The following is a 57,671-nucleotide window of genomic DNA, read 5'->3' as shown; positions in this document are numbered from 1 at the left end:
CAAATCACTTGAAGCTAAAATGGAGCATGTCAATACACAATTGGCAGAACGTACAGATTATGAAAGTGAAAGTTACAATCAATTAATGATTGACCTCAATGATATACAGCATCAATATGAAATCATTGGTGGATACAATTACCAAGGTGAAACAGAGAAGATTTTACAAGGTTTAGGTTTTAAACGTAATGACTTTAATAAACTTACAGATACGTTTTCTGGTGGTTGGCGAATGCGAATCGAATTAGCGAAACTTCTATTGCAGAATAACGATATATTGCTTCTCGATGAGCCAACAAATCATCTAGATATTGAATCGATCATATGGCTTGAAAGTTTCTTAAAGAGTTACTCTGGAGCAGTGGTTATTGTATCTCATGATAAAATGTTTCTTGATAATGTAACAAACAGAACTATAGAAATTTCTCTAGGAAGAATATATGACTACCCAAAACCATATTCTAAATTCTTAATCTTGCGAAATGAGATTAAAACCCAGCAATTAGCATCACAAAAGAATCAGCAAAAACAGATAGAGCAAACCGAAAAACTCATTGAGAAATTTAGAGCTAAGGCCAGTAAAGCAACAATGGCTCAGTCGCTGATCAAGAAATTGGATCGAATGGAGCGTATTGAAGTTGATGAAGATGATAATAGTGTAATGACGCTTAATTTTCCTATTTCAGTAACACCTGGAAAAGTAGTTATTGAAGCAGAAAATGTCTCTAAGAGTTATGATGATAACCATGTGTTATCCAATATCACTTTAATGATTGAACGTGATAGCAAAACAGCTTTTGTTGGACAAAACGGACAAGGAAAGTCAACGTTGGCCAAAATTATCGTTGGCGAAATAAAACATAAAGGCGATTTAAAATTAGGTCATAATGTGCAAATTGGTTACTTCGCTCAAAATCAAGCCGAATATCTAGATGGGAGTAAAACGGTTCTAGATACTATGATTGATGCAGCCAATGAGACCAATAGAAGCAAAGTTCGTGATATTTTAGGGTCATTTTTATTTAGAGGTGATGAAGTCGAAAAATATGTTAGAGTACTGTCAGGAGGAGAACGAAATCGATTAGCCTTAGCTAAATTAATGCTTCAACCACTCAATGTTTTGGTGATGGATGAGCCTACAAATCATTTGGACATAAAATCTAAAAATGTACTTAAAGAAGCGCTTAAAAAGTTTGAAGGCACTTTAATTTTAGTGTCTCATGATAGAGATTTTCTTCAAGGCTTGGCTAATGTAGTATACGAATTTAAAGATCAAAAAATAAAGGAATATTTAGGTGATATTGATTTTTATTTAGAACAACGAAATGTTGAAAATCTTCGTGAAGTTGAAAAGCGAACCGTTGTTAGATCATTACCAAAGGAAACTAATAAGCAATCTTACGAAGATCAAAAAAAACTTAAATCTCTCAATAATAGATTAAGTAATATTGAGTCTAAAATTAGTCAGTTAGAAAAGGACATTAAAGACGATGATGTCGAATTGGCTACTAACTATGATGCTACTGTTGCCGACACTACATTTTTTGATCGCTATCAAGCTAAAAAAGAAAAGTTGGCTAAACTAATGACGGATTGGGAGACCATTCAATATGACTTAGAAAAATTGTCATAAATTTAAGCATGCAAGAACATTTTTTTCAATGTCCATATTGTTGGGAAACCATTTCAATGCTTATCGATATATCACAATCTCGACAAAAGTATATTGAAGATTGTGAAGTGTGCTGCAATCCAATTCAATTACAAATAACTACTGAAAACCAGGAAATAACAAGTTTTGAGGCCCAAAACATAGAACAATAGCCATTATTTAAATGATTGTGTATCAGTAGTTTAGTAACATTCTCGTTAAAGAAACGTGCATTTCATCGAAAATAATTGTATTTCATCAGGTATTCGGCTATTTTCGTAATAGAAATTGTTGTCCCTAAACAAATCTACTATTATGAAAACCGCTAAAATTACATTACTAATGTGTCTTGTTACCTTATTGTCCTTTGGTAACGTTTCAACAAAAGAAAAAGAAGCTCTCGAAGCTTTGTACACGTCTACCAATGGTCCACTTTGGAAAACCACTTGGAACTTAAAAACTCCCGTTAAAGATTGGCATGGTGTCGTCGTAAAAGATGATAAAGTCATTGCGCTTAACTTAGAGTTTAATGGTCTAAGAGGAGAAATTCCAGAAGCTATTGGTGATTTAGTTCACTTAAAACATATTAATTTCTTTAGAAATAAATTAACAGGAGCAATTCCTTCATCGATTAAAAACTTAAAATCTTTGGAGACATTAAATATTGCTTTTAATATGCTTAATGCGCCATTGCCAAATGAAATTGGTGATTTAAAGTCATTAAGAAACTTAAAGTTGTTCATGAATGCTATTGATGGAGAAATTCCAACAACAATAGGACAACTAGCTAACTTGAATACTTTAGAATTATATAGTAATCAATTAACAGGAGAGTTACCTTCAACTGTTGGAGGTCTAACCAATTTGAAAACGATGCTATTGAGCAGTAATAAGCTATCAGGAAAGTTACCGGCAAGTATTGCTAATGCAAAGGGCTTAAAAATATTGAGCGTTTTTGATAATAATTTCTTCGGAACATTACCCAATTCTATTTGTGATTTAAAGAATTTAGAAGAGTTGGTGTTATCTGATAATGCATTTTATGGAAACTTACCTACAGATTTAGCCAGCTTAACAAACTTAAAAGTATTGTTGATAGGAAATAATGATTTCAAGGGTGAATTAGTTCAATTAAAAGAGCAATTGCCTAACCTTAAGCAGTATGATTTTGTAAATATGACCTCAGAAGGTGTTATAGTAACTTTAGACGATGAGGACGACGAAGACGATAATTAATTAACATAGAGTTTTATATTAGATGATAGCTCTCAGCATTTAGGTGTTGGGAGTTATTTTTTTAATATTATTATTGTAGAAATGAAAAAGGGTTGTATATTTGCTGTCCAATATCGCGGGATAGAGCAGTAGGTAGCTCGTCGGGCTCATAACCCGAAGGTCACTGGTTCGAGTCCAGTTCCCGCTACTAAATTAAAAGTCAATTATTTGTAAATCAGATGATTGGCTTTTTTTCTTCCCGATATTTGCCCGAATAGTATTAAAATAGCTTAGATTGTTTCAATTCCTTTCATGTTAATTCATGAGTCTTTAAACTTATTGTATATAGGGAAGTGACAATTTGATATGGTCACTTAGTTGTTGACTATTCGAGGTGATAGGAGAAGATTTAAGTGATGATTTAGATTGAAATGACTGATATATTACTATGAGTTTATAAACCTAAGTTCTACGGTACATTTTCTCCCGCCCAGTGATAGTGAATTTAAAAGTTGAAAAGTTTTTATATAGAACTAAATTTGTTAACCCCATACCCCAATTCAAAAGTGATTTTGCTTTTAGGGCTATAGGGGTGTCATTATATACAGTCCTTTATCTCCCTATTTTTCTAAAATTTTTTAGTTCTTGAAATATTCTATTTCTTGAAACTTATCATCTTTATAGCTGCAAATGCTTAACCCTGATACGCAACCAGATATTAGGGACTTGTCAAGCTTAGCTACTAAAATAGGTTGCTGGATATTCTTGTAAGTTTCTTTTGGATTAGGGTAAATACCAAATTGTGTACCAATGAATAATGGAATTCTTTCTATTTCAACCTTTAGAAACTCTTTTGTGCCAACGGTATCAATTAACTCAACGGGAAAATCAAATTTTGGATAGCCTAACTTTAATTTTTTAAACCTGTAGTCTTTCCAATATTTGTTTTGTTGAAACTTATCTAGCCAATTCATTGAATTTCTATTCTTCATAATTATCAGTGTCTTTCCAGTTTTCGTGTATGGTAATCACACTACTTATTGCCAAAATGATAATTAAAAAGAAAATTATCATATCAAAGGCTTTAGGGTTTTTCAAGTCAATACCTATATAGAATATAGGAGAAAATAAGGCGAAGAAAATGTATAGCCCAATTATAGCATTAAATATTTTTTTCATGATAAAGTAAATCACAAACCTCTAATGAAATTTTATTCAACAAAAAAAGCGATGAGGTTTCAAGCCTTGTAGTAAAGAGGTTCGCCAAAACCCACAGTAAACAAGTACTAACTCATCGCCCAGAACGGACGAGAGCATCAGACTTGTTATTCTTACTGTTTTAAAAATTTGGCGATTTCTTTACAGAACAACAGCTTAACGCTTTCCTATTATTTTAAACTCTATTTAATCTTATACTTAATGGTTTAATTACTGTGTAAATGTACTTATTCTTATTTGAAATTTTAAGAAAACTATTAGCATGTTAATTAGCAAAATGATAAATTGCTAATCTAATTTACTAAGATAGTTAGCAATTTAATTAATGACCAATCAAGAACTTAAAAAACTGAATGAAGACCTTTGGAGTGCTGCAAAGAAAATGAGGTCTGACTCAGATTTAAAACTTAACGAAATAGATACTCCAATTCTAGGGTTAATATTTTTAAAGTTTGCTGATAATAAATATACCATTGTTGAAAAGGATATTGAGGATGAATTAAAAGCCCAAGAGAATAGCCGAAGACAAAGAGAAATTCACGAAATAGCTATTGAAAAGTGTGGGTTCTATTTACCTCGTATAGCTAGATATAAATACCTTTTAAATCTTCCTGAAGAAGCTGATATAGCAAAAGCTATTAAAGAGGCAATGGATGAGATTGAAAGCTATAAGCCCGAGCTTAAAGATGTATTACCTCAAGATGAATATTTTGCTTTAGCTCGAATAGATAGCTCTTTACTTAAAACGTTACTCAAGAATTTTTCTGATATACCAGTAACAGCTTCAGGAGACATTTTTGGAAAAATATATGAATTCTTCCTTGGGAAATTTGCTATGTCAGAAGGACAAGGTGGTGGAGAATTTTACACTCCTACTTCTGTAGTAAAATATATGGTTGAGGTTATAGAGCCTTACCAAGGAACAGTGTTTGACCCAGCTTGTGGTTCTGGAGGAATGTTTGTGCAGTGCTCCAACTTTGTTAATAGGAGAACATCTGACACCAAAGAAAAAGACCTTTTTGTTTATGGTGCAGAAAAAACACTAGCAACGGTTAAGCTAGCTAAAATGAACATTGTTGTAAATGGTTTGCGTGGTAGTATAAAGCAAGCTAATGCTTATTATGAAGATGCTCACGAATCCTTTGGTAAGTTCGATTACATTATGGCTAATCCTCCTTTTAATGTAAAGGATGTAAATTATGACCGTATTAAAGACGATATACGTTTTAATACTTATGGTATCCCACAAAACAAAGGTGCTAAAACTAAGAAAAAGAAAGAAGGTGAGGTAAATCTAGTGCCAAATGGAAACTATCTTTGGATTAACCTATTTGCTACTTCATTAAAACCAAATGGTAAGGCTGCTTTAGTAATGCCTAACTCAGCTTCAGATGCAAGACATTCTGAAAGAGATATTAGAGAGACCTTAATTAAAAAAGGTTTGATTTCTCAAATGGTCACTTTATCCTCTAATATGTTTAGTACGGTAACGCTTCCTGCTTCACTTTGGTTCTTTGATAAGAGCAAAGAAGTATTAGATTTTGAAACAGAAAAGGACAATATTAAAATCCTCTTTGTGGATGCTCGTAATGTATACCGACAGATAGACAGAGCACATAGAGAATTTACCCAAGAGCAAATCTGGAATTTAGGCGTTATCACAAGTCTTTACCAGAAAAAAGAACATCGCTTTACAGAATTGGTACATCAATATATTGAAAGCACCGAAACTCTATTCTCACATTGCAAACTCAGTTACGAGGCGTTTACAGAGGCTTACGATGAGCTTGCTGAAGCCTTCTCAAAATGGTATTTACAGGCAGAGATAACTGATGCGCAGAAAAAACGAGCTGATGAAGAACAGTTATCAGATTTCGTAATCAATTGTAAAAAATTTGAGCAAAATAAATCTTTTACTTCCGCTTTCGCGAAAGCAGAAACAATCTTAAAGAAATACATAAGAACAAGTAATAGTGATAATGATTCACAACGAAAGCTTGTAGAGGTATTAACCGCTTTTGAAATCGAAAAGAAAACAACCAAAAAAGACTTTGACAAACGCTCTAGAATATTAGAAAAGTTATACAAGTTTGCAGAAAAGGAACTACGTTCTAAAGATGATAAAGTATGGAAAGCTTTACCTAGCTTAAAAGCCTTAAGAAAGCTGTTAGATGCTTTTATTGAACACAACAACGAGCAAGTAAATAGAGAGCCTTTAGTAACGGATGAAACGGAAGGTAAATCTGCAATTTATTTTATTAAGCAAATACAATGGTTACAAGAACGCTTTCCTGAAGCTAAGTACGGCGATGTTATCGGGCTTTGTAAAGTGGCTAACTATTCTGAAATAGAAGAACAGGATTTCTCATTAAATGCGGGTCGTTATGTAGGGGTAGTTATTGAGGAAGATGGAATGACTGAAGAAGAATTTAGTGATAAGATTTCAGATTTAACAAAGGAATTGAATGAATTATACGATTCATCAGTTCGGACAACTGAAAAAATCACTTTGAATATTAAAGAACTACTAAGGAATGATTAGAAGCGGTAAGGAAATAGTTCTTAAAGATTTAATAGATGAAGTCAAAGAAGGTTTCAGTCCTAATGACAATGAAGATATCCCATACATTGGATTAGAACATATAGAGAAGCAACTGCTTACTTTTAAGGCAATCGGAAAATCTAGTGAAGCTGAAAGCAACAAAAGAAGATTCACTTCAAAAGACATCCTGCTAGGAACACTAAGACCTTATTTTAGAAAAGTGGTTAAACCTTCTTTCGATGGTATTTGTTCAACAGATATTGCTGTTCTAAGACCAAAAAATGAAAAAGAGAAGAATTTCCTATTTTATTTAATTGCTTCTCAGCCATTTATTGATTACGCTTCTGTGACTGCAAACGGGACTAAAATGCCTAGAGCTAAATGGAAAGTTTTAGCAAAGACAAAATGGGTGCTTCCTGACTTAGAGGAAAGAATCAAAATAGGAAATATTCTTGCGAATTATGATATCTTAATTAAAAACAACACCAAACGCATTGCCATTTTAGAAGAAATTGCGGAACAAACTTATAAAGAATGGTTTGTGCGTATGCGATTTCCAAATTATCAAAATACTAATTTTACAAAAGGTATCCCTGAAGGGTGGAAAGTTGATAAGCTAGGTAATGTAATAGAAACAACTAAAGGTTATGCCTTTAAAAGTGATTGGTTTAAAGAAACAGGTGACGTGGCAGTTGTTAAGGTTAGTGATTTTACCATAGATTCAATAGACTCAAGTAATCTTGCCTATTTGACAGAAGAATATCGAGAGATATATAAAAAGCATAAACTTAATACTGGAGCTGTCGTTATACAGACAGTTGGTTCTTGGCCAAGTAATCCAGAGTCTGTAGTTGGAAAAGTAATTAAAGTACCTTCTTTTGTAAATGGAGCTTTACTTAATCAAAATGCAGTTATAGTAAATTCAAATACTTTAAGTGATAATTACCTTTACCATACATTAAAATATAATTCCTTCAAGGAGTATATCGAAGGTTGCGCTCAAGGAGCTGCTAGCCAAGCTAGTATTACGCTAGATTCTATAAGGAAGTTCAATCTGCTAATCCCTAAAGAAGAACTTCTAATTAAGTTTGATGATTTTGTCAATCCTATTAATAATGAAATAAATAACCTCATCATTCAGAATCAAAATCTTCAAAAAACAAGAGATTTACTTCTGCCTAGGCTAATTAGTGGAAAACTTAAAATTCAGACCGAAGATAAAAAACAAGTAGAAGCTCAAAAACAAATTACTGTTTTCTATCAAAAACAAATCCTTGCTCACATTATTAAAAAGCAAGAAGAGCACAAAATGCCTCAAGGTGAAATGGTCTTGGCTAAAAACACTTACTTAATAGATAAAATCTACGGTATTAATACTGGTTTTCAATGGAAAAACTGGCACTATGGTACGTATGACGGTAATATTCGTAAGCTTATTAATGGTCGAGATAGGTTCTTTGCCAAAAAAGAAGTTGGAAGTAGTGGTTACAAAGTATTAGTGCTTGGAGAAAATAAAGACAAAATTATGGATGCTAAGTATCATCATTCGACACTAGATAAAGTAGATAGTGCAATGGATGAGTTATTGGCTATTTATTCTAAATATTCAAAAGACGAAAGAAGCCATAAAATTGAACTTTTGAATACAACCTGTAAAGCTATCGCTGACACCCAAAATTTAGATTATAAAGCCATTAGAGAGGCTTTTGAAAATTGGAAAACACCTAAAGCAAAGTTTGATACAAAAGCTCAAAAATTTAATACTACTGAGATTAAGAAATGTATGAAGTTCATTATTTCTAAAGAGTGGCATAAAAAACTAATAACTAGCTAACCGTGTATGAAGAACTTTTTATCTGAAGACGACATAGAGATAGCAGTAATGCAAGTTTTAGGAAATCAAGTATTGCCTTGGCGTAAATTAAACTGTTATACAGCCAATGCTGATGACCTAAATGATGGTTCGCATCGTTCAGATAAAAGTAAAGTTGTTTTTGAAGATATTCTCAAAGACCGTCTCATTCGTTTGAATCCTAATATTCCTAAAGAAGGAATAGACCAAGCACTTTCAAAACTTGTCAAAGGTAGACGTGCAATGAGCCTAATCAATGCTAATATAGAAGTCTATAACGATTTGCGGAATGGTATTCAAGTTAATTATGATGATGTTTCAGGAAAAGAAACGTTTGGTACTGTTAAAGTAATAGATTTCAATGCTCCAGATGAGAATGATTTTTTAGCGGTTCAGCAACTATGGATTAAAGGAGAAATAGGTTACAGACGACCAGACGTTATTCTATATGTCAATGGACTTCCATTGGTTTTTATTGAACTGAAAAATAATACAGTTTCAGTTAAGAATGCCTATAAGGATAACTTGTCTACTTACAAAAAGGAATTGCCTCAGTTGTTTTGGTATAATGCTGTAACTATTCTTTCAAATGGGAAAGAAACCCGTGTTGGTTCATTTACAGCTCCTTGGGGTCACTTTGGAGAATGGCTTCGTGTTGAAGATGAGAAGGAACGACCAGATAAAAAAAGTATTGCTAAGAGTGGTATTAGTTTAAAGTATACCGTTAATGGATTATGTGAACATAATAAGCTTTTAGATTATGTTGAGAGCTTTATAATGTACCATAATTCAGCATATAAAATATGTGCAAAAAACCACCAATTTATAGGAGTTAATAAAGTTGTTGATTCCTTTGATAATAGAGAAGAGCTAAATGGAAAACTGGGTGTTTTTTGGCATACGCAAGGAAGTGGTAAGTCTTATTCGATGGTTTTCTTTACTCGTAAAGTGTTTAGAAAATTCAAAGGCAATTTTACTTTCTTAGTCATAACTGATAGAACAGACCTGAATACTCAAATCTATAGAAATTTTTTAGATATGGGTGCTTGTGCAGCAGCTGATACTTCTTTGCCAAGTAATAGTTCAGAATTAAGAGAAGTACTTACAACTAATAAGAAATACATCTTTACCCTGATTCATAAGTTTAGATATGATAAAGGAAAAAAATATCCTGTTCTTTCTGAAAGAGATGATATAGTTGTTATAGTGGATGAGGCTCATAGAACTCAATATGCTTCATTGGCTGAAAATATGAGAGCAGGTTTGCCGAATGCACAGTTTGTGGCATTTACAGGAACACCATTATTAGGAAAAGAGAAGAAAACTAATGCTTGGTTCGGGAAATATGTATCTGAGTATAATTTTGCTCAAGCTATTGAAGATGGTGCAACAGTTCCATTATTTTATGATAAGCGACTTCCTGAAATGCTCATTGCAAATGACGACCTTAATGAGGATTTAGCTACTATTTTAGAAGAAGAAAATTTAGACGAACAGCAACAACAGAAGTTAGAAAATAAGTATTCTAAAGAAATGGAAGTCATCAAAAGGGATGACCGATTAGAGACTATTGCTGAGGATATTGCATTTCATTTTCCAAGAAGAGGTTATTTAGGAAAAGGGATGGTAATTTGTGTAGATAAGTATACTGCTGTAAAGATGTATGAGAAGGTTAATAAGCACGTAAAAGAACAGCTTAAAACCCTCAGAAAAGAACATAAAGAGGCTCTAACGAACGAAAAGAAACAAGAGTTAAGAAGAGTCATTGATTTCTTAAACAGGCTAGAAATGGCTGTTGTAATTAGCGAAGATGCTAATGAAAAAGAAACCTTTGAAGCTAAAGGATTGAACATCCAATACCATAGAGATAAATTGAACTCTTTAGACGAAAATCAAAAGACAGTTGAGGATAATTTCAAAGATGAAGATAGCCCATTACAACTGGTTTTTGTTTGTGCTATGTGGCTTACAGGTTTTGATGCTCCTACAGTATCAACTTTGTACTTAGATAAGCCTATGCGTAATCATACGCTTATGCAGACAATTGCTAGAGCCAACCGTGTTGCTCCTACAATAAATGGAGTTGAAAAACATAATGGACTTATTGTAGATTATTATAATGTTTTTAGAAATATCAAGAGAGCTCTCGCAGATTATGGAAATGGTGAGGACTCAGATAAAGACCAGAATCCAGAAGGAGAAGACCCAGTACAAGATGCTTCACAATTGTATGTTTTGCTAGATGAAACTATAGAAGCCTGTTCTGCATTTTGTTCGTCTCAAGAGATTGATTTACAAAAAATAGTTTCTAGTGGAGAAACTTTTTCTAAGCTAGAATTGTTCAATGAGTATGCAGATATACTTCTAGCGAATGATTCTGTTAGAAAAGAATTTAATGTTTACGACAACACAGCTTTTGGTTTGTATGAAGCTTGTCGTCCAGATATATTTAAGCATAAAGAGAAATATACCATTGTTGAGGTTATTCATTATTTAAGAGGTGTAGTAGATTCTCATATTGGAACAGCAAATATTGAAAAGGCTGAAAATAGAATATCTGATTTACTCGACCAGAGTGTGTTAACTACAGATGATGCTAAAGAAAGCTTAGCAGGAGACCCAACTGCTAAATATAAAATTACAGGTTATAAAAAGGAGTTAAACTTATCATCTTTAAATTTTGAGAAACTAAGAGAGGAGTTTCCTCAAAAGCAATATAAAAATATTGAGATATCAGATTTAAGAGCATTTCTTGAAAACAAGTTAGAACTGATGTTGTCTGAGAACGTTACTCGTTCCTCCTTCCTTGAAAGATTTCAAGCTATTATTGATAGATATAATTCAGGAGGTAGTCTTACTGAAGATTATTTTGAAGACCTTATAAAGTTTGCAGAACAGCTTCGAGAGGAAGAAGAACGTGGTATTAGAAATGGTTTAACTGAAAGTGAATTGGAATTGTTTGATTTGCTTCAAAAAGCGAAGCTCACTAAAAAGGAAGAGCAAGATGTTAAGAATGCTGCTAAGCATCTACTACAAAGGTTAAAGGATGAAAAACCTACAGTATTAATTCAGGATTGGTATAGAGATACTCAAAGTCAATTGAAGGTTAAAAGTGCTATAGAAGAAGTTTTAGATGATGACCTTCCGAATAGCTATGACCGTAAAGACTTTTCTAATGTGTGTAATCGAGTGTTTGAACATGTGTTTGTTCAAGCCTCAAAAGGTAATGGCTGGGTAGCTGCTTAAATATGTTTATAGGAGGAAGAAATAAAGGCTTTAGAATAATTAGTCTTGTGCTTAAAGAGCATAAAATTTTTAAAGACCTGTCAATCGAGTTTTCTGATGTCGAAGATCAATTTGACAAACAACCTTATATATCACTATTAATAGGTTCCAATGGGACTGGAAAGAGTAATTTATTACGTGCGATATCAGATATTTTTAGAGAGCTTTATTCGATAAAAACTACAGATAAACGTTCTAACTCTATTACGGGTTTCTTCTTGATTAAATACGAGTGTGATGGTCATTTCTATTCATTCGGTAATTACAATGATGATAAGAAGAGCCCTAATTTTAAATCTTTGACATCTAAAAAGCCTTATCCGTTTCCAAAGATTCAAAAAGATGGGTATTCTCTAGATATTAAAGATGCTCCTATGCCTAACGCTTTATTGGTTTCATCTTTAATGATTACTGATAAGTTTTTTAATGATGTTAAAGGTGTTTTACCTTATTATAAATACTTGGGGGTCAGAACATCTTCAAATCAAGCAGGTACAAAAACTTATATTAGGAAAACCGTTGATATGCTTATCGATGCGTTAGAAACTTCTAATGAGATATTAACAAGGTTTAAACTTGGTGAGCTTCTAAAAAATATAGGATTTAAGGATAGGTTACTTATTCAATATAAACCTATATACCAAAAACATTTTTTTAATATTGATAAGCCTTTGACAGAAAATAGATTTAGAGGTTTTTTTGAAGAGTATGAAAAATACACAAATCGAAAAACTCCTCCTTGGGGTTTCAAGAGGTATGAAAAAATTAAAAGTGATACTAAGCTTATTAGAAAGATAGTAGATGCCTGTAATGATTGGACAAAGAATGATATTTTAACAAGCCCACCTAATTCTAAATCTAGAATTTTATCTTTTGAAATAATTAGTGGAAGTGCTATTACAGAGTATTCAGATTTACTTAAAGAACTTTCTTTACTAGATATAATTAGAGCTCCTGAAATTGTGTTTTTTAAAAATGGTAATCCTTTAAATTATAAAGAAAGCAGTTCAGGAGAACAGAATATAGTAACTACTTTGATTGGGGTAATGGCGCAAATAAAACCCAATACATTAGTTCTTTTAGATGAACCAGAGGTTAGTTTGCATCCTAATTGGCAAATGAGATATATAAATGATTTCATAGTAAAAACTTTTGAAGATTACTCTGATTGTCATTTTGTAATATCTACTCATTCTCATTTCTTAGTTTCGGATGTAAGACCTAATGGTTCAAAAGTAGTAGGTCTTATGAATGATAAAAGTGGTGTCAAAGTAACATATCCGATTCCTGAAAATACATTTGGCTGGTCGGCAGAACAAATTCTTTTAGAGGTGTTCCAAACACCTACTACGAGAAATTATTACGTTGCAGACAAAATTGGAGAAATTTTAGAGCTAATCTCCAAGAATGAACTTAGAGATAATACGCCCGAAATTAGGAAAAGAGTTCAAGAGTTGATAGAACTTAATATTGATGAACTTCCGAAAGAAGACCCATTAAAAGAAGTTATAGATAAGCTGATTCAAAAATATGGGTGATATTAAGTATTCTTTACTAGGGAAGACCTACGTTTATGATAATGATGATTTAGATTTATTGGATGGGTATGAGCCTCAAAAAGGAGATTGGAAGGATGGGGCATTTGACGACTTTAAGAAGAACATTAAAACACTTTACTACAACGATCAGAATGAAAGATGTGCGTTCTGTAGGAAGATAATTAACTTTGAAGGATATACAGAGCCTTTAGAGCATATACTATATAAAGATAGATATCCACAATGGATGTTTCACCCTAAAAATCTTGTTGTATCATGTGACCCGTGTAATGGGAAGAAAAGTAAATTTAATTCATTAGTTAATGGTTGTAGTCTTAACGTATTTCCAATTCAGCCACAGTACTTTGTGACTCTTAATCCTCATTTGGAAGATTGGAATCACCATTTGAAGCTAAAAAAAGGACTCTTTTTCATTGCTAAAACAGTAAAAGGACTAAAGACAATAGAGGTGTATAAGTTAACAAGATCAGATGTTATTCATCATCATTCAAAGTTTAAAAGGATAAATAAAGAATCATTGGCTAAAAAAGCTGCAAAATTAGCTTACGAAGTCAACCCAAATAGTAATAATTATATGACAATTATGAATTCTATAGATGCTATAATAGGATGATATTACGGCGGGATATTTAATGATAATTCTTTTTCCTTTTTTTTAGTTATTCTTTGTATTTCTTTATAATGTCTTTCGATTGTCTTTATGTTTTTGCCAGATACCTTGGCGAGTTTTCTTTGGCTTACTTTTCCGTTTTCTTCATAGTCCCATTTATTAACAAAGCCCTCAAGCTCTTTTAATGTTTTTTGACTCCTTAACTTGCCAAGATATTTATTGGTTATTTCAATTTTTTCTTTTCTAGTAAGGTTGCTCTCAGGATTGAATACTATTCTTCTTGGTGTATTTAGCATTGGAATTAGAATATCTGTTTTTTCGATTTTGCAAACTATTTTAAAAACTTCTGCATCTTCTAATGGGACTTCACATCTTGATTTGTTTATGCGATATATGAAGTTTTCAAAATTTTCGAATGTAAGGTCTGGGTTTAGAGCTCTAAATTGAAACGCAATTGAAGATAAAATTTCGTTTCTTGAGCCTACTGCAATTAATTTTGGTATCCATGCTTTAGCAATTAGTTCTTTTTCATCTGGAAAGAATATATAGTCTTTACCACCAAAGTCAATGTCACCGATGTTATCGTAATTAACTTCATATTTTGCCCCCATTTCGGTTATATCCTCTTCCTCTTTTTTTATATATGTTAGCGTGCTGGGGGCGGTTTTAATTTTACTTTCTTTTCTGGCTAACCACGTTATAGAATCATTATTGATATGTATTTTAGAATCATGACTTAAGACGGTGAACTGAGTTGCTTTTCTAGCTCTTGTGTCAGATTCTATTTTCAGTTCCTTGCTTATTGCTTTATAAGTGCTTTTAAAGTTTGCTTTGGAGAGATTGTCCACTTTAACTAATACTCCTCTTCCAGAGCCTGATAGTGATATCCAACTAGCAAAAATCAATGGATGATTTAAGTCAATTTCTGTTGTTCCGTCAATATCTAGATAAATGAAACCAGATGATTCAATTATATTTCTGTCTTTCTTCCATTTATCAAATGTAAAATTGAAGGTTACACATGGAAGGCTTTTTTTAATTCTATTATATTCTGTTAATCTACCATTTGTATAAGCCTGCCTAGCTTCTTCAATTAAATGTTTTATAGGTTCTTCAGGCGATTTAATTAAGTTTAGGGCATGATACACATCTATTTCGTTAATCACTTTCGGGGAAACACAATTTCTATAACAACTAATCATCTTGACCTCCTTTCTTTCTATTAGATTTAATAAAAGAATCCAAGTCCGATTTAGAAATAAGAATGGTTCTTCCGCTAGTTATATATGGAATTTCACCATCTCTTCTCAACCTCCAAAGTTTGGCTGTAGAGCATTTTAAATAATTACAGGCTTCTTTGATTGTTAAAAACTCTTCTTCGCTTTCTTGAGTTTGTTCGGCACGATTTATACTCATCAATTTTGCTACTTCGTCTCTCACACCTTCTGTGATGAGTCTTGCTAATTCAGCAGGTGTAATTTGAGACATTAATACTTGTTCACTCATAGTTTTATTTTAATGTTATGAGGCAAATATATCGGGTATAAAAGAGGTTGCTAAATATTGGGAATTCAGAAGCAACTTATGCCTTAGTATTGCTGAGAAGTGTTTTTTTTGAAGGGAATTTAAGGGGAACTGGAAGAGATCAAAACTTTAAAAAGTAAAAGCTAACTTCTAAAAGTTTCTCTGAACCTTTAAACTTACTCGGCTTTGCTTGATCTCCAGTATGAATATTGTATCTTTTCTCGAAGAAATCTATTACTCTGTCTATAGATACGTATTTGATTATATAATTTTTAGAATATAAAAGTCTACAAAAGTTGACTAGTTTAACTTTAAAGCCTCGTTTATTGTTCCAATATAATTGACCAGCAGATTTTTGAATATATTCTTTATGAATAAGCTGGGTTTCTAATGCTAGAAAAGTACTTACTTTATCATGAGTAATTAATTTGCCTAGCTCATTATCTTCGTTTTTATTAGGCAAGTATTCTTGGTATTTGTCACTTAAATAGATTATAGTAGATCTGTAGCTATCCAAATAAAGGTTTCTAACAATATTTTGAGTTTTGTTTAATTCAAGCTGACTTATGGATATTATGGAATTGTTTATTCCCTCTAGCCTATTGGATAATAAATGCCTTATTTTTAAGCTTGTGTTAGCCCTCAATAGCCCTTTACTAACATCTTCCCTATACCTTTCCTCATCTGCTTGTATGCAGTGTCTCATTTCAGCTTTAAAGACATTATAATCTAAAGTTTCTTCTAATGTGTTAAACTTAAACTTTGCAAAATGTTTCTTTGGGTCATATTTTTTTAGGCTTATAGGGATTTTCTCAAAATCATCTCCAAAGCTATCTAATTCGAATAATGCCCAAGAAGCAATTATTGCTTCCTTTGATTTTGGTAAATGGGGGTTATAAACACTTGAATTTATTTCTATTAATAACCTCTCGTCGTCATTAAAGGAAATATGAATGTGTGGATCGTAGGGCTTGATTATAAAGGCTGTATTAATATCTTTTATACTATGGAGGAGATAATTCATTTATACGACTTTTAAAGTTTTTTTTGACTCTTCTTTTTCCCAATGTTCCCTAACCATCTCTATATATTGGTCTTGAGATATTTTGACGTAATCCATTAGTTGTTTTTCTGATGAATGGGTTGTTATAGCCATGATTGCTAAGCTAGGTAATTTTCCATAATGATTGGTGACGAAAGACCTTCTGCAAATATGGCTGCTTACTAATTCATGTTTAGGGTAAATACCTCTTACATTTCTATTGGTCTCTTTGTCTCGCTTGTCTCCTATGATTTTTTGAATGATTCCAGCTTCTTTGCAAATCCTCTTTATTTCTTTATTAAAAAGAACCTCTAATGCTGTTGAAGATAGATTGAATGAAGGTAGTTTTCCTTTTCTTTTATCTAATACAAATTGCACTTGAGGATGAATTGGAATTGTTACTGGAGCTAGTGTTTTCTGAGTTTGACTAATCAATATGTTGTTATTGACAATTTGAAGTCGGCTTTGCTCTTTAAAATCGCTAATTCTTAAACCCGTCCATAACCCAACAATAAAAAGGTCTCTTATTTTGTCTAGTCTTGAATCCGTTATCTCTAGGTCGAAAATCTTTTGGATTTCTTCAATTGACAAATAGGGGTCAAGAGGTTTGTTTCTTCTGTATGAGAATCGTCTACTTTTGTACTCTGGATTGATTTTATATCCGTTTACCTCAGCTTCTCTAGAGAACATTTTAATTTGACTAATGTATTTTTCAATTGTACTGTTGCCATATTTTTTACTGACCAAATAACTGATGAATTTTTGATGAAATTTTAAGCTTATATCTGAATGTCTTAAACGAATATTATTTAATTTTTCATACTCTTTTAGCCTATCTAAAGTGGTATTGTATTTGCGAATTGTTCTGGTACTAATAACTTTTCCAGAAGACATGTTAACTCTACTTTTTGATTCTTCTATCCATCTCTCAACAAATGTTACAAAATAGGTTTCATAATCTGCACCGTCTTTAGGTCTATTGTTAAACCTGTCTACTGTATTTGATAGCCATTGAGTAGCCATTATTTCTCCGCTAGAATAACTTTTGTTGTACTCTGAAACGATAAATGCTCTTAATTCTTCTGTGTACTTAATTGTTTTAGCTTGGTCGGGTATTTCTCCTGCAATTGTCTTAAACCTTTGTAGTTTGTTATTCCAGTGGCTAGGGTTTATTAATATGCCTGTTTTAACAGTTAGGTCAAAATCTTTACTATGATAAAACCTGATATATAGATGTGAAGGATTCTTTTTTCCTTTCACTAAGTACTTGATTGATGCCATGAGTTAAGTATTTATATGGCAAATATATAAATCTTCCCGAAATCTTCCCGAATATTTCTACATTAATTGATATTTCAGATAATTTCAAATATGTTATAAACAAAGGTTTTAATAGGCTTTTAAGTAATTTAGATTCGATTAGAATACTTTTGAAATAACCTGAAATGTGAAATAAGAGTCCAGTTCCCGCTACAACAAGCCAAATACGAAAGTGTTTGGCTTTTTTTGTAAATAAGGTTTTAGAAAGTTTACTTTTTAAAATTGAAATGTCAAAAAAGTAAATTTTAATTAAAAGTTGGGTTGTTGTGGAAGCTTTCTTTTATGGTCCAACGAGCGAAGCGAGTTAATCCTGTTCCCGCTACAAGGAAAACCAATTGTGAAAGCAATTGTTTTTTGTGAATGAAATTTTAGAAGGCTTGGTGTGTTGTGTTGAGGCAATAGGTTAGCAAAAAAGAACCAAGAGTGTAGGAATTCGGTAGAATTTCCTAAGCCATCAATAACACTATTAATGATTCATGTTGTTGTGTGTAGTTAATTATATTAAAAGATTATCTAATTTCTATTGGGATATACTTTTTTGTTTTCTCGTTTGCGTCAATAAAAGTCCAATTGCTATTATTTTTTATACCATATGATGGCGTATTGGATCCTATTTGAAATTTTGCATATTTTACAGAATCAATTGTCATAATTGTATCAATTTTGATTTCAGAGATATCTATAGTTTTTATTTTATGATTTTTTGATAATTCTTTCAATAATTCTTCTTTTGAAATATTGTCAAAAACAAACTTTGGAAAATATTTTAATAAGGTTTCAAAGTCAGATTCGTTATACGCTTTAATAGAATTTTGAATGTCATTTATTAGTACATCTCTTTCAGTTTGCGCAATTGCAAATAATGAATTAAATAATATAAAATAGATTAAGAATTTTTTCATAATTAACTATAGCCATTGTTAGCACCAGTATTTATTTCAGAACATTCAATTTTCTAAGACCGAGAAGAGTTAAATCCAACCTTTTTTTAATAAAAGAATTGAAATCAAACTCTTTTTTAGGCTCCAGATTTGTGGCAAATAAGTATGTATCGTTTTTAAATTCAACAAACCCAACAAACCAACCATTGTATTTTCCGTTATTATTTGATAAACCAGATTTTCCACTAAGTTTATATTGGTCAGTTTCTTCAATGAGCATAATATTTCGCATTATACTCTCAGTTCTTTTGGAAATAGGAAGTTCAAAATTGTAAAACCTTTTCAGGAAGTCGATTTGTTGCATTTGACTTATTCTGGAGTCTCCTTCTAACCAAAATTTATCGATGTTAGTAGAGTCAATTTCTAGATTTCCATAGTTAAGTTTTGATATATAACCGTTCATTGTTTTTGAACCAATTTTTCTTGCAACCTCTTGATAACAATGAACACAAGAAAATTGAAAAGCATCTCTAAGTATTAGGTCTTGTTCCCAATTTTTTAACCATTTCTTTTCCCCATCCCATTTAAATATGGCACTATCATTTTCAATTACGCCAGTTTCAAGTCCGATAATTGAATTTGCGATTTTGAATGTAGATGCTGGTAAATTCCCCGTGTTTGACCATTCAAAGTCATTTGAATAGTATTTGTCCTTGTTTAAATCGTAAATTAATATTGAACCTTTAACATCAGAAGAATCAATAATTGACTGAAATTCAGGTTTTACTATTTTATTATTATCAGTTTTTTGTGTTTCAGTCTTTGCAATTTGACTTCTGTCTTTACAAGAGAAACATAGAAGTAACAGAAGTGTCAATGTGGTTATCTTCATTTTTTTATATTGTTGCTAACGTGTTCGTGTATGGTTAGTTGCTGTTAGCGCTAAGTTAGCAAAAAGAAACTGCGTGAAGGAAATTCGGCAGAATTTCCGTGATAATCTTTAAACACCATTAAGCAATTAATTATACACGTTGTTGTGGCCAGTTATTTTATTTGATTTATTAGATTTTCTGTTTGTAATTCTATGTTCTTGAGTTAGTTTTGCCAAGTCCATTTTTATGTAAAAGATAGATTTATTATCATTACCTATCATCTTTTTCAACTATTCCTGAAGCCGTTACTTTATCAGTATATAGGATATGTGTACATCGATTTTGTTCTTCAGGAAATTTCTTATATAAAAACATTTCATGGGATAAGGTAGTATTATAAATATTTTCCTTTCTTTCAATAGTGCTAATTTTTAACCCTGTACCGTCATTATTTAACATGCTGCCTTCACTAAATACATGATTAATGGACATGATTTTTTTAGAATCAAAATTAACAGAATCATTTAACAAGTAACCTCCAATCCTTACTTTGTCAAAAAGGGGTGTAAAAGAATTATGTACATTTCCAGTTAGAGTAACTATTTTGGTGTTTGGATGTTTACTATGGATGTTACGTATTTCCATGTACATGGATGAATCTCTGGTTGAAGACGGGTAAGAATTATCAATAAATTTTAGAATGATTTTTTCATTTTGGATGCTATTGTAGATTAAATCAAGCATTGATACACCATTTCTACCATCAAAATTTTCTCTGCGAAAGAAATCCAATTCTTTTAATTGGGCAATTGACATGTCATTTGATAAGTTTTCCATCTGTGAAGCACGGATTTCTAAGGCTAAGACAACTTTTTTCTCAGATTCAGTTATAAGGTCACATAGACCATAGACAAATTCGGCGGGCTCTTTTGTCCCATGCATTTCTCCAACCATTAATATTTCAAAATTTGCAATTTCATCATATATCTTGTTGCTTAACTTTGATAAGCTATTAATTGGTATCGCGCTCTTTTTCAAATCCTTTTGCTCTTCTGTCATTTCTGCAGAATTTTCAATAGTATTTGATGTTTCATCAGATGTTGTTTGTTTTTCTGTATTTTCTTTACAAGAAGTTAATCCAAGCAGAATAATAAATAGAAGTAAGACTTTTTTCATTTATAATGATATTTTAACTCTACAAACGTAGAGGTTTTATTTAACTTCTACAAATGTAGAATATGATTTTTAAGTCTTGATTGTCAATTGGCTACAACGTGTTCGTGTATGGTTATTAGTGTTAGGAGGTAAGTTAGCAAAAAAGAACGAAGAGTGCGGAAATTCGGTAGAATTTCCCGAACCATCTTTAAACACTATTAACTATACACGTTGTTGTTGCCAGTTTTTTTACATTAAATCTTGTCCTTATGTAAGATATTGTTTTATACTAAAAATGCCATTCATTAAATAAAAGTACTATTAATTGTAACCTTTTTGTTATTTGATTCTTCTAACAAGTAATTAGAAATGAATAAAAATGAAAAAAAGAACAATTTATACGATACTGATTGCGTGTATAGCATCATTAATGTCAGTTTTTGCTACATTCATTATTCTAGATACATCAGAAACACCATCAACATATGACACCTATGAGATAGAATCAATAGTACTTCAAGAGACGAGAGAGTTAATTGTGAAAAAACCTAGAAACTATACAAATGAGAAACAATATCCAGTAGTGTACGTATTAGGAGGTAATTCTCTAACCTATACTATTGCAGCAGACGCTGATTTACTTTCTCGTGTTGGCAATATTCCTGAAGTCATAGTCGTTGGAATACCAAGTATTGACCAAAAGACAAGGCAACGCGATTTAACACCACCTTTCTTAAAGCAAGATTTAGATGAAACTAATTCTCCACTAGGTAAAGCAGATAGTTTTTTAGAGTATCTAGAAAGTGAAGTAATATCATTAGTTGAGAAAAACTATAACACAAATAATCAAAGAACTATTGTAGGACATTCTCGTGAAGGGTTATTGGTACTTTATTCGCTAACTGTAAAACCTAATCTTTTTAATACTAGAATTGCATTGAGCCCAGCTCTTTGGAGAGAAGAAAATGCTTTTGTAAAGAAATTAGATGATTTTCTAAAAGATAACCCTACTTTAAGTTCTAATCTATTTATGAGTATGGGAGAAGATGAAGTTGATAAAATGAAAATAGCGTTTGATTTATCAATTAATCTATTAGATGAAAAAGCGCCTGCTAACCTAATTTGGAAATCATATTATATGCCAAAAGCAACACATCAAACGAACCATTATTTAACGGCTGGTATTGGTGTTAATTATTTTTTTCATGATACTAAATGACTAAAATGTTATTTCTCTGATTGTATTAAGTGATAGAGATTGCATACAATGTCTTTTCAAAATATTTTTGAGTTACCATGATAGCTCATCCTCAAATTGGCTACAACGTGTTCGTGTATGGTTAGTTGCGTAGGCTAGGACTAAGTTAGTAAAAGAAAACGACCCAGAGGAAAATCCGTAGGATTTTCCGAGTATACACAGAATGAGCTATTAACTATACACGTTGTTGGCATTTCGTTATTTGTTTATCTGATTACTTTCATTACCAAGTTTTACGACTTTTGTAAAATGTATACTCATGAATACAATCCAAGAGGTCCATCCTAAAAACAATAACCTCTGAATGATACCCCAATACATATGGACAAATTCTGGAATAGAAGATCTACTAATCATAAAACCTATGGAAACCATCATCAAAAAGAAACTAATTACAGCCTGTATTCTAATTTTAGATAATCTTTTTGCTCTCCAAAAAATAATAGCTAATAATGGTCCTAGAAAGCTTAATATAATACTGTTGGCAAAAATAGGGAATAGCTGATTTGGGAAAGGGAATAGTGACGATCCTATCATATTAATAGGAATAAAAACCAATGGTATTAATGGAAGTATATTAATGCTTTGTTGCTTGCAAATTTTATAAATGCTATAGATAAAAGGAATAAAAAGCATAGCAATTGTGAATTGTATACCTGCATTAAAAGTACCCGAACCTGAGTAAAAAGAATCTAATAGTGGGATACCATCTCTGATATGGCTATAATCATTACCATATAAAAACCCAGAGAACATTGTTCCTAACCAAAATAGCACAGCGATTAGGTATCCTACATAAAGTGAATATTTTGTATTTACATAATCATTGAATTTTAACTTACCAAGTAGAAAGAATAGCAATCCAATTCCAAAAATTAGAAGTGCTTGCAAATTTCTATTCATAGAAATTGTAAACGGTTTACCATGAATAATTTTTAATACATCATTTAATATATCTTCTTTTCTAAGCACTATACCATTGGTTGCATAAGCAATTGACAAGTTATCTTTTGGGTAATGAAATAGACTAGACTCGGATATCCAACCACCAGTATGACCAAAACCTTCACTGCTTTCGAACTGAGTTTTCATGAGTCCAAGCCTATAAAAACCTTCACCTTCTAGCATTTTATTGAGACTTTTTTTCGAAACTAGCCTTCCATCAAACAATGCATCAATGAATAAAGTCATATCTTCTATAGTAGATACAATACCACCATCGGCAGTAGCAAGATGATTAGTATAATTTGCTTCTTCAGATACGGTTTTCCAATCATTGTCGTACTGGTACGTTTCAGCAACATTATTGATTTTGCTTATTGTTTGTGTGCCAAAATATGTGTTGTTGAGATTTGCTTTAGCCGAAATTCTTTTTGACAATGCTATTTCATAAGTTGATTTATCTAATAGTTCAATGATATATCCTAAAAATAGATAGTTTGTATTACTATAACTAAATTGTTCGCCTGGTTTAAAATTAGGTTTGAGTTTGGCAATAATGGCGGCAACGGTATCCTTGCTAGATATACCATGCAAGCTTATTTCCTCATCTGTATCGTTCACATAATCGAATAAACCACTTTTATGAGAAAGCATATGCTCTATGGTTATGCTTTCTGCATTTGGTAGTAGAGGATAGAACGTATCTAAGGTGGTTTCTAACGACAATCTACCTTCTTCTATCAATTGAAAAATCATTACCGCAGTATATGTTTTTGTAATAGACCAAATTCTATAATGTGTATCAGTATTAGCATTAATTCTGTTTTTGCCTTCTATAGTTTTATAGCCTATGGCTTTAGAATAGATAAGTTTTCCGTTTTTGGAAATTGAAATACTGCCCATAGCTTCATTTCGCTTTTCGAGCGAATTAAAAAATTCATCAAGCTTGCTTTTTTCTAAATTTTGAGAAAAACTAAGACTAGATATTAAAACTAGTGTTGCAAAAATGATTGTTTTTAATTTCATATTCGATTTGTTTTGATTGACCTCAAAAATATTCGAATAAGGATTTTATTGGCGAAAAAGTCATAAGCAGTTTTTATGACATTTTTATGACAATTGCCTTGCTATACTATGTTTGGAAAGAATTTTAAGATTTGTTCATTCTTGTCTATGGCTATAGATGTATGAATTACAATAATGATATTTACAGATGTATACATAAAGTAAATTATGGGTACAGGTAATGGAATAGCTCCACCTCCGCGACCAATAATAAAAAATAAGCTGATTGCTATACCACATAGAAGAAAAGTACTTATTATTTGAATACTAAGTATTCTTCGTCCTATACTATTTACATGTGTATTCGATTTATGAAGAAGAAAAAAAATGGTTGGAAGAATAATATTACCAAAAGGGATAAGTAAGACAGATAGAATACTGAAATTCATCAGTTTTAATTTACGGGAATCATTATTAGCAGTGTTATTTTCATCTGCTAAAACTATAATATCTGAACTTTCAACATCTAGTGTTTTTGCTAATGCCTTTAAAGTATGAGGACTGCCTTTGGTCAATCCTTTTTCAATACGCTGAATGGTTCTAATAGATATACCAGATTGTTTGGCTAATTCTTCTTGGGTATAATTCTTTGCTTTCCTAAATTCTTTCAGTGTATTCAGTTCTTTCATTTTTATTTTGGAAGTCTGGTTAATGAATGCCAACGTGTTCGTGTATGAGTATTAGCGAGTTTTAGTGCACTACTTTTCACAAAGTAATTTACAAAATAAAATAGAATAGCGATTTGAATTAAAACTCAAATCGCTATTACTTATACACGTTGTTGTAGGTTGGCTTATCTCCATATTAAACCATATGTTATTATAAACTAGCCTCTCCAATAAAAAAGTATAGATTCTTTAATGAAGCGTCTCTTTTTGGAAATAATGCTTTCATTCGTTCATCTGTTCCCATTTGTTGTAATCCTTCTATAGAATCAAAATAGAAGCGATGAATTTCATTAGGTTGTTCTAAACTTCCTTTTGATTGAAAAGGAGTTATAAATCTTTCAAAGTGAGTCCCAAATTCTGGCATAATTTCACAAACTTCTTCATGGTAATCCTCAAATTGCTTTTCATATTTTTCACCTTCATTAAAATAAATTAGTGCAACACCATAAGTCTTACTTTTGTCACCAACCTCTTTTTTAAATTCAAAGTTAGTATTCATACTTGTAAAAACATAAATGTCTTTAAGTGCAGGAATCGCGTATTCATTTCTAATTTTTATAAACTCAGGATCTTCATTAAATTTGTTAAATACTTCAATGCTTGGATAGCTGGCGAAGTGAATTTCATCTGGCATTTCCATTTCTCCTTCAGCTAACATTTTTGGCTTGATAATGCGTTCAATTTTTCCTCCGTATTTTTCTAAAATGGCACCACCTTTCTTTTTGTATTCTTCAAAACGTGCTTCCTCTCCATTTTTTATATACATTAAAGCAACGTTTACTATTTCTTGATTTTTCGCATTCATTTTATCTGTTTTTTTTGTGTTATTATTTGAATTTTGTGCTTTTGTAGTACACGATAATAGTAATGATACTAGTAAAGCAAAATTTGTTATTGTTTTTAAATATTTCATTATTAATGATTTAAATTAAATGTTCCATTTGTAAAGCCTCTTTTATCAAATTTTCTTGAATTGAGTTAGTTTTACTATTCAACTCATTTGTGCTGTAATCTATTCCTATCGCTTGCCTAATGGGTCTATCTCCTTTTTGCAATTCGATTACTTTTAAAATAGCATCTGGAATTTCTTGTGGATTTGGGGATGCATCACTTTTATAGAATTGGTCAAAGTTTTGGAGCATTGCTTTTGGAACATCAGCCATTTCTCCATAACTTTCTAGAGTTTTTGCATCTTCTTCTTTAGGTCCACTATATAATAGACCTGATGGATAAGGACCTGGCTCTATAATGGAAACATCAACACCAAGAGGCTTTAATTCGTATTTCAATGCTTGTGAATAGGCTTCAAGTGCAAATTTACTTGCACAATAGATTCCAAAATATGGAAACACTAATCGTCCAGCTAATGAGGAGATATTGATAATTAGTCCATCAGAAGAATTTTTTAAGAGAGGAAGAAATGCTTTTGATGCTCTAATAACACCAAAGAAGTTCGTGTCAAATTGTTCTTGTGCTTGCTCTATACTATATGCCTCTGTAATGCCAACATACATTATACCTGCATTATTTACTAGAACATCAAGTCCGTTTTCTTCTTCAATAAGAATTCTATCTACCAAATCATTGGTAGATTTATCACTAGTCACATCTAATTCAGCTACTGTAATTGCAATGTTTTCTTCTAATGCAATATTTTCAAGCTCTTCTTTTTTCGCTTTGTTTTTTCCATGGGTATCACGCATTGTTGCCCAAACGTTATAGCCTTTTCTGGCCAATGTTAATGTAGATAAATAACCAAATCCGTTGCTAGATCCTGTAATAAGTGCTGTTTTCATATTTACATGTTTTTTTGTTAATGATGCAAAGATGAGAACAGAGTAGTAGGAAGTGTTTTAAGATTAGTTCAAAGATTTGTCTAAATGGGTCAACTTGAATATTGTTGGAGAAATTCCATGTTTATTTTTAAATGTTTTTGAAAAATGAGAAACATTTGTAAATCCACACTCATATGCTATATCTGTAGTTCTTAAATCTGTAGAAATAAGTAATTTTTCAGATTTTTCTAGTTTTCTTTCACGCAAAAAAGCGGCTGGAGATGAGTTGTATAGCTTCTTAAATTCTCTTTTAAAAGTAGATAAACTTTGATTGTTTAAGATAGCTAATTCATCTAAAGTAATATTTTCATAGTAATGAGCTTTAACAATTTCTCTAAATGAATGTGAATTTGGGCTAAATAAATTAGAAAGTATAGAACGTATTGCAGGAGCATTTTTAGTCTGATTTAACAACAGAATAATTTCCTTTAGTTTTAAAATCAGGATTTCTTCTGTTACTAATTTTGGGTTTTGAAAATAAAACAATATGTCTTCAATATATTTCCGAATTAGAATATCACTGTTAAGTTTAGACATTCCAATATCTAAAGGTGTTTTTTGTGTAAGAAAATCGGGAAGATTGTTTTCATAGATTTTCATCAAAATGTCAGGGTAAAAATGTACAGCAAGCGCTTGATATGTGTCTGAAACCTTTGATGGATGCATATTGCAAGTGTAGTTTCCGCATTTCATTAAAAGTGACTCTTCGGCTTCAATCCTAAGTCGTTCAGTTTCAGAAATTGAATCGTACTCACCTTTAAGTATATACAAAAAGCAAGCCTCATTAGGCATCAAATTTGGCTTTTTGTAAGGTGGCTTTAAAATAATTGTTTCAAATAGTAACTTCCCAAATAAGTCTATAGTTTTATAGTCTTGTACCATTTCTTTTTTTGTAAAGGTAACTTTTACCAGTTATTTAGGGTTTTTCAATTGGTTCATTTTGTTGTCAATTTGGTTCACTTTTAGCTTGCGTACAACGTGTTCGTGTATGATTTGTGCGACTGAGAATCCGCAGGATTTTCAGGTGTTGCAAATCAGTTGCTTAAAGATATAAATTTAAAATGAAGCAGGAGGTAAGCATTGATTATACACGTTGTTGTACCTAGTACTTTTTGGTTACTTTCTTAACCAACCTAAAATTCGGTCATTATTAATTCGCCACTTTCCATCTTCATTTATTAGTTCATATTTTTCTCTTGAATTCCCAAATGGACCTGGATTCTGCTGTATAATTTCAACTTCTTTTTCGTCCACTTTTGAAACGATTGAAACGTGTCCATATTTATTAAGAGTCGTTCCTGAATAAATGATTAAATCGTCTGCCTTTGGTTTAGATCTGCTTGGATTAGTATATTGAGTTAAATTCCGCTGTTTATTTGTTTTTCCATCTTTTACATTAGAATCAAAAAAGTCTTTTGCGTGTCCATAACTATCTGGCATTTTATGATTCAGTTTTTCAAAATAATATCGTTTTACAAATTCTACACATTGATATTTCAATCCGAGATTATATCCATCTTTGGTCAGTTCTCGCCCATCAACATTTCCAACTCCACCATTGAAATATACCACAACTCCGTTTAAACTATCAATTTTTTGCCCAACATCGTAATTCGGATTTAGATTTATTTTTTTAGACGCAAAAAAACCGATTACAATTAAAATCAGTATTCCAAATATGATAAAAATCCGTTTTTTCAATTTAGTAGCGAAGGTTTTCTTGTATTAGGTACAATGTTCAGGCTATGGTTAGTACGGGAATTAAAAGTAGCAAACTTTCGATTAAGCACTTTGCCAAAACTTTTTATTTTGTTTTATCTTTTCATTTTAAAGCCAAATCAAAAGATTTGGCGGACTTTGTTAAAAGTACTAAGTTTAGTAAGTACCACACCCCGTATTAATTATAGCCATTGTTAGGCACTTTACTTTTTCCATATTTCCCACCACTTTTTATTGTTATTTATCTTTGCTAATTCTCCATCTAGTTTTTTTAGTATTGTATCTGATTTTATCTCTTCAATAGGTTTTGAACTCAGAAGTATACTTTGTTTTAAAAAAAATATTTGATTTTGTTTGGGCAAGCTCTTAATATATTCAGTCAGATATTGTTTGCCAAGAGTCCAATCTACTCCATTCAGTCTACAGTCAATATCAATTTTATTATCGGATGAAATAGACATAAAATTCCTTATGAAATATGTTCCAGGTCTCCCTAGAATATTATCTGTCAGAGCTTGAAATAATTTTTGAAGAATTAAACTACTATTTTTTTCGTTGATTTTGGTTTCAAGAGTGTTGTTTACTTCTTTACACTATAATAATGGACCAAAATAGATATCCCAACCTAAATATTTATTCAACTCCCCAGAATAGCTAGCACTTTCTATTTTTTTTCCTAATTCAGAGTGTCCAGAGCCGATATAGTCGTGAATAGGTGGAAAATCGCAGTCTATCCACCTTTGAAAAGCACTTTTGATAGCATCGTATTCGGAACTACCTATTCCCATAGAATATTCAGTTATGCTATTTTCAAATTTAACAGGGTTGTTAAAAGTTAATGTTACACTACAAGAATATTGTTGACTTTCAAAACTTTTAATATCAATAACTTCTGGTTCAATATTAAGATTTAATGGTAGAAAATTAAAGGATTGCTCGTCCGATATTGTTTTGTAACCAGCTTCATTAAAAGCATCACTTAAACACTTATATAAATTATGTTCTGTTGTCATTTTTGGGTATTGTGCCTAACGTGTTTGTGTATGGTTAGTTGCTCTGCGACTAAAGATAGCAAAAGAGGGACGAATCTGAGGGAAATTCGGAGAATTTTCCGATTGGCACAGAAAAACTCGAGCAATTAATTATACACGGTGTTGGGCATAGTTTTTTAATTCTTAAAAACTGTTCGTTTCAATATTTGCCAAATTATTAAAATCAGAATAATTATTCCATATTTAATCCATTTAGCTTTTTTCTCAACTTTTATTGATTCCGTTACTTCAGACGTTTGATTTGGATTCTTAAATTTCTTAAATATTATCTGTTCCATTAATTCATCTCCGTCCGAATGGTCAAGTAATACTCCTAATCTTCTTTTGGCAACACCAAAAGTAAAGTCTTCCATTAATTGGTCTTCTGTAAGGTCTTCTTCCGGGTCATAATCATCTTTCCAGAAATTCTGATTGTCTTTAGAATAAGATTTTTGATAGATTTTAATTTCTTCCTCTATTCTCTCTCCAAACTCAATTCTTGGTGTATCGGAAGTGATTATTTTAAGTCTTTTTTTAACTCCACTTTCTATTAGGGAATATCCGTGATAATTAACAGCACTATGACAAGCGACAGTTACAATTTCAGATGTCGGAAATAAGTCAACAAGTTTCTGTTCCTCTTTTGTTAAGATTAGTTCGTCTGCTCTTTCAAGACTGTTTGTTGTCAGCTGATAATCATCGCAAATAATTATATTACCATTAAAATATCCAATATTTATAGACTTGTCGTTCGGATAGATACATTCATCAAGAGTCGATTCACGGTCAAATTCATATTCCGATTTTCCGATAGCTTTTAATATTGCGCTTTCGTCCGCAAAGTTTTCTTTATTTTCAATTATTATTAAAGATGATTTCCATCCCATATTTCGATTTCGTTAAATTATGCCCAACGTTGTTGTGTATGGTTAGTTGCGTGTTTAAGCAACTAATTTAGTAAACAAAAACGAACCCGAGAAAATTCCGAAGGAATTTTCCAAATAAGCACTTGCCAAAGCAATTAATTATACACGTTGTTGTAACACGTTTTTTATTCCACTAAATATTGTACTCAACTCTATTTCTCTCTTTTCAATTCCGTCCATTTTGTCAATTTTCTGTCCGAATATTTTGTTCCAAAAACCTCTCTTTGTAAAGTCATAAGAATAGTTAAAGTTCGTGTCATATTGTGAAATGTAAAGTTTCGATTTCAGAATTATGTTGTTTTTCACGAATTGAACTTCTTTTCCTTTTAATCCACTTTCAAGAATTGAGAGAATTCCATTCCGATTCTGTTCATTAAATTCTAATGATGGACTTCCGTAAGTTTCTCCATCTTCACTAAAATCGTGTTTATAAAAATATTCTCCTTCCACATACTTATTATATCCTGGAACTGTCGGATTGAAAATATGTAAATAGATAAGTAAATTGTCCTTTAAATATCCAACTCGAATTTCAGTCAGAGAATTTTCCACAATTGATTTGAAAGTTTCTGTTTCCGCATCTCCTTTAAATTCAGTTTTTGGATTTTCAAATTTTCCGCTGTCGATTAAAACTCGGTTAATAAACTCTTTCCAATGTTTGAATTCCTGCATTTTCTTGATTTGGTCAAATGTGTTACAACGTTGTTGTGTATGGTTAGTTGCGTGTTTAAGCAACTAATTTAGTAAACAAAAACGAACCCGAGAAAATTCCGAAGGAATTTTCCAAATAAGCACTTGCCAAAGCAATTAATTATACACGTTGTTGTAACACGTTTTTTATTCCACTAAATATTGTACTCAACTCTATTTCTCTCTTTTCAATTCCGTCCATTTTGTCAATTTTCTGTCCGAATATTTTGTTCCAAAAACCTCTCTTTGTAAAGTCATAAGAATAGTTAAAGTTCGTGTCATATTGTGAAATGTAAAGTTTCGATTTCAGAATTATGTTGTTTTTCACGAATTGAACTTCTTTTCCTTTTAATCCACTTTCAAGAATTGAGAGAATTCCATTCCGATTCTGTTCATTAAATTCTAATGATGGACTTCCGTAAGTTTCTCCATCTTCACTAAAATCGTGTTTATAAAAATATTCTCCTTCCACATACTTATTATATCCTGGAACTGTCGGATTGAAAATATGTAAATAGATAAGTAAATTGTCCTTTAAATATCCAACTCGAATTTCAGTCAGAGAATTTTCCACAATTGATTTGAAAGTTTCTGTTTCCGCATCTCCTTTAAATTCAGTTTTTGGATTTTCAAATTTTCCGCTGTCGATTAAAACTCGGTTAATAAACTCTTTCCAATGTTTGAATTCCTGCATTTTCTTGATTTGGTCAAATGTGTTACAACGGTTTGGCTAAAATGCGTTGCCATCCCGTGAGGTGGCTATGATTTTTTAGCTTTTGTTAGCCAACGTGTTTCTGTCCTTAATTACCTTTTTTATCCTTTTTGGTTCGATGCGATTCGGAATAATTATTTCGAAATCACCATAATCTATTGTACCCGTTTCAAGAGTTACTTTATTTCTTTCAAATGCGATGCTTACAGGAGAAAACTCTTCCCCAAAGATTTTTAAGAATTCCTCGTAAGAATTAAAAGTTGACTGTTCGGGAAACATTGCAATTCCCACAAAGGAACCAGCATATATTGGAAAATCAGATTCTTCCAGTCTAAAAACGAAGCCGTTGAAATTGGTCAGGTCTTGACGCCAAACTTTGAGATTTGATTTCCATGTGTTATTCAGCGTTTTGTTCCTGGTAAAGGGATAGCACCATATTCCTTTAATATCATCGCCTTCGGAAGACATAGACTTTCTTCTAACTGGATGAATCCCGTTTTTCAGGATATCCTTTGTGTTATTATGTTTTGTCCAGTGAATGAGTAGCATATTTTATGGTGGCTAACGTGTTCGTGTATGGCTTCGTTGCGTTAGCACTAAGATAGCAAATAGGAGCGAACCCATTGTTCAGTAGCGAGGATTTTCCGAAAGGAAAATCAGAAGCAATGAACTATACACGTTGTTGTGCTTTAGTGCTTTATTCATACGTTTATTTCCTTAATTTCAAAATAGCATCTTTCGCATACTAATTTTATTTTTGCGAACTCCATAGATTCTTCATTCCAACCATCAGTTTTTATTCGCTCTTTTTCGCATTCGGAACACCAAGCTTGGAAATCATCTTCTTCGCCCAATTCCATTCCTCGATAAGTCTCAAAAGCTTCTTCAAATCCAGTTTTTTGTTTAGTATTCAAATGCTGGCAAATAAATGCTTTCCTTATTTTTCCGTGAACACTACACTCAATTAATTCACTCTCAATTTTTTCAGCTTCTTCTTTTGTTATTTGTTCGGTCAGTAGAAAATACTTTTCTAAATGTTCAGAAATCACTCGATAAGTTCCAATTCCGCCAATTATATCGAAAACAATTGCTGTTAATTCCCAACCTGTATATTTATCTCCGCAAAAGTGCGATTTGGTTAGATTTTCATAATTCTTTTTTTCTCCAAATTCTTTAATTTTTAAAGTCCGAAATTTTCTTGGTTCAACAGAGTCTTCATTCGCCCAAGCCCACATCCAGCTATTAGTATTCAGCGAAAATGTTCCAACTGGAATATATTTGAAATAAATTTCTTTGTCATTATTATATAATCTTAATGTTTCGCTGGATTGATTATAAAACCAATTATCGTAATTATCCGTGTCAAATTTTGTCCGAAATTCAGGTTGACTTTCTTGAAGTTTATCAACCGCTTTTTGAGCATATTTTTCGTATTTCAATGGTCTAAATATCAATTCAGTTCGGTTTTTTTTGCATTAAGCACAACGTGTTCGTGTATGATTTGTGCGACCTAGAATCCGCAGGATTTAAGGTTGTAGCAAATCAGTTGTTTAAAGATATAAATTTTAATTGGAGTAGAAGGTTAGCATTGATTATACACGTTGTTGTGCTTTCGTTATTAGTTGTTAGAATCCAAAAGATTCAAAACCAATTCGGTTTGTTGCAAAACATTCTCTGTTAATTCTATATACCTTGAAATGGTGTAACGCTCTTGTATCAAATGATTCACTATATCTTTTGGCAGATCATTTACTTTTGCATTTTTCCACAAGAGTTGGTATGTAGCATTATTATCTAAAGGATTTCCAATGGTTGGATATTTACTTCCAAGGTTTAGCATAAAGTCTAAGAGGAGACCTTTATTGCCATTTTGTACAGTTTTTTCAGTTGTTTGAAGTCGATTTAATTCCATAAGTTCTTTTCTTAGGTCTTTATCGAACAAATCTATTTTTCCACTAGATATGAGTAAATTAAAACTATTGGTATTGTAAACATTGGTGACTCTAATTCCAACAAATTCATTATTATAGAGTTTATAATAACTTTCTAGATTATTAAAATGCCCATTTTCAATACTATCACCAATTGAGTTAATCCTTTCAATTCTGAGATTATTTCTTAAAAGACGAGCATTAATTTGAATCGTATCTTTTGTGTAATCGTTAATCAAGGCTGTTTTATATTCGTTTTTTAGAGTTTCTTTTTTTCTGTTTTCATTCCAATTATTAATCTGTAATGCAATGAGAATTCCTATAACAACAAGAACAATTTCACCAATTGCATATTTAAAATACTTTCCAGTTTTATTTTCCATTAGTAAGTTTTGTCTGATTTTTCTATAGAATTTAATCATTGGTTAGTTGTTTCCCGAAAGTTAGTATAATTATTTAATTCCGATTGAGTGAGGAATAATGAAGCACAACAAATGGATAAACGTATTGTTTTTATACCCACTATATTTGTATCACTAAATGTACATATTATTCGAGCTAATCTAATGGATTTTTAATAGAAATAAAATTGTTTGATGCAACATGAGTGTAAATTTCTGTTGTTTTCGTAGAACTGTGCCCCAATAATAATTGTATGTGTCTCAAGTCAGTGCCGTTTTCTAAAAGGTGTGTAGCAAAACTATGTCTAAGAGTATGAGCAGTAACGTGCTTTTTAATTCGTGTTTTTATAACTGCATTTGCGATAATTTTTGCAATACTAGTTGCACTATATTTTTCGTTTTTTTGGCCCTCAAATAAATAGTTTTTTGGTCTAAATTCTTTGTAGTATGCCCTAAGATCCTTTAAGGTAGATTGTGCTAAAAGCGTTAATCTATCTTTCTTCCCCTTAGCATCATTTATCTTAATAAGCATTCGTTTACTATCAATGTCAGTAGGTTTAAGATTTATAAGTTCACTTCGTCTTAATCCTGCAGAATATAAGAGAGAAACTATGCATCTATGTTTTATATTGTTTGTAGCATTAATAAGTGCTTTTGCTTCAGAAGGTGATAATACAGTTGGCAATTTTTTCTCTTTTCTAGGACGCTCAATCTTATAGAACCTATTTGGCATACCTAACACTATTTCGTAGTAAAATTTTATACTATTGATACTCTGATTAATGTATGAATTAGACCAATTGTTTTGAATTAAAGTTCTTATATATGCACGAACATCTGTTTCGTTTAAGCTTTCAATATTTTTATCATGATAATAATTTATAAATCGTTCAAAACAGGATACATATGTTCTAACCGTATTATTGGCATAGCGTTTTATTTCGAGTTTATTTAAGAACGATTCTGGGCAAGTTTTATAGTTATTAGATTTTTTTCTCTTTCTGAACCATTGCAAATCAAATTTTTCATCAAGATTTTTAGAATTGGATTTATCAAAAAAGTAGTTAGTATTTACCCATGCGACACCTTTGAATAATGAAAAAATAGAGTCTAGATTGTACTTGCTATTTGGTAAATAAAACATACCATGATTATTGCTCCACTCTAAATTCTTTAAGTTTTTAATTAAACTATTCAACACTTCATCAGAATTAAATTGTAAACCAATACACTTTTTATTATCTATTAATAAATGCTTTAGAGTAATATGTTTATTAGGTTTCATATTGTAATTTATGTTAATGGTTTTATATAAAAGGATATTATGCGTATATTATTCGAATAATATACGTATAGTATGAATGATAGGTTTTGTTTACATTGTTCAAAAATCATAGTAGGTAGGTCAGATAAAAAATATTGTGATGTACACTGCAAAAGCCTTTATCAGTACCAAAAATCGAAAACTGAAGCTCCAAGGTTTTACAATAAGGTGGATAATCAACTTAAACTGAATCGTAAAATATTAAAGCAATATAATAGAGCAGGGAAAGCTACAGTAAGAGCTTCTGTTTTACACAAAGAAGGGTTCAACTCTAGTTTCTTTACTCATTTTTGGAAAAACAGTAAAAAAGATGTTTATCTATTTGTATACGAATATGGTTTTTTAAAAAAAGAAGAAGGAAGTGTAGCTAAATATGTATTAGTAAAATGGCAGGACTATATGGAAAATTAATTATGAACCTAGTATACAACATTTCTATTCTAAAGTTCATACATGCCTAAATTTGGTTTAGTACAAATCTCATCACTCAATTTTTTTACCATTATAACCAGCAACTTTCAAATTTGTTACGAATTCGTTTTCAAAAACAAATTCAAAATACAATCCAGTTTCGGCACTAAAAAACAAGGAATCCGATTCTGGCAAGAGAAAGATAGGGTTCTTTACAATGCCTTCTGAAAATTCTAAACCATTATCCTTCATAACTACTTTAGTGATAGCATCCTCAGAAAATTGATAAGCTCCAACATATCGTGATCGCTGTTCTTTGGATTGCTCATTATAAGTTCTTAATCTATTGTAAATTCCTGGTAAGTTGTATTCTTTTGCAATACTTAAAAATAGTTCCTGGATAATAGCATTCCCATTATCCGAATTTACCATAATGGCTACCGAAATAGAATGGTCTTTCCAAATTCTAAGGTCAGATACAAATCCTTCATCAGAGCCACCATGACCAAATAAATGTTCTACAACGTAAGGTCCCATACCTTGGTTATTACCATAATCTGTAACCATTTCATTAACTGTTGTTGCTTTTAAAAGACCATCTTTTTGGTTCTGAAAGGTGTTTTGGATATCCTTTGCCCAAAGTAAAAGCTGAGAAGGTGTTGTCCATAGTCCAGCTGCAGCCATTTCCGGATAAGTGTGCCACTTTCCAGGTACTTGAGAGCCATCTGGTTTATAACCAGCAGCGGCAATAGTATGGTATTTCTTCGGAAGAGGATTTTTATAGGTACTTGACGTCATACCAAGCGGATTAAGAACATTATCTTGCATTATGTCTGAAAAAGGTTTTTCCTCCAGATCTGATAACATTAGTTGCATAACGGTATAACCACCACCAGAATAGCCTACTTTTTCTCCAGGCTCTCTAAAAACACGCACAGCACTTGTATTACCTTTTCCCTCTAGCACATCCAAAACACTCGGAATAGTGTCATTAACCGAATAGCCAGGAAATCCATGAACAGTTAGTCCAGCCGAATGATTTAACAATCGCCTTAAAGTGACTTTCTCTTTAGTTGTAAATTCATTTTCGGGTACTTTCCAACTTTTTGAGTAGTCGTTGACATTACGATCTAAACTTAGCTTACCTTTTTCTACAAGTTGAAGTGCTCTGGTGGCTGCAATTGGCTTGCTAACAGAGCCTGCTTGAAATAGTGTTTGTGTGGTTACTTTTCGGTTTTCACTTGTATCGGCCATTCCATAACCCTTTGCCCATTCAATCTCACCGTTGTCCATGATAGCTATGCTAAGACCAGGAATATTTAGCTCTTTCATTCGTTTTTCTATATTGTAAAATTTAATAGAAATACTATCGTCATATTGGATTTGTAAATTAGATTGAAGACCATTTTCTATTCTAGAAATTCGAGCTTCTAAAGAACTATTTTTACTTTTATTCTGACCCTCACATTGAGCAATAAAGCACAGGGTCATGATAATACATAACAAACGCATAATTGAATTTTTTAATGATTTTACAGAATTTTAAATGCTACGCCATAGTATAACTGAATTGCCTGTCTCGTAGTTATCAGGAACTTAATTTATGAGCATCTATGAGTATCAAAGGGTCTAACTCGATGGACTAAACTATTTAAAACTTACTTTAGTTTTCGTAAGTAAACACTTCCTGACCCAGCATCAAGTTTCATTTTTGTTTTTCCAGAGTTTAATTGAAGCTTCATTTTCTTTATACCTTCTTCTATCGATTCATCTAATACGGTAAAATTTATATTACTTAGTACGCGTTCTCCATTAACATCAACATTCAAACTAGCGTTATCTGGTAAACTCATGTCTATATAACCATCATTACTAACCAAAGAATACAGTTTTGTTGGTGTTATTTTATCAAAAACTACGGTTATATTACCACCAATAGTATTGGCAATAACAGGGCCGCTAACATTAGTTAAGCTAATGGAATTATACGATGTAGAAATCTCCACTTCACCTTTAAAATTGTTTAATTCCCATGGTGTGGAATTTGTTCTTATAAAAAAAGTATTAGAATTTTTCTTAGAACAATCTTCCACATTCCATGATAGTTTAATGGAATTAGGAATTAAAATTTCATATTTATTATTTAAGGCTGCAAAATTAGCTAAGCTCGAAAAATTATTCTTATCAGATTTTTTATTATTGTCACGAGAAGATTGGTTAATGTATCCTGTTAACCTGTTTTGACCTGATTGATTATACTGATAATCTTTAATAATTAATTCTCCAGGTTTTTCTATAATATCAAGATATAAATTGTCTTCTGGTTTTGCAGATTTATTTCCTAAAGGCTTTAAGCCTTTTTCTAATTCTGAATCCTTGTATTTTGAGGATAGCAGATAGTAACTCTTCGCCAATGACCCCTCTGTTGACTCTTCTAATGAGTCTAATAAGCTGTCATCCTTGTCACCAAAATCATAATAATAGGAAAAACGGGATTCATTTAGACTCTTTATGATCACTTCATCACCATCATAACCTTTTATGGTCATGTGTGAATTTGAACATATTTTAAGTGTTCCTTTATTAAATTTAATACGTTTTTCTTTCTCTTGCGAATTACCAACACTAACTATTAAAAGCAGTGCAATTGTGGTTATAATATGTTTCATTTTTGTTCGTTTTTTATTGATTTAACATTGCCAATAAGGCTGAAGCATTTCCTTTTACTAATGGTAACGATTCTTCATCCTCAATGATTTTTTTAAGTGGTGCTTTTGCACGCTGTTCTCTAAGTCTAGCAACAGATTTTATGAGTTTTAACTGAATTAAAGGTTCTTTTTCATTTCCTAAGGCTTCGATAAGTTCATTACGTACGAGTGCATTATTTGGAAATTTTAAAAGAGCATCAATCACTGCTGATTTAGAATTTGCATCAGAATCATCATGCAAGATTTTAAAGTAAGCTTTTAGTATTTTTTCATCTTCTTTTTCGTTTGCGTAGGTATCTTCGATCTCATAAATAGCTTCTAGGCGTGAGCTATTAGTTTCACTTTCATCTAAAGCAGAAACTAGATTGTCTCTTATATCTATACGCTCTTGCCAATTCTGATACCAAAACCCAATAGTGATTAGTAGTGCTACACTTGCTGCAACAGATAAATATGTTATGATTGGTAAACGCCTTACTTTACTACTATCCTGATGAAGTTCTTTTTTAAGCCTTCTTTCAAAGTCGATGCTAGCAGCTTCAGGCATTTTTTTATCATCAAACACATCTTGATGTTTCTTAACAAATTTCTCTAAACTCATAATGCTATGCTGTTTTGTAATTGTTGTTTTAAAAGACGTTTTCCTCTTATATATTGGTTACGCACTGTACCCTCTTTGAGTCCTAATTGCTCTGCTATTTCTTTATGTGAATAGTCTTCAATGAGGTACAGGATCATAATAATTCGGTATTTGTCTTTTAGATTGTATATAGCTTTTTTTACTTCGTCTACTTTAAGTGTAATATCTTCATAGGTGTCATCTTCTTCTATAGATTCAGTAAATTCATACGATTCTTGTAGCCAGCCCAATTTCTTTTTTTTTCTCAAAAAGTCTAGTGAGCTATTAACTACAATACGTTTTAACCAAGGCCCAAGGTTAAGATCGTTTTCTAACTTAGAAATATTCTGAAACGCTTTTATAAAAGTATCATGAACAGTGTCCTGAGCATCGTGCTCATTTTTAACAATCCTGTAGCTCACATTATATAGCATATCCTTGTACATCTGATACACTTGCATCTGCGCTTTTAGATTATTTTGCTTGCATGCTTTTATTAATTCTGGACGTTCCAAAAATTACTTTTTCTTTGATTGGTTTATATAATAACGGAGTATTTAAAAAAATGTCACAAAAAGTTGTTACAATTTTAAAAGTTATCCAGTATTTGGTGAAAAATACGAATACTAATGATAGAGTTAAGTTGCCTGATTTTAGTTGCGATTTTGATATGTTGAAGTACTCATTATTCCAAGTAGGAATCGATACATCACTAAAGTACAAAGTTTCGCTTAAACAATTAAAATGAGCTATGGATTATACACGTTGTTGTATGCCGTTTTTATTTATAATAATAATACCAATTACTTTCATAATTATTATCAAAGTTCTCTTTACTGTCTAAATCAAAGTAGAAATAATCATTTTTGAAATATTCAAATTCATCATACTGTTTGAGTAATTCATAATATTGATTTTTCCAGTCTTTTTGAGTTTCAGAATCTTGATATTTTTTTAATTGTTCGTCAGTGTACAAAAAGTAGGTCACTCCAGAAAAAGCTCTAGAAATTGTCCAGAGCTCTTTGTTTTTTATTTCCGCTTGTAATTTTTTAATTTCTTTTTCCGTAATCTTTTCATTAGCCTCAATTTTGGCTATGGATTCAAAGTCGGTGAAATAAACATATAGATTGTTTGACTTGTAAGTCAGCTTGAGTATTATTTTAATCCAATTCGGTTTGTTTTTTAGCTCATAATCCGAAGTTATTTCTGCAAACTTTTCGGCAATTTCGTTTTGTTTTCTTTTGTCAAAGTTATAAGTCTTGTTATCCATAAACTTCCCTTTGTCCTTTGCATACTCTAAACAAACTTGTAGTCGAGGATGAGATTTGTCATTATCTATATAATCGAAAATTAGGTTTAATGTTTTGACATCATATTTTTTGTCAATCCATTTAGCAAGAGGCTCGAATTCCTCTTTTATATTTGAAATATTTTGCTTTATTTTTTTGGTTGACTTATAGTCTTTGTCGGAAGGCATTATCATAATTTAGGTAGAGATCTTTTCAAATGGCATACAACTCGTTATATGAAGATAAATATACGCGTTTTTAGTGCCTATACTCCTTTAATCAGGAAGTTTTGTTCTTGATAACAAATGTCTTATACTAATAAATCGTATGGACCGAGTAATGTTATGTTTTAAAAAATAAACCAAGAGAACACTTATCATTCTTTGTAAAAGATCCAAATGGATATATGTTAGAGTTTTAAGAATAGCGATGAAGTATGTCTTTCAAACGAATAGTTAAAATGAGAGTCGATTGTGAAATATAGTATATCATTGAATCCAGTTCCCATGCAAAGAAAACCTCTTGATTTTTCATGAGGTTTTTTATTTTTGTGCCATGATTAACAACTTCGAAAATGAATTCTTCGGAATCGGTATTCAAAATGGAAAAACACCTGAGAATCTTGGAGTGCTTTGGCGTTCTGCTCAAAATCTAGGTGCTAGTTTTATTTTTACCATCGGAAATCGTTATGCTAAGCAATCTAGTGATACGCATAATGCCGTAAAATCTATGCCATATTTCCATTATGAGAATTTTGATGAATTCTATAAAAACTTACCAAAAGGTGCTCGTATTGTTGGTGTAGAACTTACTAATGATGCCGAAGATCTAGAGGCCTTTAATCATCCAAGACGCTGCGTATATTTGTTAGGTGCAGAAGATCATGGGCTATCGCATAAGGCCATTGAGAAAAGCCATTTTTTGGTGAAATTTAAATCACAATTAAGTCTTAATGTATCTGTGGCTGGAAGTATTGTGATGTATGATAGGCAATTGGCTAAACCACGTTCCTAATATCTGCAATTAATTGTCGGTTGTATTTATAACCTGGTACGATTTATAAGCAAAAACCATCGAATATAAATCGACGATAATGTGAAGTAAAATAGGTAACCATAGTGAGTTGGTTAAAAAGTAAGCACCAGAAAAAATAAATGCAAGAATAAATGCTCCAAATGTATTCTTCTTCCCAGTAGTAGTTAAGTGACCTAGAGCAAAAGGAAGATTGGCAAATATCATCGCAGGAATTAATGACATGTACTGGTGCAAATACCAAAATAGAAATCCTCTGTATATAATTTCTTCACAAATGCCAGCAATAAATGACACAATAATAGTGATGTTAAGTTCAGGTTTTGTATTTGGCATCAAAAAAGAGATCTCCTTATTGGTCTTATAGAATTTCTTTGCTGTAGTTTCATTTAGTTTTACAGACTTAAGAACAAATAAAATCAAAAATGATAGTCCAAATAATCCAATAAGCCATAAAGGTGTATTGATGAAATTTAATCCAATACCATCTAAACTTTTATTGTTTAATAGAAATGGAAGAAGAGATATAGTTGCCAAGACGATAAGAATGATACCAGTCTGACGAAAGACAAGAATTTTAGCATTCGGATCTTCAATAAGTAGTTGTCTTGCTTTCTTTCCGTTCAAAATGGCATATAATGGAAATATAACTCCAACTATCGCCGCAGCAACATGATATAAATTAGTGCTTTCCATGCAGATCTAAGTTTAAGAGGGTTTTCCAAATTTTTTGATTTTCAGTAATAACAAACTTGTTTTTTATGGTTTTTTCATTTGGTGTACTATTTTCAATTTTCGGCATGATAGACATAACTTTAGCCTTGGCAATATCTTCGTCTGAATAGCCTTTGTCTTTGATGTAGTGCTTTAAATTAAGAATAATACGCTCTATGTTTTCTTTAATATCTTCAATACTGTCAACTTCAAATATTTTAATGATAAAACCATCAGGTCCAACCTGCATTTCAGATTTAATTTTTTGAGCAATCGCTTTTAAATCGTCTGGCGCCAAAGCGTAATATTTTTTAAACGCTCTTGTAAATGTTTCATAATCTTGATAACCAAAAGTTTCGGTTAGTTCATGAATCTTGTAAGACCCTGAAATGAGCATAGTATATGCTTTTTTCATTTTGATCTCTTCAGTAAATTTAAAAGGGGTTCTACCAGTTTCTTTTTTAAAAACACGATGAAAATTACTAGTAGACATACATGATACGTTTGCCAAATCACTTAGTGTAAGTTGTAATGATAAGTTACTTTCTATATAGTCTAAAGCTTTTTGTATGCGCCTGTCCATAAATCAAATGTAAAAAAATGTAGTTTTAGACTGTATGACAAATCTTGCATTAATTTACAGGCCATTCTAAAGGTTAATTGCGATCTTATAATAAATTAAGTATTAAAGGTCGTAACTTTGTAGCCTATTTAATAAGAATACAATGAGTCATAAAGCAGGTTTTGTAAATATAATAGGTAATCCAAATGTTGGAAAATCTACCTTGATGAATGCTTTTATTGGAGAAAAGTTATCAATTATTACCTCTAAAGCACAAACGACAAGACATCGTATTTTAGGAATTGTAAATGGCGATAATTTCCAAGTTATCTTAAGTGATACACCTGGTATTATTAAACCCGCTTACGAATTACAAGAATCTATGATGGATTTTGTAAAATCGGCTTTCGAAGATGCCGATGTGCTCATTTACATGGTTGAAATTGGAGAAAAAGAGCTCAAAGACGAAGCATTCTTTAAAAAGATTACTAATTCTAAAATTCCAGTATTACTATTATTAAATAAAATTGATAAATCAGATCAAGACCAATTAGAAACTCAGGTGCAACTGTGGTCTGAAAAGGTGCCTAATGCAGAGATCTTTCCAATTTCAGCATTAGAAGGTTTTAATGTTACCGAAGTATTTAATAGAATTATTGAGCTATTACCAGAGTCTCCTGCCTTTTATCCTAAAGACCAATTAACAGATAAACCAGAACGTTTCTTTGTAAATGAAACCATAAGAGAGAAAATTTTAATGCATTATAAAAAGGAAATTCCTTATGCTGTTGAAATTGATACTGAAGAGTTTTTTGAAGAAGAGAAAATCATTAGAATGCGTTCTGTAATTATGGTTGAACGTGATACTCAAAAAGGAATTATCATTGGTCACAAAGGAAGTGCTTTAAAGCGTGTTGGTATAGAGGCTAGAAAAGATTTAGAGCAATTTTTTGGAAAGCAAGTGCATCTCGAATTATATGTAAAAGTGAATAAAAATTGGAGAAGTGATCAACGCCAACTGAAACGTTTTGGTTACAATCAGAAGTAAATCGTAAAGGTTTAGTCTATTTAAATTAACCTTTATTTAAAACCCGTGTTTCAACTTTACGGTTTAACAAACAAACCAAAAAAGATGACACATTCTAGTAAAATTATTGCCTTATTTTTAGTTGCCTTAATATTCGGTTGCGCAGACGATGACGATTCTGCTTCAACGCCGTTGCCAACTACAATTAACTTTCAGTTTAAATCATCCATAAATGTTGGAGGCGAAGGCGCTTCTGAGATTTCAGCCTTTGATCCATCAACTAACAAGTTGTTTACTGTCAATGTTGAAAATGACGAGATTTCTGTGCATAACATTTCAAACATAAATACGCCTAGCTTAGAAACTCCAATTTCAATAAGTGCTTTTGGGAAGCCAAATAGCGTGTCGGTTTATAATGGTCAATTAGCTGTTGCAGTTGAAGCATCAGTAAAACAAAACCCTGGACAAATTTTAGTTTTCAATACAACAGATGGAACACTACAAAACCAATATACGGTTGGAGCACTACCAGATATGGTCACCTTTTCTAAAGACGGAAACCTATTATTGTCTGCAAATGAGGGAGAACCAAATGATGATTATACAGTTGATCCTATGGGAAGCGTAAGTATTATTGACCTGAGCAATAATACAGTTGTTACTTTAGATTTTACGGCATTCAATAGCCAAGAGACCGTATTAGAAAATCAAGGATTTCGAGTATTTGGTCCTAATGCAGATTTAGCAACAGATGTTGAACCAGAATACATAGCTATAGCTGATGACTCACAAACAGCATGGGTATCACTTCAAGAAAACAATGGAATTGCAAAAATTAATTTACTAACAAAAACTATTGAAGCGATATACCCTTTAGGATTTAAAGATTATAATGATCCAAATAATTCAATAGATGCCTCAGATAAAGACCTAACAACTGAGCTTAGAAATTGGCCAGTTTTTGGAATGTACCAACCAGATGCTATTACGTATGCCAATATAAATGGAACGGGCTATGTTATTTCAGCAAATGAAGGAGATGCAAGGGATTATGACGGATTTAGTGAAGAGGAGCGTGTAGAGGATTTAGTTTTAGATGATACCACTTTTCCAAGTTCTGAAGATTTCCAAAATGAAATAAATTTAGGGCGTTTAAAGATTACAACAACATTAGGAGATACAGATAACGATGGTGATACAGATGTCATTTATAATTATGGTGCACGTTCGTTTAGTATTTGGTCAACAGATGGGAACTTGGTTTATGACAGCGGTAATGATATTTCTGAAATTGTATTAAGTGAAACACCAGATCGTTTTAACTGGGACTGGGAAGATAATGAAACAGATAAGCGTAGTGATGATAAAGGAGCCGAACCTGAAGCAGTTGAAGTGTTAACAATCAATGAAAAAACGATTCTATTTGTTGGTTTAGAACGTAATAGTCAAGTGATGGTATTCGATATTAGCAACCCAACATCTCCGCAATATATACAGCTATTACAACGTGCTACCGATTATGCTCCAGAGGGTGTTCTTGCTATTTCAGCAAGCGATAGTCCGACAGGAAAATCTTTGGTAGTTATTTCCAATGAAGATAGCGGAACGATTTCTATCTATGAAAATGAAGAGTAAATGATATAGATAATCCCAATAACAAAAGCCTTAGTAGTAATACTAGGGCTTTTTTATGTGCTCTGTATCAGAATGAATACCAGCATGCCTTAAAGTATCTCTCATAAAATGATGCAATTGGTGCATTTCATTCGTGCCTGTTTTTTTGCCTAGACGTCCGCCAAAATACAATGCAAACCAAATGATGACCATAAATAGCGTAACAAATAACTGAATGGCAAAGTCATTACCTAAAGTCCAATTCACGTAAGCCCAGATGCCAAAACCAATAAACAAACCAGCAATAATAAAGTGTAAAAACATGAACATAGTCCAAACGGTTGGATTAGGTCCAAAAAGTCCATAAATCGTGCTGCCTTTGGTAGTGTCATTTTCATTGATTTCTAAATGTAATTGTGGCGACCAAAAGTGCTGCTTTGCTTTAGGGATTTTAATAAATACATGGTCGTCAATACGAGTTACAATAAAATCAGATTGAGCAGTCTTAGTCTCCTCAAATAATTCTAAAAGCATCTCATTATTTTGGGCCACATTAAACTTAAAACGCGGTCTTAAAATAATTTCGTTGGCTGTTGACATTTTAATTTTGAAATAGTAACTCAAAGTACTATTTTTTAATCAAACAACGAAAAGATGTATTCTTTAACCTAAAAAACACATTGCAACTTAGATATTTAGTATCTTTGCAGCCGCTTACAGGATATGTAATGCAGATAAAATATAAAAGTTATGGGTAATATTGTTGCTATTGTAGGAAGACCAAATGTAGGGAAGTCTACTTTTTTTAATCGCTTGATACAGCGTCGAGAAGCTATTGTTGATGCCGTTAGTGGTGTGACTAGAGATCGACACTACGGAAAAAGTGATTGGAATGGAAAAGAGTTTTCTCTCATTGATACTGGTGGATATGTGAAAGGAAGCGACGATGTTTTTGAAGCCGAAATAGATAAGCAAGTAGAGTTGGCTATTGACGAAGCAGATGCTATAATTTTTATGGTGGATGTCGAAACAGGTGTAACAGGAATGGATGAAGATGTCGCTAGATTACTTCGAAAAGTTGATAAACCTGTTTTCTTAGCTGTTAATAAAGTTGATAATAACAAACGCGCCGAAGATGCCGTAGAATTCTATTCACTCGGCTTAGGAGAATACTATACCATTGCTAGTATAAATGGTAGTGGGACAGGTGATTTGTTAGATGCTTTAGTAGAAGCACTCCCAGAAAAAGATGATGAAGAGGAAGAAGAAGATCAACTACCAAGATTTGCTGTTGTTGGAAGACCTAACGCTGGTAAGTCATCATTCATTAATGCGCTAATTGGTGAAGATCGCTACATTGTAACTGATATCGCAGGAACAACTAGAGACTCTATTGATACCAAGTACAACAGATTTGGATTTGAATTCAATTTAGTAGATACAGCCGGAATTAGACGTAAATCTAAAGTGAAAGAAGATTTAGAGTTTTATTCTGTAATGCGAAGTGTAAGAGCTATTGAGCATTGTGATGTATGTTTGTTAGTTCTAGATGCAACACGAGGTTTTGATGGTCAGGTTCAAAATATATTTTGGTTAGCAGAGCGTAACCGAAAAGGTATTGTGATTCTCGTTAATAAATGGGATCTAATCGAAAAGAACACACAATCTACAAGAGATTTTGAACGTGTGATTAGAAAAGAAATCGAACCATTTACTGATGTACCTATCGTTTTTATTTCTGTATTGAACAAGCAACGTATTTTTAAAGCTATAGAAACTGCTGTTGAAGTATATCAAAACAGATCAAAAAAGATTAAAACAAGCAAACTCAACGAAGTGTTGCTTCCTATTATAGAAAATTATCCGCCTCCAGCTTATAAAGGTAAATTTGTTAAGATTAAGTATATCATGCAATTACCTACGCCACAGCCACAATTTGCTTTTTTCTGTAACTTGCCTCAATATGTGCGCGATCCATACAAGCGATTTTTAGAGAATAATTTACGTGAACATTTCAATTTTAATGGTGTTCCTATAAGTGTATACATGCGGAAAAAATAAATAAAAAAATGAAATTAAAGGTGTTTTTTGTGTTAGCATTTGTGTTTGGATTTTCCAAATATAATCATGCGCAAAATGTACCTCCTGCGATTACAGTTGAAGGAAATCAGGAGTTCTGCGGAAGCGCTCCAATGAATATTGTTACAAGTGTAAGTATTACAGATCCTGATGCTGGTGATGATACGTTAGATAATGTGTTTATTCAAATTTCTGAAGGCTATACCATAAATCAAGACCTTTTAGTTTTAAACGGGACCTACCCAAATATTGTCTCAAGTTGGTCTGCTCAAGAAGGGAAACTCACTTTAGAAGGTCCTGCGAATTTTACCGAATTTATCGATGCTATAAGTAATGTGACGTTTCAAACAACACAGACTAATTTTACGCAAGACAAATCGTTTTCTATAAACTTAGGAGGCGCTAATTATTTACCGTCAACTGGACATTATTATTTGTACGTGTCTAGCGACGGAATTACATGGACTGCCTCTCGTAATGCTGCCGAAAATTTAGAGTATTTTGGACTGCAAGGATATTTAGCAACCTTGACATCAGAAGAAGAATCGATATTTGCTGGAGAACAAAGCCTAGGAACAGGATGGATTGGAGCAAGTGATGTAGGTGCCGAAAATACATGGCGTTGGGAAACAGGTCCAGAAGCTGGTACTGTGTTTTGGATGGGTACTGCAAATGGAGAACCTGTAAATGGTGAATACTCGTTTTGGAATGATGGCGAACCTAATAACTTCGGAAATGAAGATTATGCACATATAACCGATCCTAGTATTGGAAATATTGGCTCATGGAATGATTTACCCAATGCAGGCGACCCATCTGGCCCAGGAAACCCTTATTATCCAAGAGGCTTTTTTGTAGAATTTGGAGGGATGCCTGGTGATCCTGAAGTGAATTTATCAGCTAGCTCGGTAATTATTACTCCAAAGATGACTTTTGATGATGCTATAGTTATATGTAATGAAGGTGAAGCAAGTGTAACCGTAAATTCTAATACAGATACGGTTCTATGGTATGAAACACCGTCCTCAACAACAGTATTAAATGACGGGTTTACCTACAATGAGTTTATAACGACCACTACTACATATTGGGTGTTGCCTTTGTTTAATGGTTGTACTGGAGGGCCACGAACACCTATTACAATCACAGTACCAGATTCAACAGAGGCAAATAACATCACAATTACACAGTGTGATGATGCAACTCAAGATGGTATCACATCGTTTAATATTAATAATTCTTTTGAGTTGATTACTGGTGGAGTAATAGATAACAGAGCTATAAATTATTTTGAAGATGCCAATCTAAATAATGAAATCAATGGTAGCGACTATACGAATATGTCTAATCCGCAAGTCATCTATGCACTAGTAACCAATACACTGGATGGTTGTACTAACATCGCAGAGATTACTCTAGAGATTGTGTTATCGTCTAATGGTAATTCTGCACTTATCGAAACTTGTGATGATCTAGTCGAAGATGGGTTTGTGTTTTTCGATTTATCGGAGGCAGACGTGCAAGTCTTATCTGGAGCGCCTATAAATGCTTCGGTTAGTTATTATGCTACTTATGATGATGCTTCTTTAGAAGTGAATAGCTTGCCTAATTCTTATTTCAATACTATTGCAAATGAACAGGTCATTTATGCAAGAATTAATAGTGGTGATGCTTGTTATAGTATTAATGAAGTTGTTTTGAGAGTAAAACCGCTTCCCAATATTAATACATTTGAAGAGTTTTATTATTGTTTAAATAACTTTCCAGAAACCATAACATTGAGTGGAGGTATTATAGAAGGTATTCCAAATAACTATTATTATAATTGGTCTACTGGTGAAACTACTATGACTATTGAAGTCAATGAAATTGGGATATATACAGTGTTAGTTACCGAACCAGACGGTTGTGTAAATGAAAGAATAATCAATGTGATAGCTTCAAATGTGGCAACTGTAGACAATGTTATAGTTGAAGACGTGTCTTCAAATAATTCGATTACAGTTTTGGTGTCAGGAGAAGGTGATTATGAATATTCTATTACAAGTGCTGATGGTCCTTATCAAACTTTAAACACATTTGAAAACATTGTCCCAGGAATCTATACAGTTTATGTAAGAGATACGAAAAATGATTGTGGTGTTTCTACCGAAGATGTTTCAGTCGTTGGTTTTACTAAATTTTTCACACCAAACAACGATGGCTATAACGACACATGGCAACTTAAGGGTATTTCTGAACAATTTCAACCTAACAGTAAAGTATTTATTTTTGATCGTTTCGGAAAGCTGCTCTACACATTAAATTCACCATTAGATGCATGGGATGGTACATTCAAAGGGAAACCATTACCAGCAAGTGATTACTGGTTTTCTGCTACTTTAGAAGACGGAAGATCGTTTAAAAACCACTTCACTTTAAAACGATAATTTTAAAATTTATCAAAGTATTGATTTTTAGTGTTTTACACATAAAAAAGCAATTATAGTTAACAAAAAGTAAAGTAAAGTTTACATTTTGTAAATTTTTGTTTACCTTTGAAATCTAATCTTAAAATTAAATTATTATGAAATCTAATTATTTAATATCAAATAAGTGGAAAATTCCAGGATGGATTTTGTTATGTGTAGGTCTAATTGTTGGTGTATTTTTAATTGCTTCAGAATTTGAATCCGACATATTAAAAATTAAAGTGCTATCCATATATAATGATGATGCTATGTTTTCGGATAACAGCGGATTTTTTAAAGTACTTGAAAATAGTATACTTGATGAAATTATTGCCATTGCTATCATTATTGGAGGTTTACTAGTTGGATTTTCAAAAGAAAAAGTAGAAGATGAATTTATCTATAAACTCAGAAAAGATTCTTTGGTTTGGGCTATAATTTTTAATTATATCGTCCTTATGTTTTCTATTGTGTTTATTTATGGGTTTACATTTTTTGATGTATTAGTTTATAACATGTTTACACCATTACTGTTTTTTATCATTAGATTTAATTTCTTAAAAGTAAGATCGTCACAATGAAGAATAATATAAAGATAGAGCGTGCGAGATACAATATGACTCAGGGTGATTTGGCTGAAAGAATTGGTGTGAGTCGACAATCAATTAACGCCATCGAAAAAGGTAAATATGTTCCATCTGCTTTACTCGCCATTAAAATTGCTAAACTGTTTAAGCTACCTGTCGAGGAATTATTTTTCTTAGAAGAAGGAGAATGAACAATACTTTATAATAAAATTAAGAAAATTCATACGAAAACTAATTTATATTCGTTCTCGAAAAAGCTATTAATCATCAATCAACCTCATGAAGAAATTATTTTTTTTCATATTACTTTTAAGCGTATCTCTTTCGTTTTCACAATCTAAATCTTTTAAAGTTTCTGGAACCATTGTTGGCGAAGACAATAAACAACCATTAGAATCTGCGACTATTTATTTAGAACGTGTCAAAGATAGCAGTTTAGTAACCTACACTATTTCTGATAAGGATGGGAAATTTGAGCTCGTTAACGAAACCTATGACGATAAACTCAATTTGTTTATTGATTATGTTGGTTATCAAACGTATGTGAAAAAAATTCTTATTGATAAAGAGCGTATTGATTTACAAACGATCGAATTAAAAATTAGTAATACGTTAGATGAGGTTGTAATAAAATCTAGAGCACCTATAACTGTAAAGAAAGATACCCTTGAGTTTAATGTAGCTTCTTTTAAAACTAAAAAAGATGCCAATGTAGAAGATCTACTAAAGCAATTACCTGGGGTTGAGGTGGACGAAGAAGGCAAGATTAAGGTTAATGGGAAAGATGTGAATAAAATTTTAGTGAATGGAAAGCCTTTCTTTGGAGATGATCCAACCATTACAACACGTAATTTAACCAAGGACATTATTGAAAAGGTTCAAATAACAGACACGAAATCTAAATCTGAGGCGTTTTCGGGAGAAGAAGGTGATAAAGAAAATAAAACGATAAACCTTACTATAAAAGAAGAGAACAATAAAGGGGTTTTTGGTCGAGTCGCCGCAGGAGCTGGAACAGATGAACGCTATGAATTGGCTGGTATGGTCAATCTTTTTGATAATGATAGACGCATTAGTGTGTTAGCTGGTGGTAACAATACCAACTCTCCAGGGTTTAGCTTTGGTGAAATTCAAAAAATGTTTGGTAACTCAGGAGGCTTTTCGGTGAGAAGTAATGGGTCGTTTAATATTAGTGGACGCTCATTTGGAGGCGGACAAGGGATTACCACGTCGCAAAATGCTGGTGCAAATTATGCAGATCAACTCACTGAGAATATTGAAGTGACAGCCGATTATTTTTACTCTGGAAGCGATTCTGAAAATGAAACATTGACCCAACGCGAGAATATCTTACCAGATTCTAGATTCTTTTCAGATTCTAGATCACGATCTGTAAATGATGGGCAGAATCACAGTGCTAATTTAGGGTTTGACATTGAAGTCGATTCAACATTTTTAATTAACATTAATCCATCATTTCGATGGTCAACATCTAATACATCTTTTTCTCAGGATGAAGAAACGCGAGATGAAAATGATGACTTAACCAATCAATCAACAACAGGTTCTTTTGTGCAAAGTAATGCGCAAAATTTCGCAACCGATCTTGATCTCACAAAACGCTTCGGAAACAATGGTGCTTTTCTAAAATTTGAGTTCTATAATAGTATTAATAAAAATGATTCTGATGATTTTTTGACTTCAGAAACTAACTTTTTCAATACTGCAGATGATGATATTATAAGAGATCAGTTTACAGATTCTGAAACCGAAAACAAAACATTAAGGTTGTCATCTACATATAGATTACCACTAAAGGCTAAGGAACTATTTTTAGATTTCCAATATAGTTTTAGAGATGAAAAACGAACCAATTTAAGAAGCACATTTGACCGAGATGACGTGACTAATTTATATGAAGATTTCAATTTTGATTTAAGTACAGATTTTCAATACTTCAATCAAGAGAATACGCCATCAATTAAATTAACACTCAGAAAAGAGAAATGGTCAACAAGTATCACATCAAGTTATGTGTTTAGAACCCTAGAGAACAAAGATTTCTTAAGGCCAGAATTAAGTCTTAAGCGAAATTTTCAAGCGATACAATTGCGCTCAAATTTTAATTACAGGTTTAGTCCAAAATCATCTATGTTTAGTGGCTATTCTTTAAACAATTCACCTCCAAATTTATCACAATTACAACCATTTCAAGATGTATCAAATCCTTTAAATACGATCACAGGTAACCCAAATTTAGAGCCAACTAATAGACACCGTTTGTATATGGGATATAATTCGTTTGATTTTCAGAAAAAAACAGGCGTTTATAGTTATGCGAGTATTAATTTCACAAACAATCAAGTCGTATCTAGAACCATTGTAGATCCTGAAACTCTAAAGAGAACTACGACCTATGCAAACGTTAATGGAAATTATAATGCCTTTGGAAACATCAATTATAGTAAGAGTTTTAAGGCAGATTCATTAAGAACAATCAAGTATGATATTGGAGTGTCTGCCAGTTACAACCGAAATATCAACTTCAATAATGAAGTTCAATATAAGAGTAGTGTGACATCATTAACACCAAGTATTGGTTTGCGTTTTAATTGGAAAAAAATAATGGAGTTTAGACCAAGATACCGAATGTCATTTACGAAAAACACTTATGATATTGAAGCTTTTGAAGATGTTGATTTTTTAAGACATGATCTAGATTTAAATTTTACCACCTACGTACCAAAGAATTTTGAGTGGACTAACACCATCGATTTTGCTTATAATCCAAATGTTGCGCCAGGCTTTCAGAAAAGTGCTTGGTTTTGGAATTCTACATTAGCCTATTCTTTTATGAAAGATAATGCTGTAATGACCTTGAAGATCTATGATTTACTCAATCAAAATACAAATGCCAGACGTCGTGCGACGCAAAACTATATAGAGGATAGACAAAGTACTGTACTACAACAATACTTTATGTTGAGTTTTAGTTGGAAATTTAATAGTCTTGGTTCAAAAGGTGAAGTCGATAAAAACAGCTTTATCTTTTTTGATTAATACCATGTTTTCATGATACGATCCAAACCTTCATAAATCCCTAAGTAGTAATCACCGTCTTTAAAGTATGGAATCATAGTGTTGTCGATAATGTCTTGACAAATAGAATCGGAAAGTATTTTAGCTGTGCCATGACCAGTTGATAGCCATATGTGTTTTTGGTTTTTTCGCAAAACGATAACCAATCCATTGTCTTTGTCTTTTTTGCCAACGCCCCAATAATCTCCAATAGCAGAGCTATAAGTGTGTATATCTTCAAAAGGTAAAATTGAATCTACGGTTAAAACAGCTATCTCATTAGTGGTTCTGTCCTCATAATCAATGATTTTTTTTGAAAGCTTATCTATTTGTAGGTCGCTAAAAACGTGAGATAGATCAAGAACTACCTTGTGGGTTTCGTTTTTAGGAAGTAAGCTGTAATCTACAGCGACACCAGTTTTTGTGTTACATGAAAAGCAAAAAATTATGACTATTATGAATGCTAATTTTCTCATGCTACTACCAACTTCCAGAAGCGCCACCTCCACCGAAGCCGCCGCCTCCAAAACCACCACTAAAGCCACCACCTCCAAAACTTCCGCCTGAAGAACTGCCACTTCCAAAGATGCCTCCACTGGAACTACTACCACCATAACTCCCTCGTCCCATGTTGCTCAATATAATGGCATCCAAAATACTTGTGCCATTGGTTCGACGTCCACCTCCATTATTACCACCATTGCGCCTATTCTTTGAAATGGCGATCACAAATATGATGAAAATGATGAATAAAAAAATAAAAATTTCAAAAGGGAATCTTGTTGAATTGTTTTGAATTGTTCCTTCAAACTCTCCATTTAGTATTTGAAATATGGCGTCTGTACCTTTATCAAGACCGCTATAAAAATCTCCCTTCTTAAATTCAGGAATAATAATTCTATTAATTATACGCTCAGCATCAATATCACTCAATCTGTATTCAATTCCATAACCCGTATTAATGTCAATTTCTCTATCATCCTTAGCTAATAAAATAAGTATTCCATTGTCTTCATCGGCCTGACCAATTCCCCATTTCTGACCCCATTCAGCACCAACTAAAGTGATATCGTCACCATTAAGCGTACTTACGATAGCCACAACAATTTGAGTTGAGGTTGTATCAGAGTAACGAATCAATTTTTCCTCAAGATTAATTTTCTGTGAGGGTGTTAAAAGATTTATATCATCATAAACACTGGTTTGTTTTTTTGGAATAGATGGGACATCATACTGTGCAAAGGCAGAATAGGATAAGCTACTTATACAGCTTATAAGAACAATGATTATAGTATGTTTCAGTTTTAGCATTTATCCTTTTGAAATCTCATTGGGTAATTCGTTAGCATCTCCATGAATCCAGGGAAAATGTTTTTCCAGTTGCTCTCCTGCTTTAAGGACGCCTTCAATAAGTCCTTGTTTAAACCGATTTGCTTTAAAATGCGATTGCATGATGTCTTTTGTACTATCCCAAAAATGTGTTGGAACGACATTATTAATACCCTTGTCACCATAGATAACAAACGTTTTGATATCTACGGCTACATATATTAACACCCCATTTTGAAGTTTGGTATTGTCCATTTTTAGATAATGAAAAACTTCCATGGCACGTTCAAGAGGCTCAAGCTCAGAATCATGTTCAATATGGATTCGAATTTCACCTGATGTACTATACTCTGCTTTTCGTATGGCATTAATAATCTCTTCTTCTTCAGAGGTTGTTAGGAAATCTTCAATATTAGACATGATTGCTATTCTCTAATGCTATCATTAACATCTGGTGCAACTTCAATTCCATCATCCCCATCAAATCGTGATTTCTTTTCAAAACCAAATACTGAAGCATATAAGTTATTTGGAAATTTTCTAACTAAATTATTATAAGGAGTTATAGCTTCATTAAAGCGATCACGTTCCACCTTTATGCGTTTTTCAACTCTATCGTATGAGTTCATGACTTCCTTGTAGTTTTCATTAGCTTTTAAATCTGGATACCTCTCAAACACTGCCAAAAGTCTTGATAATGCTGAAGTCATAGAGCCTTGAGCTTGCTTAAATTGTTCTAGTTGTTCTGGAGTAATATTGGATGGATCAATTTGAATACTTGTTGCTTTGGATCTTGCATCTGTTACACTTTTAAATGTTTCTTGTTCATATTCAGCATAGCGTTCTGCAATCTTCATTAAATTAGGAATTAAATCACTTCTCAATTGATAAGCACTCTCAACTTTAGACCATTGTTCTCCAATATTCTCTTCTTCTGCAATTACTTTATTATAGAAACCAGAGCCTTTAGAATATAATCCAATTGCAATTATTGCTATAATAATCCATGGTAGCCACTTTTTCATAATGATATCGTTTTAAAGTTGTGATTTTATTTTAATGAGTTGTGCTTTTACACCTTCTAGTTTTTCTATGATTTCATAGGTGTTTAGCGATTGCTTTTTTCCTTCTTTGAGATGAGTTTTTGCACCTTCAAGTGTGAAGCCGCGTTCTTTTACCAAATGATAAATAAACTTCAGGTTCTTAATGTCATCAGGCGTAAACTTTCGATTTCCTTTGGCATTTTTTTTGGGTTTTAAAACATCAAATTCCTTCTCCCAAAACCGTATTAATGACGTATTAACATTGAAAGCTTTAGCGACTTCGCCAATGCCATAGTAACGTTTTTCAGGAAGTTCAATATGCATAGTCTTAGTCTAAAGATTGATTTTCTAATGATGCCTTTTCTAATAATCGTGCGTATTCTTCCGCAGTCAAATTTCCGTAGTAAAAATTTATAGGGTTAATCCGTTCTCCATCCTTAAAAACTTCATAGTGTAAATGTGGTGCTTCAGATCGCCCTGTACTTCCTACATAACCTATTAAATCGCCACGCTTTACTTTTTGATTGGCCTTGACATTGTATTTGTACAAATGCGCATATAATGATACGTAACCGTAGCCATGATCAATTCTAATATGCTTTCCATATCCAGAAGAATTACTATCGGCACGTTTTACAACGCCATCACCCGAAGCGTAAACAGGAGTGCCTCGAGGAGCCGTAAAATCCATACCAAAATGAAATTTACGAACCTTTGTAAACGGATCTGTTCTATAACCATAACCTGAGGCCATATGTTTTAAATCTTCATTTTTAACTGGTTGTATGGCTGGAATCGATGCTAAAAACTTTTCTTTGTCTTCAGCGAGAATTGCAATTTCATCTAAAGATCGAGACTGCACTACAATGGCTTTTTGAAGCTGATCGATACGTTTATTACTTGTTATAATCAATTTAGAATTATCAAACCCTTCATATTTGTTATAGCGATTAACACCACCAAATCCAGCACGTCGTTGTTCTTCAGGAATTGGATTAGCTTCAAAATATAAACGATAAATATTATTGTCACGCTCCTCTACACTTTCTAGGGCTGCAAAGGCATTATCAACTTGCTTATTTAATAAATCGTACTGTAATTGTAAATTGGTAAGCTCGTGTTTTAAAGCACGTTCTCTTGGAGATTCAATGAACTGACTCGCTACAAAAACAATAAGAAATCCAAAAAGTCCAGCTGCTAGTAAAAATATAAATCCATACTTAATGGTATTCCCTTTCTTACGCTCTATTTTGCGATAAGAGAGTGTTTCAGAATCGTAATAATATTTTACTTTAGACATATCTTAAAAAATTCTATTTTTGCAAGAATAATAGAACGTAACACAAATATATAAATTGTTTCTTATTTAAAGGAATTAAATAAGAACAAGGTACTTAACAACTGATTATGAAGTCTCAAGACATTCGACATACTTTTTTAAATTTCTTTGAAGAAAAAAAACACAGCATAGTGCCTTCAGCGCCAATGGTTTTAAAAGATGATCCAACCTTAATGTTTGTCAATTCTGGAATGGCACCTTTTAAAGAGTTTTTCCTCGGAAATGCACAACCTAAGAATAACCGTCTTACAGATTCACAAAAATGTCTTCGTGTATCAGGGAAACATAATGATCTCGAAGAAGTTGGATATGATACCTATCACCATACACTTTTTGAAATGCTTGGAAACTGGAGTTTTGGGGATTATTTTAAAAAGGAAGCTATTGCTTGGGCATGGGAGTTACTAACTGAAAAGTACGGCATAGACAAAGACATACTTTACGTCACTGTTTTTGAAGGAAGTAATGATGAAGATAAGTTGCCAATGGATCAAGAGGCTTATGATATCTGGAAAGAATTTATTCCAGAAGATCGTATCCTGATGGGGAATAAGAAAGATAA

General features: G+C 32.3%; 57 protein-coding genes and 1 tRNA gene (2 of these 58 cut by a window edge). 20 read left to right on the top strand and 38 right to left on the bottom strand.

Going from position 1 to position 57,671, the window contains the following annotated elements:
* The 4 genes from Q0783_RS12895 to Q0783_RS12880 form a co-directional block, all read left to right on the top strand.
* Positions 1–1,633, top strand: the 3' portion of a protein-coding gene (locus Q0783_RS12895; protein WP_298895760.1) for an ABC-F family ATP-binding cassette domain-containing protein. Its footprint begins 275 nt before the window's first position; the window shows 1,633 of its 1,908 coding nt (coding positions 276–1,908); its start codon lies beyond the left edge, outside the window; it ends in the stop codon at positions 1,631–1,633.
* An 8-nt stretch (positions 1,634–1,641) separates the two neighbouring features.
* Positions 1,642–1,824 (top strand): CPXCG motif-containing cysteine-rich protein, encoded by a 183-nt coding sequence (locus Q0783_RS12890; RefSeq protein WP_230936557.1) that lies wholly within the window; start codon positions 1,642–1,644, stop codon positions 1,822–1,824.
* 142 nt (positions 1,825–1,966) lie between these two features.
* Positions 1,967–2,887 carry a Two component regulator three Y domain protein gene (locus tag Q0783_RS12885; RefSeq protein ID WP_298895758.1) on the top strand — a complete coding sequence of 307 codons (921 nt, stop codon included), beginning with the start codon at positions 1,967–1,969 and terminating at the stop codon, positions 2,885–2,887.
* Positions 2,888–3,001: 114 nt separating this feature from the next.
* Positions 3,002–3,074, top strand: a tRNA-Met gene (locus tag Q0783_RS12880).
* Positions 3,075–3,504: 430 nt separating this feature from the next.
* On the opposite strand, the gene Q0783_RS12875 is transcribed toward Q0783_RS12880, so the two are convergent.
* Together Q0783_RS12875 and Q0783_RS12870 are read right to left on the bottom strand one after the other, a co-directional pair.
* Complete coding sequence (locus tag Q0783_RS12875; protein WP_298895756.1) at positions 3,505–3,858, bottom strand: hypothetical protein; 354 nt, start codon at positions 3,856–3,858, stop codon at positions 3,505–3,507.
* A complete protein-coding gene (locus Q0783_RS12870; protein WP_298895755.1) occupies positions 3,848–4,045 on the bottom strand; it encodes a hypothetical protein in 198 nt (65 codons plus the stop codon). The genes Q0783_RS12875 and Q0783_RS12870 overlap by 11 nt, the downstream gene beginning before the upstream one ends.
* Before the next feature lie 364 nt (positions 4,046–4,409).
* Between Q0783_RS12870 and Q0783_RS12865 the strand changes: the two genes are divergently transcribed.
* From Q0783_RS12865 to Q0783_RS12845, 5 genes are read left to right on the top strand one after another with little or no spacing between them, the layout of a single operon-like run.
* Complete coding sequence (locus Q0783_RS12865) at positions 4,410–6,626, top strand: type I restriction-modification system subunit M (RefSeq protein WP_298895754.1); 2,217 nt, start codon at positions 4,410–4,412, stop codon at positions 6,624–6,626.
* Positions 6,619–8,460 carry a restriction endonuclease subunit S gene (locus Q0783_RS12860; RefSeq protein WP_298895752.1) on the top strand — a complete coding sequence of 614 codons (1,842 nt, stop codon included), beginning with the start codon at positions 6,619–6,621 and terminating at the stop codon, positions 8,458–8,460. Before Q0783_RS12865 ends, Q0783_RS12860 begins: the two co-directional genes overlap by 8 nt.
* A gap of 6 nt (positions 8,461–8,466) precedes the next feature.
* Positions 8,467–11,724 (top strand): type I restriction endonuclease subunit R, encoded by a 3,258-nt coding sequence (locus Q0783_RS12855; RefSeq protein WP_298895750.1) that lies wholly within the window; start codon positions 8,467–8,469, stop codon positions 11,722–11,724.
* 2 nt (positions 11,725–11,726) lie between these two features.
* The gene (locus Q0783_RS12850; RefSeq protein ID WP_298895748.1) at positions 11,727–13,301 is read left to right on the top strand and encodes an AAA family ATPase; all 1,575 of its coding nucleotides are present in this window, start codon (positions 11,727–11,729) and stop codon (positions 13,299–13,301) included.
* Positions 13,294–13,935: a hypothetical protein gene (locus tag Q0783_RS12845; protein ID WP_298895746.1), complete on the top strand. Its 642-nt coding sequence runs from the start codon at positions 13,294–13,296 to the stop codon at positions 13,933–13,935. The genes Q0783_RS12850 and Q0783_RS12845 overlap by 8 nt, the downstream gene beginning before the upstream one ends.
* Positions 13,936–13,937: 2 nt before the next feature.
* On the opposite strand, the gene Q0783_RS12840 is transcribed toward Q0783_RS12845, so the two are convergent.
* The 7 genes from Q0783_RS12840 to Q0783_RS12810 form a co-directional block, all read right to left on the bottom strand.
* Complete coding sequence (locus Q0783_RS12840) at positions 13,938–15,098, bottom strand: BT4734/BF3469 family protein (protein WP_298895744.1); 1,161 nt, start codon at positions 15,096–15,098, stop codon at positions 13,938–13,940.
* A gap of 28 nt (positions 15,099–15,126) precedes the next feature.
* The gene (locus tag Q0783_RS12835; RefSeq protein ID WP_298895742.1) at positions 15,127–15,438 is read right to left on the bottom strand and encodes a helix-turn-helix domain-containing protein; all 312 of its coding nucleotides are present in this window, start codon (positions 15,436–15,438) and stop codon (positions 15,127–15,129) included.
* Between the two features lie 139 nt (positions 15,439–15,577).
* Positions 15,578–16,480: a hypothetical protein gene (locus Q0783_RS12830; RefSeq protein ID WP_298895740.1), complete on the bottom strand. Its 903-nt coding sequence runs from the start codon at positions 16,478–16,480 to the stop codon at positions 15,578–15,580.
* The gene (locus Q0783_RS12825) at positions 16,481–17,779 is read right to left on the bottom strand and encodes a phage integrase SAM-like domain-containing protein (RefSeq protein WP_298895739.1); all 1,299 of its coding nucleotides are present in this window, start codon (positions 17,777–17,779) and stop codon (positions 16,481–16,483) included. It abuts the gene before it with no gap.
* Between the two features lie 548 nt (positions 17,780–18,327).
* Positions 18,328–18,720 carry a hypothetical protein gene (locus Q0783_RS12820; RefSeq protein ID WP_298895737.1) on the bottom strand — a complete coding sequence of 131 codons (393 nt, stop codon included), beginning with the start codon at positions 18,718–18,720 and terminating at the stop codon, positions 18,328–18,330.
* A 31-nt stretch (positions 18,721–18,751) separates the two neighbouring features.
* Entirely contained in the window at positions 18,752–19,591 is an 840-nt protein-coding gene (gene blaOXA, locus Q0783_RS12815; RefSeq protein ID WP_298895735.1) for a class D beta-lactamase, read from the bottom strand.
* A gap of 250 nt (positions 19,592–19,841) precedes the next feature.
* On the bottom strand, positions 19,842–20,747 hold the full coding sequence (locus Q0783_RS12810; RefSeq protein ID WP_298895733.1) for a hypothetical protein: 906 nt from the start codon (positions 20,745–20,747) through the stop codon (positions 19,842–19,844).
* A gap of 358 nt (positions 20,748–21,105) precedes the next feature.
* Here Q0783_RS12810 and Q0783_RS12805 point away from each other — a divergent pair, with 358 nt between their 5' ends.
* Positions 21,106–21,945, top strand: a complete 840-nt coding sequence (locus Q0783_RS12805; protein WP_298895731.1) for an alpha/beta hydrolase-fold protein — start codon at positions 21,106–21,108, stop codon at positions 21,943–21,945.
* 237 nt (positions 21,946–22,182) lie between these two features.
* Here the strand turns inward: Q0783_RS12805 and Q0783_RS12800 are convergent, their stop codons facing one another.
* The 15 genes from Q0783_RS12800 to xerA all read right to left on the bottom strand — a co-directional run bounded on the left by Q0783_RS12800 (position 22,183) and on the right by xerA (position 35,189).
* Positions 22,183–23,952 carry a serine hydrolase gene (locus tag Q0783_RS12800; protein WP_298895729.1) on the bottom strand — a complete coding sequence of 590 codons (1,770 nt, stop codon included), beginning with the start codon at positions 23,950–23,952 and terminating at the stop codon, positions 22,183–22,185.
* 101 nt (positions 23,953–24,053) lie between these two features.
* On the bottom strand, positions 24,054–24,620 hold the full coding sequence (locus Q0783_RS12795) for a helix-turn-helix domain-containing protein (protein ID WP_298895727.1): 567 nt from the start codon (positions 24,618–24,620) through the stop codon (positions 24,054–24,056).
* A 190-nt stretch (positions 24,621–24,810) separates the two neighbouring features.
* Positions 24,811–25,572 carry a DUF1330 domain-containing protein gene (locus Q0783_RS12790; RefSeq protein ID WP_298895725.1) on the bottom strand — a complete coding sequence of 254 codons (762 nt, stop codon included), beginning with the start codon at positions 25,570–25,572 and terminating at the stop codon, positions 24,811–24,813.
* A 10-nt stretch (positions 25,573–25,582) separates the two neighbouring features.
* Entirely contained in the window at positions 25,583–26,455 is an 873-nt protein-coding gene (locus Q0783_RS12785) for an SDR family oxidoreductase (protein ID WP_298895723.1), read from the bottom strand.
* A 63-nt stretch (positions 26,456–26,518) separates the two neighbouring features.
* Complete coding sequence (locus tag Q0783_RS12780) at positions 26,519–27,376, bottom strand: helix-turn-helix domain-containing protein (protein WP_298895721.1); 858 nt, start codon at positions 27,374–27,376, stop codon at positions 26,519–26,521.
* Positions 27,377–27,610: 234 nt separating this feature from the next.
* The gene (locus Q0783_RS12775) at positions 27,611–28,195 is read right to left on the bottom strand and encodes a CHAP domain-containing protein (RefSeq protein ID WP_298895719.1); all 585 of its coding nucleotides are present in this window, start codon (positions 28,193–28,195) and stop codon (positions 27,611–27,613) included.
* Positions 28,196–28,416: 221 nt separating this feature from the next.
* On the bottom strand, positions 28,417–28,749 hold the full coding sequence (locus Q0783_RS12770) for a DUF6348 family protein (protein WP_298895991.1): 333 nt from the start codon (positions 28,747–28,749) through the stop codon (positions 28,417–28,419).
* Between the two features lie 57 nt (positions 28,750–28,806).
* Entirely contained in the window at positions 28,807–29,226 is a 420-nt protein-coding gene (locus Q0783_RS12765) for a DUF6348 family protein (protein ID WP_298895716.1), read from the bottom strand.
* A 155-nt stretch (positions 29,227–29,381) separates the two neighbouring features.
* Entirely contained in the window at positions 29,382–30,131 is a 750-nt protein-coding gene (locus Q0783_RS12760; protein WP_298895714.1) for a hypothetical protein, read from the bottom strand.
* Between the two features lie 138 nt (positions 30,132–30,269).
* Complete coding sequence (locus Q0783_RS12755) at positions 30,270–30,905, bottom strand: hypothetical protein (protein ID WP_298895712.1); 636 nt, start codon at positions 30,903–30,905, stop codon at positions 30,270–30,272.
* A gap of 76 nt (positions 30,906–30,981) precedes the next feature.
* Complete coding sequence (locus Q0783_RS12750; RefSeq protein WP_298895710.1) at positions 30,982–31,554, bottom strand: hypothetical protein; 573 nt, start codon at positions 31,552–31,554, stop codon at positions 30,982–30,984.
* Between the two features lie 75 nt (positions 31,555–31,629).
* Positions 31,630–32,121 (bottom strand): hypothetical protein, encoded by a 492-nt coding sequence (locus Q0783_RS12745; RefSeq protein WP_298895708.1) that lies wholly within the window; start codon positions 32,119–32,121, stop codon positions 31,630–31,632.
* A 152-nt stretch (positions 32,122–32,273) separates the two neighbouring features.
* Positions 32,274–33,026, bottom strand: a complete 753-nt coding sequence (locus Q0783_RS12740) for a DUF6882 domain-containing protein (protein ID WP_298895706.1) — start codon at positions 33,024–33,026, stop codon at positions 32,274–32,276.
* 164 nt (positions 33,027–33,190) lie between these two features.
* Positions 33,191–33,886: a DUF6090 family protein gene (locus Q0783_RS12735; protein WP_298895704.1), complete on the bottom strand. Its 696-nt coding sequence runs from the start codon at positions 33,884–33,886 to the stop codon at positions 33,191–33,193.
* Between the two features lie 175 nt (positions 33,887–34,061).
* Positions 34,062–35,189, bottom strand: a complete 1,128-nt coding sequence (gene xerA, locus Q0783_RS12730) for a site-specific tyrosine recombinase/integron integrase (protein ID WP_298761510.1) — start codon at positions 35,187–35,189, stop codon at positions 34,062–34,064.
* A gap of 207 nt (positions 35,190–35,396) precedes the next feature.
* Here xerA and Q0783_RS18380 point away from each other — a divergent pair, with 207 nt between their 5' ends.
* Complete coding sequence (locus Q0783_RS18380) at positions 35,397–35,639, top strand: hypothetical protein (RefSeq protein ID WP_366915442.1); 243 nt, start codon at positions 35,397–35,399, stop codon at positions 35,637–35,639.
* 72 nt (positions 35,640–35,711) lie between these two features.
* Here Q0783_RS18380 and Q0783_RS12720 read toward each other — a convergent pair whose 3' ends face one another.
* The 5 genes from Q0783_RS12720 to Q0783_RS12700 all read right to left on the bottom strand — a co-directional run bounded on the left by Q0783_RS12720 (position 35,712) and on the right by Q0783_RS12700 (position 40,443).
* Positions 35,712–37,151 (bottom strand): serine hydrolase domain-containing protein, encoded by a 1,440-nt coding sequence (locus Q0783_RS12720; protein WP_298895701.1) that lies wholly within the window; start codon positions 37,149–37,151, stop codon positions 35,712–35,714.
* A 146-nt stretch (positions 37,152–37,297) separates the two neighbouring features.
* A complete protein-coding gene (locus Q0783_RS12715; protein WP_298895700.1) occupies positions 37,298–38,308 on the bottom strand; it encodes a DUF4097 family beta strand repeat-containing protein in 1,011 nt (336 codons plus the stop codon).
* Positions 38,309–38,321: 13 nt separating this feature from the next.
* On the bottom strand, positions 38,322–38,948 hold the full coding sequence (locus tag Q0783_RS12710; protein WP_298895698.1) for a hypothetical protein: 627 nt from the start codon (positions 38,946–38,948) through the stop codon (positions 38,322–38,324).
* Positions 38,945–39,481 carry an RNA polymerase sigma factor gene (locus tag Q0783_RS12705; protein ID WP_298761520.1) on the bottom strand — a complete coding sequence of 179 codons (537 nt, stop codon included), beginning with the start codon at positions 39,479–39,481 and terminating at the stop codon, positions 38,945–38,947. Before Q0783_RS12705 ends, Q0783_RS12710 begins: the two co-directional genes overlap by 4 nt.
* A 266-nt stretch (positions 39,482–39,747) precedes the next feature.
* Positions 39,748–40,443 (bottom strand): hypothetical protein, encoded by a 696-nt coding sequence (locus Q0783_RS12700; protein WP_298895695.1) that lies wholly within the window; start codon positions 40,441–40,443, stop codon positions 39,748–39,750.
* Positions 40,444–40,810: 367 nt separating this feature from the next.
* Between Q0783_RS12700 and Q0783_RS12695 the strand changes: the two genes are divergently transcribed.
* Complete coding sequence (locus Q0783_RS12695; protein ID WP_298895693.1) at positions 40,811–41,269, top strand: RNA methyltransferase; 459 nt, start codon at positions 40,811–40,813, stop codon at positions 41,267–41,269.
* A gap of 9 nt (positions 41,270–41,278) precedes the next feature.
* On the opposite strand, the gene Q0783_RS12690 is transcribed toward Q0783_RS12695, so the two are convergent.
* Both Q0783_RS12690 and Q0783_RS12685 read right to left on the bottom strand, forming a co-directional pair.
* Positions 41,279–41,983: a type II CAAX endopeptidase family protein gene (locus Q0783_RS12690; protein WP_298895691.1), complete on the bottom strand. Its 705-nt coding sequence runs from the start codon at positions 41,981–41,983 to the stop codon at positions 41,279–41,281.
* Positions 41,970–42,584, bottom strand: coding sequence for an AraC family transcriptional regulator (locus Q0783_RS12685; protein ID WP_298895689.1), 615 nt, complete (start codon positions 42,582–42,584; stop codon positions 41,970–41,972). Before Q0783_RS12685 ends, Q0783_RS12690 begins: the two co-directional genes overlap by 14 nt.
* Before the next feature lie 142 nt (positions 42,585–42,726).
* On the opposite strand from Q0783_RS12685, the gene era reads away from it, so the two are divergent.
* Both era and Q0783_RS12675 read left to right on the top strand, forming a co-directional pair.
* Complete coding sequence (gene era, locus Q0783_RS12680) at positions 42,727–43,611, top strand: GTPase Era (protein ID WP_298895687.1); 885 nt, start codon at positions 42,727–42,729, stop codon at positions 43,609–43,611.
* Positions 43,612–43,695: 84 nt separating this feature from the next.
* Positions 43,696–45,225: a choice-of-anchor I family protein gene (locus Q0783_RS12675; RefSeq protein ID WP_298895685.1), complete on the top strand. Its 1,530-nt coding sequence runs from the start codon at positions 43,696–43,698 to the stop codon at positions 45,223–45,225.
* Positions 45,226–45,267: 42 nt separating this feature from the next.
* Here Q0783_RS12675 and Q0783_RS12670 read toward each other — a convergent pair whose 3' ends face one another.
* Positions 45,268–45,804: a GTP-binding protein gene (locus Q0783_RS12670; RefSeq protein WP_298895683.1), complete on the bottom strand. Its 537-nt coding sequence runs from the start codon at positions 45,802–45,804 to the stop codon at positions 45,268–45,270.
* Between the two features lie 150 nt (positions 45,805–45,954).
* Here Q0783_RS12670 and der point away from each other — a divergent pair, with 150 nt between their 5' ends.
* The 5 genes from der (at position 45,955) to Q0783_RS12645 (ending at position 53,380) form a co-directional block, all read left to right on the top strand.
* On the top strand, positions 45,955–47,265 hold the full coding sequence (der, locus tag Q0783_RS12665; protein WP_230936525.1) for a ribosome biogenesis GTPase Der: 1,311 nt from the start codon (positions 45,955–45,957) through the stop codon (positions 47,263–47,265).
* Between the two features lie 8 nt (positions 47,266–47,273).
* A complete protein-coding gene (locus Q0783_RS12660) occupies positions 47,274–49,712 on the top strand; it encodes a T9SS type B sorting domain-containing protein (RefSeq protein WP_298895681.1) in 2,439 nt (812 codons plus the stop codon).
* A gap of 137 nt (positions 49,713–49,849) precedes the next feature.
* The gene (locus tag Q0783_RS12655) at positions 49,850–50,314 is read left to right on the top strand and encodes a hypothetical protein (RefSeq protein WP_298895679.1); all 465 of its coding nucleotides are present in this window, start codon (positions 49,850–49,852) and stop codon (positions 50,312–50,314) included.
* Entirely contained in the window at positions 50,311–50,511 is a 201-nt protein-coding gene (locus tag Q0783_RS12650) for a helix-turn-helix transcriptional regulator (protein ID WP_298895677.1), read from the top strand. Before Q0783_RS12655 ends, Q0783_RS12650 begins: the two co-directional genes overlap by 4 nt.
* A gap of 88 nt (positions 50,512–50,599) precedes the next feature.
* Positions 50,600–53,380, top strand: coding sequence for an outer membrane beta-barrel protein (locus Q0783_RS12645; RefSeq protein ID WP_298895675.1), 2,781 nt, complete (start codon positions 50,600–50,602; stop codon positions 53,378–53,380).
* On the opposite strand, the gene Q0783_RS12640 is transcribed toward Q0783_RS12645, so the two are convergent.
* Genes Q0783_RS12640 through Q0783_RS12615 form a run of 6 tightly spaced genes read right to left on the bottom strand, consistent with a single transcriptional unit; the run spans position 53,377 to position 57,070 of the window.
* The gene (locus Q0783_RS12640; protein ID WP_298895673.1) at positions 53,377–53,874 is read right to left on the bottom strand and encodes a YgcG family protein; all 498 of its coding nucleotides are present in this window, start codon (positions 53,872–53,874) and stop codon (positions 53,377–53,379) included. The genes Q0783_RS12645 and Q0783_RS12640 overlap by 4 nt on opposite strands.
* 4 nt (positions 53,875–53,878) lie before the next feature.
* Positions 53,879–54,709, bottom strand: coding sequence for a YgcG family protein (locus Q0783_RS12635; protein WP_298761544.1), 831 nt, complete (start codon positions 54,707–54,709; stop codon positions 53,879–53,881).
* Positions 54,710–55,147: a TPM domain-containing protein gene (locus Q0783_RS12630; RefSeq protein ID WP_298761545.1), complete on the bottom strand. Its 438-nt coding sequence runs from the start codon at positions 55,145–55,147 to the stop codon at positions 54,710–54,712.
* Between the two features lie 5 nt (positions 55,148–55,152).
* Positions 55,153–55,752: a LemA family protein gene (locus tag Q0783_RS12625; protein WP_298761546.1), complete on the bottom strand. Its 600-nt coding sequence runs from the start codon at positions 55,750–55,752 to the stop codon at positions 55,153–55,155.
* A gap of 12 nt (positions 55,753–55,764) precedes the next feature.
* Positions 55,765–56,094: a MerR family transcriptional regulator gene (locus Q0783_RS12620; RefSeq protein ID WP_298895671.1), complete on the bottom strand. Its 330-nt coding sequence runs from the start codon at positions 56,092–56,094 to the stop codon at positions 55,765–55,767.
* Positions 56,095–56,098: 4 nt separating this feature from the next.
* Complete coding sequence (locus Q0783_RS12615) at positions 56,099–57,070, bottom strand: M23 family metallopeptidase (RefSeq protein ID WP_298761548.1); 972 nt, start codon at positions 57,068–57,070, stop codon at positions 56,099–56,101.
* Positions 57,071–57,177: 107 nt separating this feature from the next.
* On the opposite strand from Q0783_RS12615, the gene alaS reads away from it, so the two are divergent.
* A protein-coding gene (gene alaS / locus Q0783_RS12610; protein WP_298895670.1) for an alanine--tRNA ligase crosses the window boundary here: on the top strand, positions 57,178–57,671 show its 5' end (the start). It continues 2,122 nt past the right edge of the window; only the first 494 of its 2,616 coding nucleotides appear in the window; its start codon is at positions 57,178–57,180; its stop codon lies beyond the right edge, outside the window.

This window comes from uncultured Psychroserpens sp., from assembly GCF_947500255.1.
In the GTDB taxonomy this organism is placed as follows: domain Bacteria; phylum Bacteroidota; class Bacteroidia; order Flavobacteriales; family Flavobacteriaceae; genus Psychroserpens.
This window is presented reverse-complemented; position numbering and strand designations above follow the sequence as displayed.

Coding starts and splice junctions, on each gene's coding strand:
- Q0783_RS12835 (WP_298895742.1), bottom strand. CDS start 15,438: ATGAGTGAACAAGTATTAATGTCTCAAATTACACCTGCTGAATTAGCA.
- der (WP_230936525.1), top strand. CDS start 45,955: ATGGGTAATATTGTTGCTATTGTAGGAAGACCAAATGTAGGGAAGTCT.
- Q0783_RS12890 (WP_230936557.1), top strand. CDS start 1,642: ATGCAAGAACATTTTTTTCAATGTCCATATTGTTGGGAAACCATTTCA.
- Q0783_RS12865 (WP_298895754.1), top strand. CDS start 4,410: ATGACCAATCAAGAACTTAAAAAACTGAATGAAGACCTTTGGAGTGCT.
- Q0783_RS12780 (WP_298895721.1), bottom strand. CDS start 27,376: ATGGTACAAGACTATAAAACTATAGACTTATTTGGGAAGTTACTATTT.
- Q0783_RS12825 (WP_298895739.1), bottom strand. CDS start 17,779: ATGGCATCAATCAAGTACTTAGTGAAAGGAAAAAAGAATCCTTCACAT.
- Q0783_RS12620 (WP_298895671.1), bottom strand. CDS start 56,094: ATGCATATTGAACTTCCTGAAAAACGTTACTATGGCATTGGCGAAGTC.
- Q0783_RS12700 (WP_298895695.1), bottom strand. CDS start 40,443: ATGCCTTCCGACAAAGACTATAAGTCAACCAAAAAAATAAAGCAAAAT.
- Q0783_RS12675 (WP_298895685.1), top strand. CDS start 43,696: ATGACACATTCTAGTAAAATTATTGCCTTATTTTTAGTTGCCTTAATA.
- Q0783_RS12845 (WP_298895746.1), top strand. CDS start 13,294: ATGGGTGATATTAAGTATTCTTTACTAGGGAAGACCTACGTTTATGAT.
- Q0783_RS12720 (WP_298895701.1), bottom strand. CDS start 37,151: ATGCGTTTGTTATGTATTATCATGACCCTGTGCTTTATTGCTCAATGT.
- Q0783_RS12785 (WP_298895723.1), bottom strand. CDS start 26,455: ATGAAAACAGCACTTATTACAGGATCTAGCAACGGATTTGGTTATTTA.
- Q0783_RS12885 (WP_298895758.1), top strand. CDS start 1,967: ATGAAAACCGCTAAAATTACATTACTAATGTGTCTTGTTACCTTATTG.
- Q0783_RS12765 (WP_298895716.1), bottom strand. CDS start 29,226: ATGACAACAGAACATAATTTATATAAGTGTTTAAGTGATGCTTTTAAT.
- Q0783_RS12805 (WP_298895731.1), top strand. CDS start 21,106: ATGAAAAAAAGAACAATTTATACGATACTGATTGCGTGTATAGCATCA.
- Q0783_RS12640 (WP_298895673.1), bottom strand. CDS start 53,874: ATGAGAAAATTAGCATTCATAATAGTCATAATTTTTTGCTTTTCATGT.
- Q0783_RS12735 (WP_298895704.1), bottom strand. CDS start 33,886: ATGGAAAATAAAACTGGAAAGTATTTTAAATATGCAATTGGTGAAATT.
- Q0783_RS12760 (WP_298895714.1), bottom strand. CDS start 30,131: ATGGGATGGAAATCATCTTTAATAATAATTGAAAATAAAGAAAACTTT.
- Q0783_RS12830 (WP_298895740.1), bottom strand. CDS start 16,480: ATGAATTATCTCCTCCATAGTATAAAAGATATTAATACAGCCTTTATA.
- Q0783_RS12810 (WP_298895733.1), bottom strand. CDS start 20,747: ATGAAAAAAGTCTTACTTCTATTTATTATTCTGCTTGGATTAACTTCT.
- Q0783_RS12750 (WP_298895710.1), bottom strand. CDS start 31,554: ATGCAGGAATTCAAACATTGGAAAGAGTTTATTAACCGAGTTTTAATC.
- Q0783_RS12820 (WP_298895737.1), bottom strand. CDS start 18,720: ATGAAAAAATTCTTAATCTATTTTATATTATTTAATTCATTATTTGCA.
- Q0783_RS12850 (WP_298895748.1), top strand. CDS start 11,727: ATGTTTATAGGAGGAAGAAATAAAGGCTTTAGAATAATTAGTCTTGTG.
- Q0783_RS12635 (WP_298761544.1), bottom strand. CDS start 54,709: ATGCTAAAACTGAAACATACTATAATCATTGTTCTTATAAGCTGTATA.
- Q0783_RS12860 (WP_298895752.1), top strand. CDS start 6,619: ATGATTAGAAGCGGTAAGGAAATAGTTCTTAAAGATTTAATAGATGAA.
- xerA (WP_298761510.1), bottom strand. CDS start 35,189: ATGAAACCTAATAAACATATTACTCTAAAGCATTTATTAATAGATAAT.
- Q0783_RS12695 (WP_298895693.1), top strand. CDS start 40,811: ATGATTAACAACTTCGAAAATGAATTCTTCGGAATCGGTATTCAAAAT.
- Q0783_RS12795 (WP_298895727.1), bottom strand. CDS start 24,620: ATGAAAGAACTGAATACACTGAAAGAATTTAGGAAAGCAAAGAATTAT.
- Q0783_RS12745 (WP_298895708.1), bottom strand. CDS start 32,121: ATGCTACTCATTCACTGGACAAAACATAATAACACAAAGGATATCCTG.
- Q0783_RS12715 (WP_298895700.1), bottom strand. CDS start 38,308: ATGAAACATATTATAACCACAATTGCACTGCTTTTAATAGTTAGTGTT.
- Q0783_RS12655 (WP_298895679.1), top strand. CDS start 49,850: ATGAAATCTAATTATTTAATATCAAATAAGTGGAAAATTCCAGGATGG.
- Q0783_RS12855 (WP_298895750.1), top strand. CDS start 8,467: ATGAAGAACTTTTTATCTGAAGACGACATAGAGATAGCAGTAATGCAA.
- Q0783_RS12790 (WP_298895725.1), bottom strand. CDS start 25,572: ATGAAATATTTAAAAACAATAACAAATTTTGCTTTACTAGTATCATTA.
- Q0783_RS12685 (WP_298895689.1), bottom strand. CDS start 42,584: ATGGACAGGCGCATACAAAAAGCTTTAGACTATATAGAAAGTAACTTA.
- Q0783_RS12660 (WP_298895681.1), top strand. CDS start 47,274: ATGAAATTAAAGGTGTTTTTTGTGTTAGCATTTGTGTTTGGATTTTCC.
- Q0783_RS12875 (WP_298895756.1), bottom strand. CDS start 3,858: ATGAAGAATAGAAATTCAATGAATTGGCTAGATAAGTTTCAACAAAAC.
- era (WP_298895687.1), top strand. CDS start 42,727: ATGAGTCATAAAGCAGGTTTTGTAAATATAATAGGTAATCCAAATGTT.
- Q0783_RS12870 (WP_298895755.1), bottom strand. CDS start 4,045: ATGAAAAAAATATTTAATGCTATAATTGGGCTATACATTTTCTTCGCC.
- Q0783_RS12630 (WP_298761545.1), bottom strand. CDS start 55,147: ATGTCTAATATTGAAGATTTCCTAACAACCTCTGAAGAAGAAGAGATT.
- Q0783_RS12625 (WP_298761546.1), bottom strand. CDS start 55,752: ATGAAAAAGTGGCTACCATGGATTATTATAGCAATAATTGCAATTGGA.
- Q0783_RS12670 (WP_298895683.1), bottom strand. CDS start 45,804: ATGTCAACAGCCAACGAAATTATTTTAAGACCGCGTTTTAAGTTTAAT.
- Q0783_RS12650 (WP_298895677.1), top strand. CDS start 50,311: ATGAAGAATAATATAAAGATAGAGCGTGCGAGATACAATATGACTCAG.
- Q0783_RS12615 (WP_298761548.1), bottom strand. CDS start 57,070: ATGTCTAAAGTAAAATATTATTACGATTCTGAAACACTCTCTTATCGC.
- Q0783_RS12710 (WP_298895698.1), bottom strand. CDS start 38,948: ATGAGTTTAGAGAAATTTGTTAAGAAACATCAAGATGTGTTTGATGAT.
- Q0783_RS12690 (WP_298895691.1), bottom strand. CDS start 41,983: ATGGAAAGCACTAATTTATATCATGTTGCTGCGGCGATAGTTGGAGTT.
- Q0783_RS12800 (WP_298895729.1), bottom strand. CDS start 23,952: ATGAAATTAAAAACAATCATTTTTGCAACACTAGTTTTAATATCTAGT.
- blaOXA (WP_298895735.1), bottom strand. CDS start 19,591: ATGAAGATAACCACATTGACACTTCTGTTACTTCTATGTTTCTCTTGT.
- Q0783_RS12645 (WP_298895675.1), top strand. CDS start 50,600: ATGAAGAAATTATTTTTTTTCATATTACTTTTAAGCGTATCTCTTTCG.